The 52,503-nt window shown below is 63.9% G+C and carries 35 protein-coding genes; 20 read left to right on the forward strand and 15 right to left on the reverse strand.

What is annotated here, in order from left to right; translation table 11 throughout:
• From FW796_RS31145 to FW796_RS31160, 4 genes are all read left to right on the forward strand, one after another.
• On the forward strand, nucleotides 1-523 hold a 523-nt coding region (locus FW796_RS31145; RefSeq protein WP_446440648.1), incomplete at its 5' end, for a DUF2345 domain-containing protein.
• On the forward strand, nucleotides 520-2,229 hold the full coding sequence (locus FW796_RS31150) for an esterase/lipase family protein (protein WP_404937354.1): 1,710 nt from the start codon (nucleotides 520-522) through the stop codon (nucleotides 2,227-2,229). The genes FW796_RS31145 and FW796_RS31150, both read left to right, overlap by 4 nt.
• Complete coding sequence (locus FW796_RS31155) at nucleotides 2,226-3,377, forward strand: T6SS immunity protein Tli4 family protein (RefSeq protein WP_404937355.1); 1,152 nt, start codon at nucleotides 2,226-2,228, stop codon at nucleotides 3,375-3,377. Before FW796_RS31150 ends, FW796_RS31155 begins: the two co-directional genes overlap by 4 nt.
• Before the next feature lie 169 nt (nucleotides 3,378-3,546).
• On the forward strand, nucleotides 3,547-4,557 hold the full coding sequence (locus tag FW796_RS31160) for a T6SS immunity protein Tli4 family protein (RefSeq protein WP_446440649.1): 1,011 nt from the start codon (nucleotides 3,547-3,549) through the stop codon (nucleotides 4,555-4,557).
• Between the two features lie 196 nt (nucleotides 4,558-4,753).
• Here the strand turns inward: FW796_RS31160 and FW796_RS31165 are convergent, their stop codons facing one another.
• Nucleotides 4,754-5,140 carry a DUF6124 family protein gene (locus FW796_RS31165; RefSeq protein ID WP_210672348.1) on the reverse strand — a complete coding sequence of 129 codons (387 nt, stop codon included), beginning with the start codon at nucleotides 5,138-5,140 and terminating at the stop codon, nucleotides 4,754-4,756.
• A 1,197-nt stretch (nucleotides 5,141-6,337) separates the two neighbouring features.
• On the opposite strand from FW796_RS31165, the gene FW796_RS31170 reads away from it, so the two are divergent.
• The 4 genes from FW796_RS31170 to FW796_RS31185 all read left to right on the forward strand — a co-directional run bounded on the left by FW796_RS31170 (nucleotide 6,338) and on the right by FW796_RS31185 (nucleotide 18,653).
• On the forward strand, nucleotides 6,338-15,028 hold the full coding sequence (locus FW796_RS31170) for a GH36-type glycosyl hydrolase domain-containing protein (RefSeq protein ID WP_446440650.1): 8,691 nt from the start codon (nucleotides 6,338-6,340) through the stop codon (nucleotides 15,026-15,028).
• Between the two features lie 68 nt (nucleotides 15,029-15,096).
• Nucleotides 15,097-15,840 (forward strand): Crp/Fnr family transcriptional regulator, encoded by a 744-nt coding sequence (locus FW796_RS31175; protein WP_346636131.1) that lies wholly within the window; start codon nucleotides 15,097-15,099, stop codon nucleotides 15,838-15,840.
• A gap of 114 nt (nucleotides 15,841-15,954) precedes the next feature.
• Nucleotides 15,955-17,169, forward strand: coding sequence for an amidase family protein (locus FW796_RS31180; RefSeq protein ID WP_446440651.1), 1,215 nt, complete (start codon nucleotides 15,955-15,957; stop codon nucleotides 17,167-17,169).
• An 83-nt stretch (nucleotides 17,170-17,252) separates the two neighbouring features.
• On the forward strand, nucleotides 17,253-18,653 hold the full coding sequence (locus FW796_RS31185; protein ID WP_446440652.1) for a flavin monoamine oxidase family protein: 1,401 nt from the start codon (nucleotides 17,253-17,255) through the stop codon (nucleotides 18,651-18,653).
• 37 nt (nucleotides 18,654-18,690) lie between these two features.
• Here FW796_RS31185 and FW796_RS31190 read toward each other — a convergent pair whose 3' ends face one another.
• From FW796_RS31190 to FW796_RS31200, 3 genes are all read right to left on the reverse strand, one after another.
• Nucleotides 18,691-19,602 carry a universal stress protein gene (locus FW796_RS31190; protein ID WP_346636134.1) on the reverse strand — a complete coding sequence of 304 codons (912 nt, stop codon included), beginning with the start codon at nucleotides 19,600-19,602 and terminating at the stop codon, nucleotides 18,691-18,693.
• Nucleotides 19,603-19,692: 90 nt separating this feature from the next.
• Nucleotides 19,693-20,766, reverse strand: a complete 1,074-nt coding sequence (locus FW796_RS31195) for an NAD(P)-dependent alcohol dehydrogenase (protein WP_346636135.1) — start codon at nucleotides 20,764-20,766, stop codon at nucleotides 19,693-19,695.
• A gap of 148 nt (nucleotides 20,767-20,914) precedes the next feature.
• Entirely contained in the window at nucleotides 20,915-22,042 is a 1,128-nt protein-coding gene (locus FW796_RS31200) for an MFS transporter (protein WP_446440653.1), read from the reverse strand.
• A 100-nt stretch (nucleotides 22,043-22,142) separates the two neighbouring features.
• On the opposite strand from FW796_RS31200, the gene FW796_RS31205 reads away from it, so the two are divergent.
• Nucleotides 22,143-22,907, forward strand: a complete 765-nt coding sequence (locus tag FW796_RS31205; protein ID WP_346636137.1) for an AraC family transcriptional regulator — start codon at nucleotides 22,143-22,145, stop codon at nucleotides 22,905-22,907.
• 19 nt (nucleotides 22,908-22,926) lie between these two features.
• Here the strand turns inward: FW796_RS31205 and FW796_RS31210 are convergent, their stop codons facing one another.
• The 3 genes from FW796_RS31210 to FW796_RS31220 all read right to left on the reverse strand — a co-directional run bounded on the left by FW796_RS31210 (nucleotide 22,927) and on the right by FW796_RS31220 (nucleotide 26,150).
• Nucleotides 22,927-24,369: a mechanosensitive ion channel family protein gene (locus tag FW796_RS31210; RefSeq protein ID WP_346636138.1), complete on the reverse strand. Its 1,443-nt coding sequence runs from the start codon at nucleotides 24,367-24,369 to the stop codon at nucleotides 22,927-22,929.
• Between the two features lie 134 nt (nucleotides 24,370-24,503).
• Nucleotides 24,504-25,130: an isochorismate family cysteine hydrolase YcaC gene (ycaC, locus tag FW796_RS31215; RefSeq protein ID WP_102861744.1), complete on the reverse strand. Its 627-nt coding sequence runs from the start codon at nucleotides 25,128-25,130 to the stop codon at nucleotides 24,504-24,506.
• A 144-nt stretch (nucleotides 25,131-25,274) separates the two neighbouring features.
• Nucleotides 25,275-26,150 (reverse strand): pirin family protein, encoded by an 876-nt coding sequence (locus tag FW796_RS31220; RefSeq protein ID WP_446440654.1) that lies wholly within the window; start codon nucleotides 26,148-26,150, stop codon nucleotides 25,275-25,277.
• A gap of 97 nt (nucleotides 26,151-26,247) precedes the next feature.
• On the opposite strand from FW796_RS31220, the gene FW796_RS31225 reads away from it, so the two are divergent.
• Nucleotides 26,248-27,156, forward strand: coding sequence for a LysR family transcriptional regulator (locus FW796_RS31225; protein WP_346636201.1), 909 nt, complete (start codon nucleotides 26,248-26,250; stop codon nucleotides 27,154-27,156).
• Nucleotides 27,157-27,273: 117 nt separating this feature from the next.
• On the opposite strand, the gene FW796_RS31230 is transcribed toward FW796_RS31225, so the two are convergent.
• The 5 genes from FW796_RS31230 to FW796_RS31250 form a co-directional block, all read right to left on the reverse strand.
• A complete protein-coding gene (locus tag FW796_RS31230) occupies nucleotides 27,274-27,726 on the reverse strand; it encodes a response regulator (protein ID WP_346636140.1) in 453 nt (150 codons plus the stop codon).
• Between the two features lie 328 nt (nucleotides 27,727-28,054).
• On the reverse strand, nucleotides 28,055-28,771 hold the full coding sequence (locus tag FW796_RS31235; RefSeq protein ID WP_346636141.1) for an MgtC/SapB family protein: 717 nt from the start codon (nucleotides 28,769-28,771) through the stop codon (nucleotides 28,055-28,057).
• Nucleotides 28,772-29,013: 242 nt separating this feature from the next.
• On the reverse strand, nucleotides 29,014-31,779 hold the full coding sequence (gene mgtA, locus FW796_RS31240; RefSeq protein WP_404937363.1) for a magnesium-translocating P-type ATPase: 2,766 nt from the start codon (nucleotides 31,777-31,779) through the stop codon (nucleotides 29,014-29,016).
• Nucleotides 31,780-32,325: 546 nt separating this feature from the next.
• Nucleotides 32,326-33,663, reverse strand: a complete 1,338-nt coding sequence (locus FW796_RS31245) for a lysine N(6)-hydroxylase/L-ornithine N(5)-oxygenase family protein (protein WP_404937364.1) — start codon at nucleotides 33,661-33,663, stop codon at nucleotides 32,326-32,328.
• A 149-nt stretch (nucleotides 33,664-33,812) separates the two neighbouring features.
• Nucleotides 33,813-34,346 (reverse strand): sigma-70 family RNA polymerase sigma factor, encoded by a 534-nt coding sequence (locus tag FW796_RS31250; RefSeq protein WP_402887581.1) that lies wholly within the window; start codon nucleotides 34,344-34,346, stop codon nucleotides 33,813-33,815.
• Nucleotides 34,347-34,621: 275 nt separating this feature from the next.
• On the opposite strand from FW796_RS31250, the gene FW796_RS31255 reads away from it, so the two are divergent.
• The 5 genes from FW796_RS31255 (at nucleotide 34,622) to FW796_RS31275 (ending at nucleotide 40,023) form a co-directional block, all read left to right on the forward strand.
• Nucleotides 34,622-35,794, forward strand: coding sequence for an efflux RND transporter periplasmic adaptor subunit (locus FW796_RS31255; protein ID WP_346636145.1), 1,173 nt, complete (start codon nucleotides 34,622-34,624; stop codon nucleotides 35,792-35,794).
• The gene (locus tag FW796_RS31260) at nucleotides 35,795-37,768 is read left to right on the forward strand and encodes a MacB family efflux pump subunit (RefSeq protein WP_446440655.1); all 1,974 of its coding nucleotides are present in this window, start codon (nucleotides 35,795-35,797) and stop codon (nucleotides 37,766-37,768) included.
• 7 nt (nucleotides 37,769-37,775) lie between these two features.
• On the forward strand, nucleotides 37,776-39,167 hold the full coding sequence (locus FW796_RS31265) for an efflux transporter outer membrane subunit (protein ID WP_446440656.1): 1,392 nt from the start codon (nucleotides 37,776-37,778) through the stop codon (nucleotides 39,165-39,167).
• 100 nt (nucleotides 39,168-39,267) lie between these two features.
• Entirely contained in the window at nucleotides 39,268-39,567 is a 300-nt protein-coding gene (locus FW796_RS31270) for a hypothetical protein (RefSeq protein ID WP_404937367.1), read from the forward strand.
• 18 nt (nucleotides 39,568-39,585) lie between these two features.
• On the forward strand, nucleotides 39,586-40,023 hold the full coding sequence (locus tag FW796_RS31275; protein WP_404937368.1) for an SMI1/KNR4 family protein: 438 nt from the start codon (nucleotides 39,586-39,588) through the stop codon (nucleotides 40,021-40,023).
• A gap of 10 nt (nucleotides 40,024-40,033) precedes the next feature.
• On the opposite strand, the gene pvdP is transcribed toward FW796_RS31275, so the two are convergent.
• Nucleotides 40,034-41,662 carry a pyoverdine maturation tyrosinase PvdP gene (gene pvdP / locus FW796_RS31280; RefSeq protein WP_404937369.1) on the reverse strand — a complete coding sequence of 543 codons (1,629 nt, stop codon included), beginning with the start codon at nucleotides 41,660-41,662 and terminating at the stop codon, nucleotides 40,034-40,036.
• A 207-nt stretch (nucleotides 41,663-41,869) separates the two neighbouring features.
• Between pvdP and pvdM the strand changes: the two genes are divergently transcribed.
• The 3 genes from pvdM to pvdO are packed head-to-tail and all read left to right on the forward strand — an operon-like array spanning nucleotide 41,870 to nucleotide 45,512.
• A complete protein-coding gene (gene pvdM / locus FW796_RS31285; protein ID WP_404937370.1) occupies nucleotides 41,870-43,243 on the forward strand; it encodes a pyoverdine-tailoring dipeptidase-like protein PvdM in 1,374 nt (457 codons plus the stop codon).
• Nucleotides 43,244-43,264: 21 nt separating this feature from the next.
• Nucleotides 43,265-44,575: a pyoverdine-tailoring periplasmic protein PvdN gene (gene pvdN / locus FW796_RS31290; RefSeq protein WP_446440657.1), complete on the forward strand. Its 1,311-nt coding sequence runs from the start codon at nucleotides 43,265-43,267 to the stop codon at nucleotides 44,573-44,575.
• Nucleotides 44,576-44,618: 43 nt separating this feature from the next.
• Entirely contained in the window at nucleotides 44,619-45,512 is an 894-nt protein-coding gene (gene pvdO / locus FW796_RS31295; protein ID WP_446440658.1) for a dihydropyoverdine dehydrogenase, read from the forward strand.
• 54 nt (nucleotides 45,513-45,566) lie between these two features.
• On the opposite strand, the gene FW796_RS31300 is transcribed toward pvdO, so the two are convergent.
• A complete protein-coding gene (locus tag FW796_RS31300) occupies nucleotides 45,567-46,430 on the reverse strand; it encodes a formyltransferase family protein (RefSeq protein ID WP_446440659.1) in 864 nt (287 codons plus the stop codon).
• 200 nt (nucleotides 46,431-46,630) lie between these two features.
• Here FW796_RS31300 and FW796_RS31305 point away from each other — a divergent pair, with 200 nt between their 5' ends.
• Together FW796_RS31305 and FW796_RS31310 are read left to right on the forward strand one after the other, a co-directional pair.
• On the forward strand, nucleotides 46,631-48,283 hold the full coding sequence (locus tag FW796_RS31305) for a cyclic peptide export ABC transporter (protein WP_402886800.1): 1,653 nt from the start codon (nucleotides 46,631-46,633) through the stop codon (nucleotides 48,281-48,283).
• Between the two features lie 95 nt (nucleotides 48,284-48,378).
• Nucleotides 48,379-50,850 (forward strand): TonB-dependent siderophore receptor, encoded by a 2,472-nt coding sequence (locus FW796_RS31310; RefSeq protein WP_404937374.1) that lies wholly within the window; start codon nucleotides 48,379-48,381, stop codon nucleotides 50,848-50,850.
• Nucleotides 50,851-51,125: 275 nt separating this feature from the next.
• On the opposite strand, the gene FW796_RS31315 is transcribed toward FW796_RS31310, so the two are convergent.
• A partial coding sequence (locus FW796_RS31315) for a thioesterase domain-containing protein (protein WP_446440660.1) occupies nucleotides 51,126-52,503 on the reverse strand: 1,378 nt, incomplete at its 5' end.

Here is a 52,503-nt window from a genome sequence, read left to right on the forward strand (position 1 = left end):
GGGCCTGTTCGCCCAGAGCGGCGAGATGCGCCACATCAGCCACCAGGGGCCGATGTTGTTGCAGGCGCAACAGAACAGCATTCGCCTGGAAGCGGATCAGAGCGTGGAAGTCAGTGCAAGCAAGCAGCACGTGCTGGTGTCTGCCAAGGAGCACATCACCCTGATGTGCGGCGGGGCTTACCTGACGCTCAAGGGCGGCAATATCGAGCTGGGCATACCGGGCAATTTCACGGTCAAGGCGGCCAAGCACTCCTCTATCGGTCCCGCACATGCCTCGACCACGTTCAACTCATGGGAGTCGACCCCGTTCAATGACGCCTATGTGCTGCGTGATGAAATCACCCTTGACCCCCTGGCAAACACCACCGTAGAACTGCGGCGCGGCGACGGTGGGGTCACCACCCTCACGACCGACGGACAAGGCCGTCTGCCCAGGCAGCAGGACCTGGCCATGGATCAAGTACAGATGCGCATTCTGGCCAAGGGAAAGAGTTCCAACGACGACAGGGAGTCCACTGCATGAGTAGCCAAGCAGCCGATAACACTGAGGACGTCATCATTCCTCGCTCGCGCGACAATCTGGGGCGACCGGTCTACAAGACCCAACTGACCCGCACCGAGGACCAGCGTGAAAAGGTCCTGCTGGCAAGACAGGCCGCGCCGATTCCGGTGATCTTCATTCCAGGCATCATGGGCAGCAACCTGCGTAACAAGGAGGACCAGAGCAAGGTCTGGAGTCCACCGAATGCCAGTTTTTGGCCCACTGATATCTTCCCCGCTCTCGCAGCCTTGGCTGTCTGGTGGGGCCGAGGCCCCAAGGATCGACAGATACTGCTAAAGCCGGAAAACGTCGAGGTGGATGATCGAGGCTCGATTGATACGGGCTCATCCGGCCTGAGCAAAGAGGCGGCGCGCATTCGTGGCTGGGGGACGGTGATGCGCAGCGCCTACAACCCGTTCATGGCCCTGATGGAGGGCCGCTTGGATAGCATCGTCAGCCGACAACAGATCCAGCAATGGTGGAACACTGAAAGCCTGCATGAACCCGCAGCCTATGGCGAAGAACTGGGGCAGGCGACGCCCCTCAGCGAAGACGAACTGCAACAGGCGGGCAAGTATCAATTCGACGTCTGGTGCGCCGGTTACAACTGGCTGCAATCCAACCGGCAGTCCGCCCTGGATGTGCGTGACTACATCGAGAACACCGTCCTCGCCCACTACCGCGAACACGCAAGCGTCAGCCCTGAGCAGGCGGATCAGATGAAGGTCATCCTGGTCACCCACTCAATGGGTGGGCTGGTTGCACGCTCCCTGACCCAATTGCACGGTTACAAACGAGTGCTTGGCGTGGTGCATGGCGTGCAACCGGCAATCGGTTCATCGGCCATCTACCACCACATGCGCTGCGGCTATGAAGGTATTGCCAGCATCATCCTTGGCTATAACGCAGGCGAAGTGACCGCAGTGGTGGCCAATGCCCCAGGGGCGCTGGAACTGACGCCTAGCAACGAGTATCGGGAAGGTCGCCCCTGGTTGTTCCTGTGCGATGCCCAGGGGCAGGTCATCAAGGATATGGAGGGAAAACCCCGCGCCTATCCGCAGAACCAGGATCCTTACGAGGAAATCTATAAGAGCACTGCCTGGTATGGGTTGGTGCCGGAGCAAAACACTAAGTATTTGGATATGTCGAAAAGCAAAAATGTAAAGGGAAGCTCTCGAATAAAGTTCGAAAAGAAAATTGAAGCTGTTGCCAAGTTTCATTCGGATTTGGCTGTGCAAGGCTACCACCCTGAAACCTATGCCCACTACGCAGCGGATGATGACCGTCACAGTTGGCGCGACATGATATGGCAAGGCGACCCTGCTCCTCTGGAAACACCCGGTTCCGCGCTCAAGGATAACGAAACCGGCAGCTACAGCAGTTGGTTTCGCCGTGGATTGCCGGTCATTGTACCGACGCTTGAAACTTGGACGGTCAAGGAGGAAGACCAGTCTGGCAGTGGTGGCGACGGCACAGTGCCAACCGACTCCGGGCAGGCCCACAAGAAGGCGGGTATCAAGGCCAGCTTCCGCCAGGGCAGCAAAGGCAAGGGACAGTACAACACCGAAAAGGGCTACGAACACCAAGAAAGCTACAACGACAGGCGAGCCCAGTGGGCCGCGCTTTATGGCGTGATCAAGATCGCTCAGTTGGCTGACTGGCACCCCGACGACAAGGGGGGCTTATGACACTCACTCGTCGCTTGTTTACTGTTTTTGGCCTGGTCGCTTTAACCAGTGTGACCAGTTGTACTTCGTTTTCATCTTCTCGGAGTCCCACCATGGACAAAACCGGATGGATTACTCATTGCTACGGACGCTTTCTAATTGATTTACCGCCCCAGGCAGAGATCAATGCTGGCTACTACCTGTGGGGCGACAATATCAAAGCGCTCGACGATACCCCTGCCGCCCTAGCAATCAGAATCGATAAGCGTGAACAGAAACTAAAAAGTGAACGCCATAGCAAAACACAAGAGAGCATGTTTCTAAGGCGGACTGAACATCAAAATGGTTCAGTTAGCCTGTGGTCATGGGATTCAACAGCTAGCACCTTGTCATACAGAGTTGATTCATATTTGGTGACACCACTAAAAAGCTCTGTCTATTACTATTCGGGAGAAGTTACTTATGACAGAGAGAAAAGAGGATTAGAAATAGTTAATGATTTAGCCCGTAACCTACGCTCTCGCTCTCCCAACGAAATCCCCGCCGAACCAGGATTCTGTATCGACCGGGCTTATATCGCGGGTGACAGCTTTCAAAGTGAAAACTTCGGGATTGGCGTGACCTTCCCGGAACACCCTAGAACCTTTTTGTCATTCAGATCCAGCACCGGAGCCGAGGAAGATCGGTTACTGGATCGAGTGAGTGGCTTTCTGATGGGTGCGGCAAAGATGGTTGCAGGCATCGAGACCCTGCGCAAAAGAGAGCGTGGCGGTGCAATTCCCGCGGATGAGTACCTGCTGGCGGGCAGCGCAAAGGGGCAACGCACCTACACCTTCCTCTGGGAAGCCCAGGGCAAGGACGAGTCGGTCAACGAGCCCCATCTCAAGGCGGAGCTGAGCGTAGAGGAAGCTGACGTCGATGACGTTGCCCCCCCACCAGTTCCCGCTTTCAAGTCAGATAAAGCAGCACTGGAACTGTGGGATGCCATCATCGATTCGATTCGCCTGCGTCCGGTATCGGCTACTGGACGCGACGAACATGCTGGCACGCCCTCCCCGCCTAAAGGTCCGCAACGGATGGCCAACAATCCATCGGTAGATGATGACTACGCCCTGGGAGAGTTCCTCGCTGAGCTGAAGCCTAAAGATAACTGGATGGATGATTTGTGAGTTTCTCAAGGAAGAGAGAAATGTTGCAGGTGCTAGAGCGACGGAGCCTTGAACGCAAGGGTTGCACACCAAAAGCGCTACCACAGCACACTCGCCAATGGGCCGCATTATCCGACGTGATCAAGATCGCTCAATTGGCAGACTGCCAGCTGGATGCCAAGGAGGGTTTATGAAGCGCACTCACTGCCTACTAACGACCCTTGGTCTTATTGCCATGACTAGCGTTATCAGCTGCACATCGATTTTTTCTTCTCGGAGCCCGGCCATGGACAAGAGTGGATGGATTACTCATTGCTACGGACGCTTTCTGATCGATCTGCCGCCACAGGCTGAGATCAAAGCTGGGTATGACTTGTGGGGCATAAAAATTAAGGGGCTTGAAGATACTCCTACCTCCTTAGCGGCCAAGATCGATCAGCGCGAGATGGAGCTGAAGAGTCAAAAACATAAAAAGATACAGAGCAGCATGTTTCTTCGTCGAGTAGATCTTGGCGAAGGAGCTACAGGGCTACTCTCTTGGAGCTCAGATGCCAGCACGGAAATGTATCGGTTAGACACTTACCTGGTGTCTAAACCAGAAGGGCGGACATACTACCGAAAAGGAGAAATATCAGTTGATAGAGAGCACCGCGGCATTGAAATCGCTACCTCTCTGGCCCGCAACCTACGCTCTCGCGTCCCCAACGAGATCCCCACCGAACCAGGATTCTGTATCGACCGGGCCTACATCGCGGGTGACAGCTTTCAAAGTGAAGGCTTCGGGATTGGCGTGACCTTCCCGGAACACCCTAGAACTTTTTTGGCATTCAGATCCAGCACTGGAGCCGAACGTGATCGGTTACTGGATCGAGTGAGTGGCTTTCTGATGGGCGCGCTGAAGATGGTTGCGGGCATCGAGACCCTGCGCAAAAGAGAGCGTGGCGGTGCCATTCCCGCCGATGAGTACCTGCTGGCAGGCAGCGCAAAGGGGCAGCGTACCTACACCTTCCTCTGGGAAGCCCAGGGCAAGGACGAGTCGGTCTACGAGCCCCACCTCAAGGCGGAACTGAGCGTGGAGGAAGCTGACGTCGATGACGATGCCACGCCTCCGGCTCCCGCTTTCAAGTCCGATAAAGCAGCACTGGAACTGTGGGATGCCATCATCGATTCAATTCGCCTGCGTCCGGTATCGACGCCTTAAAGCGATGGCAATGACCGGATGCTCAAGGCTGCAATACTGCAGAAGCAGCCTTGAGCAAAGACCCTGAAAGGGCTGGCCTTAGCGGCAAAATCCTAAGCCGGCGTTACCGCAGCAACGGGTATGTCTCCCCATCCGTGTCGCCACCTCGCCGACGGCCAGCACACTCTGATTTGAAGAAGACCGGGGGACTCGGGCTTTACGAGCGCGGCTCGTCCGAGCATGAGCAGAGACTTCGCGGGCTAGCGTCCAGCAACGCCTCCACCACCGCCCGGGCCATCTCCACGGAATGCACCATGGACCAGATCAGCCCGCGCTCGATGCCGCTGCCCTGCTGGGTGATTTCATCGCAGACCTCTTCGGCGCATTTGAGCAACAACGACACATGCACCAACGCCTCTTCAGCACTGACGCCTGGGCGCACGCTGAACAGCGAGTCGGCAGAAACAGGTTTGGCTTGGGTGTTGCGCTGGAACAGCGCGGGGTCCTGCGGTTGCCGGGCCAGAGCCACGCGCAAGGTGGCATTGGCGGCCTTGAGTTCGGGATCGCGATAGGACGTGGGTGGATCGGGGACAATCTTTTTCATGGTCAAACTCCTTGCAGATAAAAGGAGCCGACACCGTTCGCTTGCACACGAATAAGGTGGCAGCCGTACGCAGGTGTGCAAGACCGAGTCTGCAAGGACACCCGGCAGATCCGAAGATCTCCCACGCACGGCCGCCATAACGCAGCGGACATGAAAACGATCAATCAGTGCTGATCGTTTGTGCGCCTTTGCAGAGTTCGGACTTGCACATCCGAGCCATCGATTTGGCGATGGCTCCGGCACCCTAGCCCGCCCATCAGGCGCATTCAAGCGGCCGGCAGTTTCTCGGATTTGCCTTACAAAAGAAAGCGAATCGGCGTAGTTCCAAGCACCTTTCAGCACTCTCTGAAACAGCCAAAGATGTGTGGCGATAGCGTTTGCCCCCGCTGGTTAGCTTGTCAGCAACCAGCCCGCTCACAGTCCCGCCGCCCTGTTTTCGTATCAGCGATGTGCCTGATGTACCGCGCCGACTGGCCGGGCGATGCTCGCCCGTTCGCAGCCTTCGGCAGCTCCTACAAGGGAAGGTGCCCCCCATTCCCGCTCCAGGCCGGCCGCAAGGCCGCCGTCACGCTCTTGATTTTGATCTGAGCGCCCCGTTAACCACGATGGCCGAACGCAGGCATTGAGCCGTGGGTAACCCGGCAGGGATGCCGGGTTAGCCGCCACCCGGCCAGGGATGGCCGGTGGCGGCGGCCCACGGCTCAATGCCGGAGTTCGGGCATGCCGAGCCTAGGCGAGGCACCGAGTGGAGGGGCAAGAGCGTTTTGCTTACTTTTGTCTGGGCCGGCATTCCGGATTTTCAAAAGTGAGTCGCTGTAAGAGCGAAACCATAAGTGGTCGTTACCGCATCAACGGATATGTACACAGCCCACCGCTGTAAGAGCGAAACCGCCAGCAACCACACCCGCAGCAACGGATATGCCCACCAACAAGACCGCACCCTCAGGTTCCACAACCGCTACGCCCCCAAACAGGATCAAGCCCCCTCGCCACACCAAGCCACCCAGCAGCAATACATGATCATCCGCCTATGTGCCCCAACGCACAGACACCCTCCCCCACTCCCGCCACCGTCAAGGTTGCAGCTTTTTGCCTGAAACGTTCGTCGCGACGGTGCATCGATTTGACCGCACGCCCCGCTCCCGGCCCTCCCTCGCACCCCGTGCCGAGGGACGGCTCTGTTATGCCAAGGAAAACATGGACAGTCATTGGACCCACGCATTCCTGAGGTTCTGGCGTCTGCCCGCCGCCAGATACGGCCAATGGAAGGCCTCGCGCAACAGCATCGAATACGAAGCACCGCTGCGCTCGGAATTGTTCAGCAGTGAACAGATGGCCAGCCACGGTACCCTGCTGGCGCAACAGCACCGCCTGAGCCAAAGCCGCAACCCCGACTGGCTGCTGGCACGCCTGGCGGACAACGCCAGCGCCCTGGCCAGTTGTTGCAAAAGCCTGACCGCCGCCACCGGCAGCTCGCCCCGGGCCACCCCCGCCGCCGAATGGCTGCTGGACAACTACTACCTGCTGGAAGAACAGATCCGCATCACCCGCACCCACCTGCCCCGAGGCTACAGCCGGCAATTGCCGCGCCTGGCCAACGGCCAGTCGGCGGGCCTGCCACGGGTCTACGACATCGCCCTGGAAACCATTTCCCACGGCGACGGCCGGGTCGACAGCGAAAGCCTGGGACGCTTCGTCGACAGCTACCAGAGCGTCACCCCGCTCAAGCTCGGCGAGCTGTGGGCGATTCCCATCATGCTGCGCCTGGCCTTGATCGAGAACCTGCGGCGCGTGGCCTTCCGGGTCATGGCCAACTGGAGTGAGCGCAATCTGGCCAACGACTGGGCCGACCGCCTGATGGAAACCGCCGAGCAGGACGCCAAGAGCGTGGTGCTGGCCGTGGCCGACATGGCGCGCTCGGCACCGCCCATGAGTGCCGCCTTCGTCGCCGAACTGGCGCGGCGCCTGCAGGGCCAGAACGCCGCCCTGGTGCTGCCCCTGGCCTGGATCGAGCAACTGCTGGGGGAAACCGGGTTGAACATCGAGCGTCTGGTGCAGCTCGACGCCCAACAGCAAGCCGCCGATCAGGTGTCCATCAGCAACAGCATTTCCAGCCTGCGCCTGCTCTCGGCCAGCAACTGGCGCGAGTTCGTCGAGCTGATGAGCCGGGTCGAACAGGTGCTTCAGGACGACCCGGCCCAGGTCTACCGGCGCATGGACTTCGCCACCCGCGACCATTACCGGCATGTGCTCGAACGCCTGGCACGCCACTGCCCCCTCAGTGAAGAACAGGTGGCCCGCCAGTGCATCGAACTGGCCCGGGCCCACTACCGCGTCGACGACCCGGAAGCCGTGGCCGGACACGTCGGGCATTACTTGATCGGTGCCGGACGCCGCACCCTGGAACAACAGATCGGCGCTCGGGTGCCCCTGGCCGAACGTGGCCGGCGTCTGCTGACCCAGGCGCCCCTGGGCTTTTTCCTGGGGCCGGTGATGCTGCTCTCGGCGCTGTTCGCCTGGCCGTTTCTCGACACCCTGTACCAGGAAGCCAGCCCCGGCCATTACTGGCTGGCACTGTGGGCGGTACCGGCGCTGTTGCTCGCCAGCCGCTTGGCCATCGGCCTGATCAACGGCCTGGTGACCCTGACCGTGGCCCCGGGCATTCTGCCGCGCCTGGACTACAGCGAAGGCATCGCCCCCCGCGCCCGGACCCTGGTAGCGGTGCCCTGCCTGATCGGCAGCGCAGCGGATATCGAGGAACTGGTGGAAGGCCTGGAAGTGCGCTTCCTGGCCAACCGCGACGCCCAGCTGTATTTCGCCCTGCTCAGCGACTTTCTCGACGCTCCCAGCGAAACCCTGGACAGCGACGCGGCCCTGTTGCTGCTGGCCCGGCAACGGATCGAAGCGCTGAACCTTAAATACCCCGAAGAAGCCGTGGACCGCTTCTACCTGCTGCACCGGCCACGGCTGTGGAACGCCGCCGAACACTGCTGGATGGGCCATGAACGCAAGCGCGGCAAGCTCGAAGACCTCAATGCCCTGCTGCGCGGCCGGGGCCAGGAGCGCTTCTCGCTGATCGTCGGCGATATCCAGGCCCTGCCCAGCATCACCTACGTGATCACCCTGGACAGCGACACCCAACTGCCCCGGGACGTGGCCCAGCAATGCGTGGGCGCCATGGACCACCCACTGAACCGGCCCCAGACCGACCCGCTCAGCGGGCGCATCGTCAGCGGCTACGGGATTCTCCAGCCACGGGTCGGCATCAGCCTGTCGAGCACCGCGCGCAGCGCCTACTCCCGGCTGTTCGCCAGCGATGCCGGGATCGACCCCTATACCCGCGCGGTGTCGGACGTCTACCAGGACCTGTTCCAGGAAGGCTCCTTCGTCGGCAAGGGCATCTATGTCCTGGACACGTTCGAGCAGACCCTGGGCGGGCGCTTCGCCGACAACCGGATTCTCAGCCATGACCTGATCGAGGGCTGCTACGCCCGTTCCGGGCTGCTCAGCGATGTGCAGCTGTTCGAGGAATACCCGGCCCGCTACAGCGCCGACGTCAAGCGCCACCAGCGCTGGATTCGCGGCGACTGGCAACTGCTGCCCTGGCTCCTGCCCTGGTCGCCCAAGGCAGCCGGCGGCCTGGAAAGCAATCGCCTGAGCCCGCTGGCACGCTGGAAAATCCTCGACAACCTGCGCCGCAGCCTCGAGCCCCTGGCCTTGCTGAGCATGCTGTTGTGGGGCTGGCTGGGCTCCACCCAGCCCCTGGCCTGGACCCTGGCGGTGCTGATTGTGCTGCTGGTGCTGCCCCTGTCCGCCGCCTTGCGCGAGCTGGTGCACAACACCCCGGAAGTACCGTTGCTGCAACAACTGAACGCGGCCCTGGGCAGCGCCGGCCAGCACCTGTCTCGGGCCCTGTTGCCCCTGGCCTGGCTGCCCTATGAGGTCGCCTACAGCCTGGACGCCATGAGCCGCGCGCTGTGGCGCATGGGCATCAGCAAAGCTCATCGCCTGCAATGGCAACCCTCCCGGGAAGCCGAGCGCGGCCCGGATGACAACCTGCTGCAGCTGTACCGGCGGATGTGGATCGGTCCGCTCCTGGCCCCGCTGCTGACGGGGCTGCTGTGGCCGCGCCCGCAACTGCTGATGGCCGCGCCCTTGCTCCTGGCCTGGCTGGCCGGCCCGGCACTGGCCTGGTGGCTCAGCCGCCCTGCAAGCCAGGTGGCGTTCGAGCCCTCCAGCGGCCAACGGCGTTTCCTGCAGAGCCTGGCCCGCCGCACCTGGGGCTTTTTCGACCAGTACGTCGGCCCCGAGGACAACTGGCTGGCTCCGGACAACCTGCAGGAGCAGCCGCAGCGCCGCATCGCCCATCGCACCTCGCCAACCAACCTCGGGCTGGCCCTGCTGGCCCATCTGGCGGCCCACGACTTCGGCTACCTGAGCAGCCGCCGGCTGATGCAGCGCCTGGAGCAGATGCTGGCCAGCATGGGCCGGCTGGAACGCTACCGCGGGCACTTCTACAACTGGTACGACACCCAGAGCCTGCAACCCCTGCCGCCGCGCTACGTGTCCACCGTGGACAGCGGCAACCTGGTGGGCATGCTGCTGACCCTGCGCCCCGGCCTGCAGGCCCTGGTGGATAGCCCACCGGCGCTGCTGCAGATCGCCAACGGCCTGCTGGACAGCCTCGATGTGTTCCAGGACGCCCTCACGGCGGCCGGCCAGGACACCGCCCCGGTGCTGCGCTGGCGCCTGGAAACCCGCGCCGTGCATGAGCACCTGAGCCTGCACGCCGACGTGGCTCCGGATGCCTTGCTGGGGCTGCTGCAACGCATTGCCGAAAGCACCGACCAGGCGCAGACCACAACGACGGACGATGTGGAGTTCTGGCGCCAGGCGCTGGCCGCGCAATGCCGTGACCTGCATGACGAACTGCAATGGCGCTGCCTGCCGCCCATGGCCGACGGCCGCCGCTTCGGCACCCTGAGCTGGCGCCAGCTGGCCCAGCTGGACGCCGGATTCTGGCTGCCGATGCACCACGAGCGGATCGCCGCCGTGCAGGAGCTGGCCCTGGAGCGCATCAGTTGCCTGAGTCGATTGCTGGAAGCGGTAGCCAGCATGGCGCAGATGGACTTCGGCTTTCTCTACGAAACCCGTCGTCACTTGCTGGTGATCGGCTACAACGCCGACGAGCACCGCCTGGATGCCGGCTACTACGACCTCTTGGCCTCGGAAGTGCGCCTGACCCACTTTGTCGCCATCGCCCAGGGGCAACTGCCCCAGGAAAGCTGGTTTGCCCTGGGCCGCCTACTCACCAGCAGCGCCGGCACCCCGGTGCTGCTGTCCTGGACCGGCTCGATGTTCGAATACCTGATGCCGATGCTGGTGATGCCCAGCTACCAGGGCACCCTGCTGGACCAGACCTGCCGCGCCGCGGTGGCCCTGCAGATCGAGTACGGCCAGCAACTGGGCCTGCCCTGGGGCGTGTCCGAGTCGGGCTACAACACCCTCGACAGCCAGTTCAACTACCAGTACCGGGCGTTCGGCGTGCCGGGCCTGGGGCTCAAGCGTGGCCTCGGCGCGGAACGGGTGGTGGCGCCCTATGCCAGCGTCCTGGCGCTGATGGTGGCGCCCCAGGCCGCCTGCCAGAACCTGCAGCGCCTGGCACAGCTGGGGCTGGGTGGACGCTTTGGCCTCTATGAAGCCGTGGACTACACCGAATCGCGCCTGCCCCGGGGCCAGGACCATGCCGTGGTGCAGTCGTTCATGGCTCACCACCAGGGCATGAGCTTGCTGGCCCTGGCCTGGTTGCTGCTGGATCAGCCCATGCAGCGGCGTTTCGAATCCGATCCGCAGTTCCAGGCCATCGCCCTGCTGCTTCAGGAACGGGTACCGAAAACCGCCGCCCAATACCTGCACGCCGCCGGAGCGCCTGCGGCCGACGAAGCGGCCCGGGCCCACGAGAACAAACTGCGGGTGTTCGCCGACCCGGACCGCAAGCGTCCGGCCGTGCAACTGCTGTCCAACGGTCACTACCACCTGATGCTCAGCAGTGCCGGTGGCGGCTACAGCCGCTGCAACGAACTGGCGGTGACCCGCTGGCACGAGGACCCGACCCGGGATCACTGGGGGCAGTTCTGCTACCTGCGGGACGTGGCCAGCGGCGACTTCTGGTCCGCGGCCTACCAGCCGACCCGACGCCGCCCAGAGAGTTTCGAGGCGATCTTCACCGATGCCCGGGCCGAATTCCGGGTGCGGGAACGGGACTTCGACAGCCACATGGAAATCGTCGTGTCACCCGAGGACCCCATCGAACTGCGCCGCTTGCACCTGTGCAACCGTGCCCGGGGGCGCCGCAGCATCGAGCTCACCAGCTACGCCGAAGTGGTCCTGGCCCCGGCCCAGAGCGATGCGGCCCATCCGGCCTTCAGCAACCTGTTCATCGAGACCGAACTGCTGCCCAGCCTGCAGGCCATTGTCTGCAGCCGCCGGCCACGGGCCCAGGAGCAAGCCGTGCCCTGGATGTGCCACCTGCTGGCGGCCCACGGTGTGGACATCGACGCCATCTCCTATGAAACCGACCGCGCACGCTTTATCGGCCGCGGCCGGGATCTGGCCTCGCCCCTGGCCATGGACCCGCAGATCGAACGGCTCTCGGGGACCGACGGCTCGGTGCTGGACCCGATCGTGGCGATCCGCTGCCGGATCACCCTCGATCCCGGCCAGAGCGCCACCATCGACCTGGTGACCGGAGTCGCCGACAGCCACGAACAGTGCCTGCAACTGATCCACAAATACCGTGACCGGCACCTGGCGGACCGGGTCTTCGACCTGGCCTGGACCCACAGCCAGGTGCTGTTGCGCCAGCTCAACGCCTCGCTGGCCGAAGCCCGGCTGTTCCAACAGATGGCCGCGTCGCTGCTCTACGCCAACGCCACCCTGCGGGCCGACACCAGCCTGCTGCTGGCCAACCGCCGCAGCCAGTCCGGGCTCTGGGGCCAGGGCATTTCCGGGGACCTGCCGATCGTCCTGCTGCAAGTGGGCGACCTGGCCAACATTACCCTGGTGCAGCAGTTGATCAAGGCCCACGCCTACTGGCGGCAGAAAGGCCTGGCGGTGGATCTGGTGATCTGGAACGAGGATCAGGTGGGCTACCGTCAGCAGCTCCAGGACCTGATCATGGGCCTGGTGACTTCCGGCAGCGAAGCCAGCCTGATCGACCGTCCCGGAGGCATCTTCGTGCGTCCGGCCCAGCAACTGTCCGGCGAAGACCGCATCCTGATGCTGGCAGTGGCGCGCCTGGTGATCAGTGACAGCCGCGGCAGCCTGGCCGAGCAGGTCCATCGGCGCCGTGCCGACCCGTCGCTGCCGCGTCTGGAGGCGCCCCTGGTGCGCCTGCCACAGCCGGCCAGCAATGCCCCGGCAGCCCCGCTGCCGGAGCTGATCCTGGAAACGCCCTTTGGTGGTTTCAGCAACGACGGCCGCGAATACCTGATCACCCTCAACCCCGGGCAACCCACCCCGGCGCCCTGGGCCAACGTGCTCGCCAACCCGCTGTTCGGCACGGTGATCTCGGAAAGCGGCGGCGCCTACAGCTGGCGCGAAAACGCCCACGAGTACCGCCTCAGCCCATGGCACGACGACCCGGTCAGCGACCCCAGTGGCGAGGCCCTGTACCTGCGTGACGAAGACAGCGGCCAGGTCTGGTCGCCCACTCCCCAGCCCTGCCCCGGCAACGGCAGCTATCGCACCCGCCATGGCTTCGGCTACAGCGTGTTCGAACATGAGGAGAACGGCATTCACAGCGAGTTGACGATCTATGTGGCGCTGCAGGCGCCGATCAAGTTCTCGCGGTTGAAGATCCGCAACCGCAGCGGCCGGCCACGGCGCCTGACGGTGACCAGCTACGTGGAATGGGTGCTGGGGGAATTGCGCGGCCGCTCGGCCATGCATGTGGTCACCGAAAGCGATCCGGTGAGTGGCGCCCTGTTCGCCCGCAACCCTTACAACATGGAGTTTTCCGGGCATGTGGCGTTTCTCGACACCGACTCCGCGGTGCGCAGCTTTACCGGCGACCGCAGTGAATTCATTGGCCGCAACGGCAGCCTCGCGGCGCCCGCCGCGCTGACCCGAGAGCGTTTGTCCGGACGTTCCGGCGCCGGTTTCGACCCCTGTGCGGCGATGCAGGTCGCGGTGGAACTGGCGGACGGCCAGAGCCAGGAAGTGCTGTTCCGCCTGGGGGCCGAGGTGGATGCCAAGGCCGCAACCCGACGGGTCCTGCAATACCGCGGTACGCAGATGGCGCAGAGCGAACTTGCCGCCGTGCATCAGCACTGGCAGCACAGCCTGGGCACGCTACAAGTGCGTACCCCGGACCCGGCTATCGATGTCATGGCCAACGGCTGGCTGATGTACCAGACCATCGCCTGCCGCTTCTGGGCCCGCAGCGGTTTCTACCAGTCCGGTGGCGCCATCGGCTTTCGCGACCAGTTGCAGGACAGCATGGCAATGATCCACGCCGAGCCGGCCCTGGCCCGCGAGCACCTGCTGCTCTGCGCCGCCCACCAGTACCCCGAGGGCGACGTCCAGCACTGGTGGCATCCGCCGCAGAATCGCGGGGTGCGCACCGGCTGTTCCGATGACTTCCTCTGGCTGCCCCTGGCCACCAGCCGCTACGTGCAGATCACCGGCGACCGCAGTGTGCTGGAGGTCGAGGTGGGTTACCTGGAAGGTCGTCTGCTCAATCCCGGCGAAGAGTCCTACTACGACCTGCCACAAGCCTGCGGGCTGCGGGAAAGCCTCTACCGCCACTGTCAACGGGCCATTGAGCACGGCAGCCGGCGCGGCGTCCACGGCTTGCCGCTGATGGGCACCGGGGACTGGAACGACGGCATGAACCGCGTCGGCGAGCGGGGCCTGGGGGAAAGCGTGTGGCTGGGGTTCTTCAGTCACGAGGTGCTGCAACGGTTCGCCGTCACCGCCGAACAGCACAACGATCCGGCCTTCGCCCTGACCTGTCGCAATCAGGCCCTGGCCTTGCGCGCCGCCCTCGACAGCCAGGCCTGGGACGGACAGTGGTATCGCCGCGCCTGGTTCGACGACGGCCAGGCCCTGGGCACCGCCAACAACCTGGAGTGCCGCATCGACTCCATCGCCCAGAGCTGGTCGGTGTTGTCCGCGGCCGCCAGTGACGCCCGCCAGCACCAGGCCATGGAGTCCCTGGACCAGCATCTGGTCCGCCGGGACAGCGGCGTAGTGCTGCTGCTGGACCCACCGTTCGCCCACAGCCCACTGGACCCGGGCTATATCAAGGGCTATGTGCCCGGGGTGCGGGAGAACGGCGGCCAGTACACCCACGCGGCAATCTGGGCCAGCATGGCCTTCGCCCGCCTGGGGGACAGCGCCCGGGCCTGGGAACTGCTGCACATGATCAACCCGGTGAGCCGACGCAGCGCCGAGCAAGTGGCCACCTACCGGGTCGAACCCTATGTGATGGCCGCCGACGTCTATGGCGTGGCGCCCCACACCGGGCGCGGCGGCTGGAGCTGGTACACCGGCTCGGCGGGCTGGATGTACCGGCTGATCGTCGAGTCGTTGCTGGGGCTGCGGCGTGAAGGCGACCGCCTGTACATCGAGCCGGTGATCCCGGCTCATTGGCCCGGCTACAGCATGGACTACCGGTTTGGCGCGACGGTCTATCACATCGAGGTGCGGCAGAACCCCGGCGCCAGCCTCAGCCTGAGCCTGGACGGCCGCCCCCTGACGGGGCTGGCCATTCCGCTGCTGGACGACGGCACCACACGCCGGGTGTTGCTCACCTGGCCCGTCAACGTCCCACCGCCGCAGACCGGGCTTTCCCCGACAGCGGCCATCACCGAGTCGGCGCCATGACAGACACCGGGCAACGCCCTGGACTACCCTGAGTGAGCGCTGACGCCTTGCCATCCGGTGGTTCTGAGATGTTCGACAACCTTGGGCTCGGGCCCAATCACTTGCTCAACGCACTGCCGGCCGAGGTGCAGGAGCGCCTGCTGCCCCACCTCAAGCCAGTGCCCCTGGCCCTGGGCCAGGTGCTCTACGAGTCAGGGGATATCCCGCGCCACGTGTATTTCCCCACGGACGCGGTGGTGTCGCTGCTGTACCTGATGGAGAACGGCGCCTCGGCGGAAATCGCCGTGGTGGGCAACGAAGGGCTGGTGGGCGTGTCCCTGGTCATGGGCGGCGAGAGCACCACCAGCCGGGCCATCGTGCAAAGTGCCGGGCATGCCTTGCGCCTGCCCGGGCAGCGTCTCAAGGACGAATTCAACCGCCACGGCGAGATGCTCCTGCTGATGCTGCGCTACACCCAGTCGCTGATAACCCAGATGGCCCAGACCGCGGTGTGCAATCGGCACCACTCCATCGATCAGCAACTGTGCCGCTGGCTGCTGCTGTCCCTGGACCGCCTGCCGGGCAACCAACTGGTGATGACCCAGGAGTTGATCGCCAACATGCTCGGGGTGCGTCGTGAGGGCGTCACCGAGGCCGCCGGCAAACTGCAGCGCCAAGGCATCATCGAATACAGCCGGGGGCGCATCAACGTCCTCGACCGGCCACGCCTGGAACAGCACAGTTGCGAGTGCTACGCGGTGGTGCGCAAGGAGACCGCGCGGCTGCTGCCGTACCTGCCCCAGGCCGATCCGGGAGAAAAACCGCCGGACTGAAATTTCCTGATAGAAACCGGGCGTCAGAGGCGCAGAATCCTCGGCTGATCCTGCCTCGCCCGGCCCTGCGCCAGGCGGCTGCAGGCCGCTTTTTCTCCAGCCACGGCCAAGCCCATGACGCCCTCTACCTGCGCTGACAGTGGCGCCTTCGTCACTCGCCAGACCTTTGCCCCCTATGCTGGCGGCCCGCTCTCGGGGCTCAGCTTCGCGGTCAAGGACAACATCGACCTCAAGGGCCTGACCTGTACCTACGGCAGCCCGGCCTGGGGCGCGGCGCACCCACCGGCCAGCCACCACGCCTTGTGTGTCGAGCAGTTGCTCGGTGCCGGCGCCACCTGCCTGGGCAGCACGGTCAGCGATGAGTTCACCTACAGCCTGCAAGGGGAAAACCCGTTCTTTGGTACGCCCCTCAATCCCAAGGCCCCGGGACACATACCCGGAGGCTCGTCCAGCGGCTCGGCCTCGGCGGTGGCCTGCGGCCTGGTGGATTTTGCCCTGGGCACCGACTGCGCCGGCTCGGTGCGGGTGCCGGCCAGCTTCTGCGGGATCTGGGGCCTGCGCCCAACCCCGCAGCGCATCTCGGCCGCCGGCGTGCTGCCGTCGGTGCCCAGCGTCAGCACGGTGGGGGTCCTGGCCAATGGGCTCGACACCCTGAGCCGGGTCATGCCGGTGCTGCTCAGCAGTTGCACGCCAGCGCCCCAGCCCATCGGCACCCTGTATGTGCTGGAAGACGCCTTTGCCCTCGCCGACCCGAAGATCCAGGCCCGGCTGCGGGCGGTCATTCGGGCGTTGCAGGCGCGGGTGCCGGTCGTGGTCAAACCCCTGACCTTCGCTCAACTGGTCAAGGGCGACTGGGACCTGAAAGCCTGCAATGAACAGGCGCTGCGTCTGCTGCAAAGCGCCGAGACCGGCAACTCCATCGGCCACTGGGTCAACACCTTCGAGCCACCATGCAGCCCCGGTTTCGAGGCCGCCTTCGCCAATGTCCGGCAGCTGGATCGCCGCCACATCAGCAGCGCATTGCGACACTGCGAACAGCTGTTTGCCGCGGTCAGCGCCTTTACCGCCAGCAACGACCTGTTCTGTTTCCCCACGGTGCCGCTACCGGTTCCGGGCAAGGGCCAGTTGCAGGCGCCCGAGGCGATCATGGACTTCTACGACCGTTGCATGGCCGTCAGCAGTTTTGCCGGAGTCGCGCGGCTACCGGAGCTGGCCATCCCGGTGGGCCGGGTCGAGGGACTGCCGGTGGGTCTGTCCCTGGCGGCGGGGCATTACCAGGACCTGTTCCTGCTGGACGCGGCCCGCGAGTTGTTTGCCGCCATCGATTGATTCCCGGCCCTGTGTGGCCTTCGAGGCGGGCGCTGTCTGGGGGCCTGCCGCTGACTCTCTTTCGACTCACAAGAGCACCGCCAATGTCACCACAACCTTTTGCAACACCCCGCCGTTTGCTGCCCGTGGCCCGGCCGACGTCCCTGCAAGCAGTGCCCGGCGCGGTCACCCGGGTGCTGGTGGTAGGCGCCGGATTCGCCGGCCTCGCCGCTGCCAATGCACTGATGACCGCCGGCATCGAGGTGCAGGTGCTGGAGGCCCGGCCACGGATCGGCGGCCGCACCCATACCCTGGCCCTGGGCAATTCCCGAGTGGATGCCGGCGGTTCGTGGATTCACGATCCCGAGGGCAATCCCCTGAGCCAGCTGGCCCGGTTCATGGCACTCGATACCCGGGCGTTCTGCATCGCCGAACTGTTTGCCGGCATGGCCCTGGTGGACCCGCAGGGACAACGCCTGGACCCGGCGCGGCGCGTGCAGATCCTCGAACTGGCGGACAGCCTCGAAGCCGAACTGATGCAGGACGCCGGGCAGTACCCGGCGGATCTGTCCCTGGAGCAGTGGCTGGAGCTGCGCGCACAGGACATCGCCGATCCCGACCTGCGGGACTGGGTGCAGTTTGTGATCAGGACCGGATTGCAGGCCGACCTGGCCGCGCCGGCCCGCGACATTGCCCTGCTCAACTACAGCCTGGAGTGCGATTACGAGGGCGCGGACCGCTGCATCAGCGGCGGTTACCTGAACCTGCTGCAAGGCCTGGCCGAGGGCCTGCCCATCAGCACCGACTGGCCGGTGGCGAAGGTCCGCAGCAATGCCTGGGGCGTGACCCTGGAGTGCAGCGACGGGCGTGTGGAAAGCGGCTCCCATGTACTGCTGAGCGTGCCGCTGGGGGTGCTCAAGGCCGAGGCCATCGAGTTTTCACCGGCCTTGCCGGCGCAAAAGAAGGCGGCCATACAGCGCCTGGGCTTTGGCCATTTCGAAAAGCTCCTGCTGAGTTTCGACCAGCCTTTCTGGCCCACAGGGCAAGCGGCGTGCAGCGGGTTGTTGATCAAGGACCATCCGCTGTTCCCCTACTGGATCGACGTGACGCCCCTCACCGGCACCCCGACCCTGGCGGCCCACGTCTCGGGGCCTCCGGCCCTGGAGCTGGCCAAGCTGGACGATCCGACCGCCCTGGCACTGGCCCTGGAGGCCCTGGCCACGGCCTGCGGCGGTTCGCTGCCGACACCGAGCGCGGTGCACCGAACCCACTGGTCGAGTGATCCCTACAGCCGCGGCGCCTACCTGCACCTGACGCCCCAGGCCTCGCTGGCCGACATCGCCCAGCTCGCAGCCCCCTATGGCCGGGTACTGCTGGCGGGCGAAGCCACCTCCTGCGAGCGTTACGGGTATGTCGATGGCGCCTATTGCTCAGGGCTGCGAGAAGCCGCCCGATTGCTACCGAGGGTCGAACTGGCGGTGTCGATCGCCGAACCCGGGCACTGACCCGGGTCGTCTCAGGCTGCCCAGCACGCTGCGGTGCTCAGCTCGCGCCGCCTGACTTGACCGCCAGGATGCTGCCCGGCATCGAGTACAGGGCCCGTTCGGTGGTACTGCCGATCAAGCGGCCAAAGCCGGTGCGGTGCACGGTGCCCATGACCACCACGTCCACCAGGTATTCGTCGACGAACTGGGCGATGCCCGGCACCGGCGGTCCCATGATGAAGTGGCGAAATTCCTGGGGCACGTTGTGTTCATCGCCCAGGCGTTCGAATTCCTTGTGCAGGGATTCGCGCAACTCGTCCAGGCAATTGACGCTCCAGGCGGTGGACGCCACCGGCGCGACACCATCGAGCATCGGCATCAGGTCGTAGGCATACAGCAGGTGCAACTGTGCATCGCATTGCAGGGCCAGGGCGTTGGCGGTCTGGATGATCAGGCCATTGAGGCCGCTGATCTGGGTGTCGGACTGGGCCGGGTCGACGGCGGCGACAATGCGCCGGGGCAGTTTGTGCGGGGCATCGTTGACCAGATGCACCGGCACCGGGGCTTCACGCAGCAGGTGGCAATCCAGGGGGGTGACGAAAACGCGCTTGAGGGCCGATTCCAGGGTCACATCCTTGATCAGCAGATCGGGGCGGAATTCGCTGATGTAGTCCAGCATGTCCTTGAGCACCTGAGTGCTCCAGATCACCTGGGTGGTGACCTCCACGCCCTGCTCGCGCATCCATTGGGCTTCCACCTGCAGCCAGCGCTCATGGCGTTGCAGGTAGGCTTGGCGTTCACTGTCTTCCAGGTGCTCTTCCCACAGGTAGGTGCGCGCCGGTGGTTCGACGAACACCAGGGCATGCAAGGCCGCTCCGCTGGCCTTGGCCAGGGCGGTAGCGCGGCGCGCCGCAGGAGACTGGTGCTGCTGGGGATCGGCAATCAGCAACAGACGCTGGTACTGGCTCATGGTTGACCTCCTTGGACGTTGATGGGCCTGAGTGTCGAGGCAGACGGGCGCGGGCGCCTTGATGTGCATCAAGGACACCCGGCGCACGGATCAAGGTGTCACGGCAATCTTCATCACCCCGTCGCGCTGGCTGGCGAACAGCTCGTAGGCGGCTTCGATGTCATCCAGCTTGAAGCGGTGGGTAACCAGAGGCTTGAGGTCCACCTGGCCACTGGCGACCACTTCCATCAAGCGGCGCATGCGCTCCTTGCCGCCGGGGCACAGGGTACTGAGGATGCTCAGGTCGCCGAGTCCGGCGGCGTAGGCATCCAGCGGGATGCGCAGGTCGCTGGAATAGACCCCGAGGCTCGACAGCTTGCCGCCCGGGCGCAGCACCCGCAGCGCCGACTCGAAGGTGCCCTGGGTGCCCAGGGCCTCGATCGACACATCGACCCCGCGACCGTCGGTCAGATCCATGATCTGCTTGACCACGTCGCCCTGCTTGAAGTCCACCACGTGGGTCGCCCCCAGGCCCCGCGCCACGCTCATGCGCGCCGCCACGGTATCGACGCCGATGATGGTGGTGGCGCCCTTGAGCCGGGCCCCGGCCACCGCGCACAGGCCGATGGGCCCCAGGGCGAACACCGCCACGCTGTCGCCGATGTTGACCTCGGCGCGCTCGGCGCCGGAGAAACCGGTGGACATGATGTCCGGGCACATCAGTACTTCTTCGTCACTCAGACCGTCGGGAATCGGGCACAGGTTGGCCAGGGCGTCCGGCACCCGCACGTACTCGGCCTGGCAGCCGTCGATGGTGTTGCCGAACTTCCAGCCGCCGCTGGCGCGAAACCCGTGGCGGGTGTCCGGACCGTCCTGTGAGCCACAGCCACAGAGGCAGGCATAACTCTGGCCGCTAGGGGTGATGGCCCCGGCGATCACCCGCTGGCCCTCATGGAAACCGCGGACCTGGGAGCCCAGGCGCTCGATCACGCCCACCGGTTCGTGGCCGACGGTCAAGCCCTTGGCCACCGGGTATTCGCCCCGCAGGATGTGCACATCGGTGCCGCAGATCGTAGTGGTGGTGATACGCACCAGAGCGTCCAGCGGACCGATTTCGGGGATGTCCTTGTCTTCCAGCACGATGCGGTTCTTTTCCACGAATACCGCTGCTTTCATCTTGGCCATGTTGCCGATCTCCATTTCCGGGAAGGGGCTGCGCCGTTGCACAGATCTGCCAACAGGCTGCGCGGATGCGCCGGGCAACGGCTTGATCATGATCAAACAATGGACCCTTCAGGGGCGCTGCGGCGACCGCGTGTCGCAAACCCGACATTCACCTGCGACGCGCGCCCAGGCACAGCAACAGGGCCACCACGCCGCACAGGCAAAGGCTCAGCCCCAGGACCTGCCCCCAGCCCACCAGCAGCAGGCCGGCGCCGATCAGCAGGTAATAGAACAAGCCGAACCAGGCCCCGGCGCTGCCCAGCCGGTCGCTGTAGGCCGCCAGGGCCGAGCCGAGAATATTCGGGATCGCCAGGCCAAACCCCAGTACCACCCCGAACATCGGCAGTACCAGCCACAGGCTGTGCTGCAACGCCAGGACCCCGCCGCCCCCGGCCAACACCGCCAGGGCCGCCAATACCAGTAGCCGCTCGCTGCACCAGCCTCGGCCCAGCAGCCGGCGGTTTAGCCAGGCACCCAGGCCGGAGCCCAGGGCCAGCAACGCGCCGCTGTAGCCGAACCATTGCGCGCCCTGCCCCAGGCCACGGAACACAAAGGGCCCGAGGCTGTAATAGCTGAGCAAGGCCAGGTTGAACACCGCCACCAGCAGCGCCGAGCGCCAGATCGCAGGGTCCCGCAGCATCTGCCACAAGGTACCGGCCAGGGGCGCCAGAGGCTGCGCAAGCGGACGGGTTTCCGGCAAGGCCCGGGCGCACCAGCCGAGCAACGCCAGGGCCAGCACCAGCAACCCCGTCAGCGCGCCCTGATAGCCAAAAGCGCGGCTCAGGGCCGCCCCCACAAACAGACCAATGGCGGGGCTGGCCGCCAGCACCATGCCCATCAGCGAGAACACCCGGATCAGCTCGCGGCCCTGGAACAGGTCCCGCAACAGGGTCTGGGTCACCACGGAACAGGCGGCCACCCCCAGCGCCGCCAGGCCCTGGCACAGCAACAACTGGGCAAAGCTGCGAGCCTGCAACTCCAGGACCAGCGCCAGGGCATACAGCGCCAGCCCGCCGAGCAAGGCCGGGCGCCGCCCCCAGCGATCGCTCAGGCGTCCCCAGAGCACCACCCCCGGCGCGAAACCGAGGATAAACACCGACAGGCTCTGGGCCGCCTGCTGCGCAGGAACGCCAAAGACCCGGCCGATGTCGGTCAGGGCCGGGCTGAAGAGGGTCTGGGCGATCTGCGCAAACATCAGCAGGGCCATGGCCAGGGGCAACAGGGAACGGGGATTCATCAGGTGGGTGCTCGGCAAAAAAAACATGCCGGCGATTCTAGGCAGGCGACACTGGCGTATTATCGCAACCTGGCCAATAAACAGTGGAAATCGGACAAAGATGGCATGGCTCGATCCCCAGGCACGCTTCGACCCGGACCCCTTCAGCGCGCCGGTGATCGGCATTGCCGCTACCCTCGGCGATCATGATTCCGGCCTGCACCGGCACCGTCGCGGGCAACTGCTGTACACCCGCCAGGGCTGCACCCGGATCACCCTCGCCGACCGCCTGTGCCTGCTGCCTCCCTCGCGGGCGGCATGGATTCCCGGCGGGGTGCAGCACCGCGCGCAGATGCAACAGAGCGTGGATTACCGCTCGCTGTACTTCAGTGTTGAACTGAGTCCGCGCTTGCCTGCGGAGGTGGCGGTGATCGATGTCAGTCCCTTGCTGCGCGCCGTGCTGGAACCCATGGCCCTGGCGGCGTTCGATTGCGACTGGAGCCAGGGCCGCTACCCGCACCTGCTGGGCCTGTGCCTGGAGGAAATCGGCGCCGCGCTGCACCAGCCACTGTCCTTGCCCCTGCCTCGGGACAAGCGCCTGCAACCCTTGCTGGAAGACCTGCAGCGCCTGCCACCGGAGCTGCAGGTGCTGGCCACCCGGGTCGGCGCCAGCAGCCGCACCATCGGCCGCATCTTCCAGCGCGAGACGGGCCTGGGTTACCAGCAATGGCGTCAGCAATGGCGCTTGATGCGTGCCATCGAGCTGCTGGCCACCGGCCGCAGCATCGGTTACGCCGCCTTCGAACTGGGCTTTGCCAGTGACAGCATCTTTATCGCCTTTTTCAGGGCCATGACCGGCACCACGCCCCGGGCCTACTTCAAATGAGGAACCGCGACGGGGCACCTCAGGTGCGGCTGCGCAACCACTGCAGAAAGCCCTTCTTGGCCACAGGCTTGGGCGGCGACTGGGCCAGGCTCTGGGCAATGTGCTGGCGGAAGTCCAGCAGGGTCTTCATGGCGTCGCCGATGTCGTGACGGGCATCCAGGCAGGGTTTGAGGAACTCGTTGTCGATGCGGTACAGGCTGCAGAAGGTCTTGGCCGAAAACTCCGCGATCGTGGCCTGCTCGGCCACCACGCCCGCTTCGCCAATCACTTCACCCGGGCCCATGCGCCCGGCTTCAAAGGGTTTGCCGTCACGCTGCATGGTCACCGACACCACACCGGACTCGATGATGAACAGGTGATCGCTGACCGCCCCCGCCGGCAGGATGATTTCGCCGGCACGGAAGGTCTGCAGCTGCATGTTCTGGCTGAAGGTGTCCTTCTCTTCCTGGCGCAGGGTGGAAAAGATACTGGAGGCGTCCAGCAGCGCCCGAGGTCGCGACAGCGCCTGGTTCTGCACCGGCTCGTCGCTGGACAGCAAGCTGATGCCGCTGGCCTGCAGATGACGGAATGCCAGGTCGAACAGCTGGTTACGCACTTCGCGCTTCTGCCCCATGGTGGCGACGAAGCCGCTGATCTCGTACTCCGCGCCGCTGCTGCCGGAGCTTTTCAGGGCCACGCTGGGGGCCGGGCTGCCGAGCAGGAAACGGCAGCCGAGCATGGCCCGCTCCAGGGCCTCGATGACCTTCTGCGGGCGAGCGTGGGGGCTGACCTGCACGCTGATGGATAAACCGTAGATATCGCTGGGGCGGCTGAAGTTGGTGATCTTGGCCTTGGACGCCAGGGAGTTGGGGATCACCACCATGCTGCCCTGGGAGGTCTGCAGCCGGGTTGCCCGCCAATCGATGTCCACCACCCGGCCTTCAGTGCCGTCGATGGCGATCCAATCATCGATCTGATAGGGCTTGGTGGTATTGAGGACCAACCCGGAAAACAGGTCGCTGAGGGTGCTTTGCAAGGCCAGGCCGACGATGATCGCCAGCGCCCCGGAGGTGGCCAGTACGCCCTTGACCGGCAGGTCCAGCACGTAGGCCAGGGCGGCGATGATGGCGATCAGGAAGATCACCGCGCCCATCAAGTCCTGCAGCAGCCGCCCGGTGTGACCAACCCGCTGCATCATCAGGGTGCCCAGCAACACCGTCAGGGTCCGTGCACCGAACAGCCACCAGCCGATCTGCAAACCGGTGGCCGCCAGGTGCAACGGCACATCGTCCGGCCAGGGCGCCGTCTGCATGGGGCTCAGGCCCTGGTTGAACAGCATCAGGCTGTACAGGCAAAAGATCAGCACCCGTACCGCCAGCTTCCAGCGATCGCCCTGGCGACCGATCAGGTGCCACAGGGCAAGGTCCAGCAGCAACAGCGTCAACGCGGCCAACAGCAGGTGATCGGCGAATGGGGCAAGCATCGAGCAACTCCAGCAGGACAATGGCGGCAAGATCGCACGAAAAACGCTGGGGCAGGTATAGCTGGAAAAGACAAAAACCGGTGATGAGGCCATGCCATACAGCGGCGGACGCGATGCCCGCCGCTGCCGGGGCTTTATTGGCCTTGGGTCAGGGTGTTGTAGCTGGTCATCAGGTTGCGGTAGTCGGGAATGTGGTTGGAGAACAGGGTGCCCAGGCCTTCGACGTCGTTGCGCCAGTCGCGGTGCAACTCGCACGCCAGGCCGAACCAGGTCATCAACTGCGCGCCGGCGTTGGACATGCGATTCCAGGCCGAGTCCCGGGTCAGCGCGTTGAAGGTGCCGGAGGCATCGGTGACCACGAAGACTTCAAAACCTTCTTCCAGGGCCGAGAGCGCCGGGAAGGCCACGCAGACTTCGGTGACCACCCCGGCAATGATCAGTTGCTTCTTGCCGGTGGCCTTGATCGCCTTGACGAAGTCTTCGTTGTCCCAGGCGTTGATCTGGCCGGGACGGGCAATGTACGGCGCGTCGGGGAACAGCGCCTTGAGCTCCGGCACCAGCGGGCCGTTGGGACCGGTTTCGAAACTGGTGGTGAGGATGGTCGGCAGCTTGAAGTACTTGGCCAGGTCAGCCAGGGCCAGCACGTTGTTCTTGAAGCGATCGGGCTCGATATCGCGGACCAGCGACAGCAAGCCGGCCTGGTGGTCGACCAGCAGAACGGCGGCGTTTTCCTTGTCGAGACGTTTGTAGGCGTTAGTCATGGTGAGTCCTCGCTAATGATCGATGCCGGATAACCCGGCTGGGGTTAAACCCATGGCCGCACCTGCAGCGTGAGGGCGGACATTGGGGATAGCGCGCGACTCGCAGAGCCTAGTCGGCCATGCGCGCCGCGCCAGCGCTGCCGGTCAGTGCCCGGTGGCGTCCATCTGGCCGAAGCGGCCCGATTGAAAGTCGACGAAGGCCTGATGAATCTCCTCTTCGCTGTTCATTACGAACGGGCCGTGACCGACGATGGGTTCGTCGATGGGCTCGCCGCTGAGCAACAGCACAATCGCGTCGTTGTCGGCCTGCAGGCTGATCAGGTCGCCCTCGCGCTCCAACAGCGCCAACTGCCCTTGCGCTACCCGCTCCTGGCCATTGATCTGGACCGTGCCACGCAGCACCACCAGGGCGGTGTTGCGCCCCGGGTGCAGGGGCAGCTCCAGGTGCTTGCCGGCCAGCAGGCGCATGTCCCAGACGTCGATCGGGGTGAAGGTCTGTGCCGGACCGCGCTGACCGCCGAACTCACCGGCGATCAGGCGCAGGCTGCCGGCATGGCCGGGCAGCGGGATCTGCGGGATGTCCGCCGCGACGATGGTCTGGTAACCGGGGGCTGCGAGCTTGTTCTTCGCCGGCAGGTTGACCCACAGCTGGACCATTTCCAGAGGACCGCCACGCCGGGCGAAATCGGCGGAATGGAACTCCTCGTGGAGAATCCCCGAGGCGGCGGTCATCCACTGCACGTCGCCCGGACCGATCGTGCCGCCGCTGCCGGTGGAGTCACGGTGTTCCACTTCGCCGTCGTAGACGATGGTCACTGTCTCGAAGCCGCGATGGGGATGCTGGCCGACGCCGCGGCGAGCGCTGGTAGGGCTGAACTGGGCGGGACCGGCGTGATCCAGCAGCAGGAACGGGCTGATGTGCTGACCCAGGTTGTCGTAGGAAAACAGGGTGCGGACCGGGAAGCCGTCACCGACCCAGTGAGGCCGGGGGCTGGTGTAGATGCCGATGATGTTTTTCATGTCGTCCTCCAGAACTATCTGATGGACACACCTTAAAACTCACACCTTTGCCGCGCTAGACTGCAAAAATCGCCCTTAGCGTTCTATTTGGAGAACGATCTTGGAAGACCTGAATACCCTCTACTACTTCACCCAAGTGGTGGAGCACCGAGGATTCGCCGCCGCCGGGCGCGCCCTGGACATGCCCAAGTCCAAGCTCAGCCGACGGATTGCCCAGCTGGAGGAGCGCCTCGGCGTGCGCCTGATCCAGCGCACCAGCCGCCACTGTTCGCTGACCGAGATCGGCCAGGAGTATTACCAGCGCTGCCTGGCCATGCGGGTGGAAGCCGAGGGTGCGGCGGAAGTCATCGAACGCAATCGCTCCGAACCTCAAGGCTTGGTGCGCGTGGCCTGCCCCACTGCCCTGCTCAACTCCTGGGTCGGGCCGATGCTCACCCGTTTCATGCTCAAGTACCCCTTGGTGGAGCTGTTCATTGAAAGCACCAACCGCCGGGTCGATCTGATCCACGAGGGCTTCGACATTGCCCTGCGAGTGCGTTTCCCGCCCCTGGAAAATACCGATCTGGTAATGAAGGTGCTGGGCAACAGCACCCAGAGCCTGGTGGGCCATCCGGACTTTCTCCAGCGCCTGTCGAGTCCGGCCGCACCGGCGGACCTCAGTGGCCTGCCGAGCCTGCACTGGGGCGCGGCGCAGCGCGATTACCAATGGCAACTGCTGGGGCCCGACGGCGCCGAAGCCTTGATCCGCCATCGGCCGCGAATGGTCACCGACGACTTGCTGGCCCTGCGCCATGCGGTGCTGGCGGGCGTCGGCATCGCCCATTTGCCCAAGGTGGTGGTCCGCGAGGACCTGGACGCCGGACGTCTGCTGGAACTGGTGCCCGGCTGGGCGCCGCGCTGCGGGATCGTCCACGCCATCTTCCCGTCGCGCCGCGGCCTGCTGCCTTCGGTACGCAGCCTGATCGACTTTCTCGGCGAGGAATTCAGCCAGAGCGACATGGCCTGAACAGCACCACCTGCGCCTTGATCGAACAAATCGCCGTGGGACTGACTGCCGATTGTTTATCGCGCAACGCAAAACGGCATCCCCTGGGGATGCCGTTTTGCATAGAGCGCGGTTACATCAACTGGCGCTGGCACTCCAGCTGCCGTGCTGCGGTTCCGGCAGCCATTGGATACCCGGCCTGGGTGCCTTGAGCCGCGGCGGATCGATGTGCAACATCAGGCGCTTGATCGCCTCGTTGTCCGGCAGCTCGGCGCGGCTGGCCTGAATCCTGTGTCGCAGGCTGCTAGGAATCGGCGGGAAGCGCTGACTGTCGTAAATCAGTGCATGGTCGACCTGAGGGTTGTCCAGGCAGAAATCCAGCAAATCGAAACCACTGTGAGTAGCCAGGGTGCCGTTGATGATCAGCAGATCGAACGGATCGCAGGCGTACTCCACCAGCGTCAGGAGCTCTTCAAGCCTGTGCACCGGAGCCACACGGTAGTAATTGAGTTGGTTAAGTGTTCGCTCGATCTGCATTCGATGAAAATGCTGATCATCGGCAATCAATATACGCAGCGCTCTATTGGACATTTTTCTGATCCTGCTCATGAGACTACGACCGACGATTGCCGGCCTTTCCTCCTAGATCGGTAGAAGGCTAGGGAAGTGTTTATGGGTTTTCTTTAGGATTATTCTGAAAACCATCCCCAGTTCAGTCTTACCGTTGGTTTTTCGGACAAGTCCGCTGTCACACCGGCCCAATCTCCAACCCTTTACGAGGCTGCGAACTACCTTAATCGCCCCTCAGCTTTTTTAGAGGGTGAAAGGTCTCATGGTTTTGTAAGGCTTTTCCCAGACTAGGCAACACACCTCTGAGGGGACGCAATGGGCCGGCACGCTGCCAGCAGCCAGGCCCCATTCACTCGGTGGTACTCGGGCTCCAGAAAGCCTGATGCACCAAGGACGAGGTAGACAGGCGAGCCACCAATGCATCCAGTTCATCGCCGTCCACCGAGGTGGTGGCCAGGGTGGCCTCGATCTCCACTTCATCGTTGCCAAAGGCATGCACGTCGACATCGCTGGCCGGGTAGTTGCTGCGCGCCAGCTCCGCCTCCAGCAGCGCGAACACCGCCTTCTGTTTCGAACGGTGGGCAATCACATAAACGATGTTGGTGACCTCGGCGGAAATCACATCCAGGGGCTGGCGGTTGATGTTGTTGACGATGGGCCGCAGCAAAGTGTTGGCCGCCAGCACGAACAAGGTTCCCAACAGCGCTTCGAGAACCAGATCGGCACCGGCACAGGCCCCCACCGCAGCCGACGCCCAGAGCGTCGCGGCGGTATTCAGGCCACGGACGTTACCCTCCTCACGCATGATCACCCCGGCCCCGAGAAAGCCGATACCCGAGACCACATAGGCCACCACCCGCACCGCGCCGTCGGCGCCTCCCAGGCGGTTGGCCATGTCGACAAAGATCGCCGCCCCCACGGCCACCAGCACATTGGTGCGCAAACCGGCGGTGCGTTGTCGGTACTGGCGCTCGAAACCGATCAGGCCACCGAGGATAAAGGCGGCGCTGAGGCTGACCAGGGTATCGATCAGCGAGTCCAAATTGATGTTGTTCAGGGCTTGCATGGCAACTGTCCTTAAGCGGGGCGGCATGAATGGCACCAGAGGACTCTAGCAGCGGTCCATGAACGTCTCATGGCCTGCGGTGGGCGCACGGCCTGCCGTAGGAGTTGGCTTGCCAACGAAGAGGCCCGTGAGGGCGCCTTCGTCAGCAGGGTAACTTTCGCGGGCAGAGACGCATTCGTCTGCGGGGTAACTTTCGCTGGCAAGAAAGCCTTCGCCAGCAAGCTGGCTCCTACAGGGCAGCATTACTGCCAGCCAAAACGGCGGACGTAGTAGCCCTTCACTGCCTGGGTCAGGGCCATGTAGGCCAGCAGGATCAGCGGCAGGAACACAAAGTACAGCGACGGCAACGCCTGCAATTTGAAGTAGTGCGCCAGCGGGCCCATCGGCAGGAAGATCCCCACCGCCATGATGATCCCGGTCATCACCAGCAACGGCGTGGCCGCGCGGCTTTGCAGGAACGGAATCTTCGGCGTGCGGATCATGTGCACGATCAGGGTCTGGGTCAGCAGCCCCACCACGAACCAGCCGGACTGGAACAGGGTCTGGTGATCCGGGGTGTTGGCGTCGAACACGTACCACATCAAGGCAAAGGTGCTGATGTCGAAGATCGAGCTGATGGGCCCGAAGAACACCATGAAGCGCCCCACATCCGCCGGCTGCCAGCGCTGGGGTTTCTTCAGCATCTCCTCGTCAACGTTATCGAAAGGAATGGCGATCTGGGAAATGTCGTACAGCAGGTTCTGCACCAGCAGGTGCATCGGCAGCATCGGCAGGAACGGGATGAAGGCACTGGCCACCAATACCGAGAACACGTTGCCGAAGTTCGAGCTGGCGGTCATCTTGATGTACTTGAGCATGTTGGCGAAGGTCCGGCGCCCTTCCAGCACGCCCTCCTCCAGCACCATCAGGCTCTTTTCCAGGAGGATGATGTCCGCCGCTTCCTTGGCGATGTCCACCGCGCTGTCCACGGAAATACCGATATCAGCGGTACGCAGCGCCGGGGCATCGTTGATGCCGTCGCCCATGAAGCCCACCACATGGCCGTTGGCCTTGAGCAAGCGAACGATGCGTTCCTTGTGGGTCGGGGTCAGCTTGGCGAAGACGTTGGTGGTTTCCACCGCCTTGGCCAGTTGCTCGTCGCTCATGCGTTCGATGTCGTTGCCCATCAGCAGGCCCTGCTGCTCCAGGCCCACTTCGCGGCAGATCTTCGCCGTTACCAGTTCGTTGTCGCCGGTCAGCACCTTGACCGCCACCCCATGCTCGGCCAGGGCCTTGAGGGCCGGAGCGGTGCTTTCCTTGGGCGGATCGAGAAAGGCCACGTAGCCGATCAGGGTCAGTTCGCACTCGTCCGCCAGGCTGTAGGTGTCGCGACCTTCAAGCATCGGCCGCGCGGCCACCGCCACCACCCGCAGGCCCTCTTCGTTGAGATCGGCGGTGACCTGGCGAATCCGTGCCAGCAGGCTGTCGGTCAAGGCTTCCTCGGCCTCGCCGTGGCGCACGTTGCGGCACACCGCCAGCACCTCTTCCACCGCGCCCTTGCAGATCAGCAGATGTGGCCGGTCCTGTTCCGCCACCACCACCGACATGCGCCGACGGGTGAAATCGAACGGGATCTCGTCGACCTTCTGGAAGGCGGTGCCGACCTTCAGTTCCCGGTGGACCTCGACGTGCTCCAGCACCGCGACGTCCAGCAGGTTTTTCAGCCCGGTCTGGTAGTAGCTGTTGAGGTAGGCCATTTCCAGCACGTCATCGGAATCCTCGCCCCAGACATCCACGTGCCGCGCCAGGAAGATCTTGTCCTGGGTCAGGGTGCCGGTCTTGTCGGTGCACAGCACGTCCATGGCGCCGAAGTTCTGGATGGCGTCCAGACGCTTGACGATGACCTTCTTGCGCGACAGGAACACCGCCCCCTTGGCCAGGGTCGAGGTGACGATCATCGGCAGCATTTCCGGGGTCAGGCCCACGGCGATGGACAGGGCGAACAGCAACGCTTCCATCCAGTCGCCCTTGGTGAAGCCGTTGATGAACAACACCAGGGGCGCCATGACGAACATGAAGCGGATCAGCAGCCAGCTGACCTTGTTGACCCCGCTCTGGAACGAGGTGGGCGCGCGGTCGGTGGCGCTGACCCGCTGGGCCAGGGCGCCGAAATAGGTGCTGTTGCCGGTGGTCAGGATCACTGCCGTGGCCGAACCGGAGACCACGTTGGTGCCCATGAACAGAATGTTGTCCAGGTCCAGAGGGTTGCGGGTGTCGGCGTCCTGCTGGCGGGGAAACTTCTCCACCGGCATGGATTCACCGGTCATCGCCGCCTGGCTGACGAACAGATCCTTGGCGCTGAGTACCCGGCAGTCGGCGGGGATCATGTCACCGGCCGAGAGCACGATCAGGTCGCCGGGCACCAACTGCTTGATCGGTAGCTCGATGCGCTGGGCGCCCCTGGCCTCGGCGGCAGCTCCCAACAGGCGGTCGAGCATCGGCGCAGCCTGGGGCGCCGACCCTGGGCGCATCACCGTGGCGGTGTTGCTGACCATGGCCTTGAGAGCATCGGCGGCCTTGTTGGACTTGGCCTCCTGCCAGAAACGCAGCAGGGTCGACAGCACCACCATGGAGAAGATCACCGTGGCTGCCTTCATGTCCTCGGTCAGCCAGGAAATCACTGCCAACAGGGTCAGCAGCAGGTTGAAAGGGTTCTTGTAGCAGTGCCACAGGTGAATCCACCAGGGCAGCGCCTGCTCGTGCTCGACCTCGTTGAGGCCGTGACGCTCACGCAAGGCATCGGCTTCTTCGGTGCTCAGGCCATCGGTGTGGCTGCCAAGCTGGTCCAGCAGTTGCGCAGCATCGCTGTTGGCCGCGGTCACCAGGGTTTGCGCCAGGGTCGGCGGCACCTCGCGGCTGACACTGGCGTCATTGAAGCTATCCAACAGGGCCAGGCGGCGGAAGTGCCGGGCGAAATGCCGGGTCCGCAGGAAGCCGGCAAAGAACTCTTTCAACAGGGTGAGCTTCATGGTGATGACTCCTGCAGCAACGGCGTAGGGAAAACCGCAGGCAGGTACGACCGGGCGTGCCGGAGGGAGAAATCCTCCACGCAAGCCTGATCCGCAGGTCCGGGACCTGCGCGTCGGTGCCACCACGACACGGCAACCGGCCGGGTCGAAGGGAAAATAGAAGTCGCCAGGAAGTGACGTCGGGAAGCGAACCGCAGAGGTTCGCGATCGGGATGCCGCATCTCGCTGGACGGCGAGACAACGGCAGGAACAGGCTGCGCGTTATCTTGCCGGGACTGCGCCGGTTACTGAAACCGGCCGACTCCTGTCACTCGAACAAGTACCCACACTGGGCCTCCACTGATTGAAAACGCGCGCAGCTTACGCCGCACTATTTGCAGAGTAAACCTGGGAAAAACCCTGACAGAGGGAATCGAAAAGTTCTTCAGCCAAGGTTCAGGAACGCCTTCGCCGGCAAGCCGATGCCTACGGCTCCCCACACTGTCACTGACAACCGTAGGAGCCGGCTTGCCGGCGAAGAGGTGCGCAAAAATGCCTTGCCGCTGATCAGCTGGCGGTGGCCAGCAGCAGGTCGCGTACCGAGCGGCTGTGACCGCGGGTCTTGCCATGTTCGTACAGCGACTCGGCAATCTCCTGGGCACGAATCGGCAGTACCGACAGCAAGGTGTCGCTCAAGCCATGACTGGCCTGACTGAAGCCCTGCATGTAGATACCGGCCTTGCAGCGCTCGTCGGTGATCACGCGATAGTTGCGGTCCACTTCGAAGTCGCCCAGGTATTCCTGCAGAGGCGCCAGCAGCTGGCGGTGCATCTGCCGCTCGTAGCCGGTGGCCAGGACCACAGCATCGTAGTGACGCACTTCGCGCTCGCCGCTGGCACTGTTGCGCAGGGTAAGCTCGATGCCCAGATCGGTGGCGGTGGCCTTCTCCACCGTGGTCATGGTGCGGAAGGTGTGGCGCGCGATGCCGGAAACCTTCTGCCGATAGAAGATCCCGTAGATCCGCTCGATCAGGTCGATGTCCACCACCGAGTAGTTGGTGTTTTGGTACTCGCTGACCAGGCGCTCGCGCTCGCTGCCAGTCTGCTGGAACACCAGGTCGGTGAAGGCCGGGGAGAACACTTCGTTGACGAAAGGGCTGTCATCCGCCGGCTTGAGTGCCGAACCGCGCATGATGATGTCGGCCTGCACCGAAGGGAAACTGTCGTTGAGGTCGATGAAGGCTTCTGCCGCGCTCTGCCCGCCGCCGATGATGGCGATATTCATCGGCTTGCCACTGACACAGGGCTGGCTGGCCATGCGTTCCAGGTACTGGGAATGGTGGAACACCCGCGCATCGCCCTTGAGCCCCTTGAAGGTTTCCGGAATCCGCGCCGTGCCGCCGGCACTGACCACCACCGAACGGGTGGTGCGCACCAGTTCGCTGCCCTGGGCATCCCGGGAAATCACCCGCAACGCCTCGACCTGCTGGTTGTGCAGCACCGGCTCGATGGCCAGCACTTCTTCGCCGTAACGGCTGTGTTCCTGGAAGTGCCCGGCCACCCAGCGCAGGTAGTCGTTGAACTCCATGCGGCACGGATAGAAGGTGCCCAGGTTGATGAAGTCCACCAGGCGCCCGTGGTGCTTGAGGTAGTTGACGAAGGAATAGGGACTGGTGGGGTTGCGCAGGGTCACCAGGTCCTTGAGGAAGGAAATCTGCAGTTCGCTCTGGGTTACCAGGGTATTGCCGTGCCAGCGATAGTCAGCCTGCTTGTCGAGGAACAGCGCGTCCAGCGGACCGTGCTCCTGCCCGCGCTCTTCCAGCGCAATGGCCAGCGCCAGGTTCGAGGGGCCGAAACCGATACCGATCAAATCGTGAACGTGGGCCGATGCAATTGCCTGTGTCATTTCCAGTGTCCTCTGGATAAACCGCCTCAACGCGGGGGATAAAGTGTCACGGTGACCCGACTGGCCCATGCAGGACAGCAGATCGTCTGTTGAGTAGGGACGAGGACAATGAAAAAAAATTTAACTAAATACGTCTCAACGGCAACGCGTTATTGAGCATCCCACTGGCGCAGGCGCGACCGGCAATGCTTCATGGCATTGACGATGTGTTTCTCCACCAGGCTGCGGGAAATCCCCAGCTGTTCGGCGATCTGCAGGTGAGACAGGCCTTCGAGCTTGCGCAGCAGGAAGCTCTCGCGACACAGCCGGGGCAGCTCGGCCAGGGCCCGTTGCAGCATTTCCAGGCGCTGGCCATGATCCAGGCTGGTCTGCGGCGAAGGGTTGAAGTAACGCTCTTCGTTGTCCAGCACCTCCAGGGGCTCGGACTGGCGCAAGGCATTGCGCCGATGGCCGTCGATCACCAGGTTCAGGGCCGTACGATAGAGAAACGCCCGCGGCTGCTCGATGGGGGTATCGCTGGAGCGCTCCAGGACCCGCACATAAGCGTCGTGCACCACATCCTCGGCCACCTGGCGATTGCCCAGCTTGGCGTTAAGGAAGCACATCAGCTCGCGATAGTAGTTTTCCAACAGGGCTCCCGAGCGCCCACTGGGGCGATTCTGTCCTTGAGCAAGACCGGCAATGGCCGATTGCACCCGGTAATTCGTGATGGCTGTTTAGTAGCGGCGTAATTTATAGTAATTCTCATATAGATTTAAAGTACCGCAGTGCCGCGGTGGGTTTATTTTCAGTATTCCGACAGCTGTAACGCCATGTGTCGGCAGTTAAATTCCCCCCCCGGCATCTCGTTTACCTGACAGTTCCCCGTCTCTGCCGTTCCTGCGGCAGCCGCAAGCCTGGCTGCCCCTTGTGCGGCCGGCAGTTGTGACGGGCCGATTTCCCCTGGCCGGAACCCTGCATGAAACGTCCCCGACATACCCGACGCGCCCTGCTTGCCGCACTCTGCTTGATTCCCGTTGTAGCCATCACTGCCTGGACCGTCATTCCCCCTGGACGGGATCAGTTCGCGACGGTGCAAGTCAGCCGCGGCGATATAGAAAGCAGCGTCACCGCCCTGGGCACCCTGCAGCCTCGGCGCTATGTCGACGTCGGCGCCCAGGCCTCCGGGCAGATCCGCAAGATCCACGTCGAGTCCGGCGACCAGGTCAAGGAAGGCCAGTTGCTGGTGGAAATCGACCCCTCCACCCAACAGGCCAAGCTCGACGCCAGCCGTTTCTCCATCGAGAACCTGCAAGCCCAGTTGCAAGAGCAGTACGCCCAGAATCAACTGGCCCGACAGAAATACCAGCGCCAACAGAACCTGGCGGCCGGCGGCGCCACTCGCGAAGAAGACGTACAGACCGCCCAGGCCGAACTCAAGGCCACCCAGGCGCGGATTGACATGTACAAGGCGCAGATCCGCCAGGCCCAGGCCAGCTTGCGCAGCGACCAGGCGGAGCTGGGCTATACGCGCATCTACGCCCCCATGTCCGGCACCGTGGTCGCGGTGGACGCCCGCGAAGGCCAGACCCTCAACGCCCAGCAGCAGACGCCGTTGATCCTGCGCATCGCCAAACTCTCGCCCATGACCGTCTGGGCCGAAGTCTCGGAAGCCGATATCGGCCACGTCAAACCCGGCATGCACGCCTACTTCACCACCCTGAGCGGCGGCAACCGGCGCTGGACCAGCACCGTGCGGCAGATCCTGCCGATCCCGCCCAAGCCCCTGAACGAAACCAGCCAGGGCAGCGGCAGCCCCACCAGCACCAGCAAGAGCGGCAGCGGCCGGGTGGTGCTCTATACCGTGCTGCTGGACGTGGACAACGCCGACAACGCGCTGATGGCGGAAATGACCACCCAAGTGTTCTTCGTCGCCAACCAGGCAAAAAATGTCCTCACCGCCCCCATCGCCGCTCTGCAGGGCAGTACTGAACCGGACCTGCAGATTGCCCGCGTGGTGGCCAAGAACGGTTCGATCGACGAGCGCAAGGTCCGAGTCGGCATCAGCGACCGCCTGCGCATCCAGGTACTGGACGGTTTGAACGAAGGCGATCACCTGCTGATCGGCCCGGCCAACAGCAGCGGGGGTTGAATGCAGACTCCGCTGATCGACCTCAGAGACATCCGCAAATCCTACGGCGGCGGCGACAGCCCGCAAGTCGATGTCCTGCGGGGCATCGACCTGTCGATCCACGCCGGGGAATTCGTCGCCATCGTTGGCGCCTCCGGTTCCGGCAAGTCGACCCTGATGAACATCCTCGGCTGCCTGGACCGCCCCACCTCCGGCGAGTACCTGTTCGCCGGGGAGAACGTCGCCCAGCTCGACAGCGACGAACTGGCCTGGCTGCGCCGCGAAGCCTTTGGCTTCGTGTTCCAGGGCTACCACCTGATCCCCTCGGCCTCGGCCCAGGAAAACGTCGAGATGCCGGCCATCTACGCCGGCACCCCGACCGCCGAACGCCACGCCCGCGCCGCCGCCCTGCTGGAGCGCCTGGGCCTGGCCAGTCGCAGCGGCAACCGCCCGCATCAACTGTCCGGAGGCCAGCAGCAACGGGTGTCCATCGCCCGCGCCCTGATGAACGGCGGCCACATCATCCTCGCCGACGAACCCACCGGCGCCCTGGACAGCCACAGCGGCGCCGAAGTCATGACCCTGCTGGACGAACTGGCCAGCCAGGGCCACGTGGTGATCCTCATCACCCACGACCGTGAAGTGGCAGCCCGGGCCAAGCGCATCATCGAGATCCGCGACGGCGAGATCATCAGCGACACCGCCCACCAGGACCCGTCGGTGCAACTGAGCGCCAATGCCGGCGCCTTGCAGGCGGTGGACCTGCGCCAGCGCCTGGCCGACGGCAGCGAGCCTACCGGTGCCTGGAAAGGCGAACTGCTGGAAGCGATCCAGGCCGCCTGGCGGGTGATGTGGATCAACCGCTTCCGCACCGCCCTGACCCTGCTGGGGATCATCATCGGCGTGGCCTCGGTGGTGGTGATGCTGGCAGTGGGCGAAGGCAGCAAGCGCCAGGTGATGGCGCAGATGGGCGCCTTTGGCTCGAACATCATCTACCTGAGCGGCTATTCACCCAACCCGCGCACCCCGGAAGGCATCGTCACCCTCGATGACGTCGCAGCCCTGGCCAACCTGCCCCAGGTGAAACGCATCATGGCCGTCAACGGCGCCAAGGCCGGGGTGCGTTTCGGCAACGCCGACTACATGAGCTACGTGGGCGGCAACGACACCAACTTCCCGGATATCTTCAACTGGCCCGTGGCCCAGGGCAGCTACTTCAGCGAGGCCGACGAACGCTCGGCGGCGGCAGTGGCGGTGATTGGCCACAAGGTCCGGGAAAAGCTCCTCAAGGACGTGACCAACCCCATCGGCCAGTACATCCTCATCGAAAACGTGCCGTTCCAGGTGGTCGGCGTACTCTCGGAAAAAGGCGCCAGTTCCGGCGACAGCGACAGTGACGACCGCATCGCCGTGCCCTACTCCGCCGCCAGCATCCGCCTGTTCGGCGACCACAACCCGCAGTACGTAGCGATTGCCGCCGCCGATGCCAGCCGGGTCAAGCAGACCGAACAGGAGATCGATGAACTGATGCTGCGCATGCACGGCGGCAAGCGCGATTTCGAACTGACCAACAACGCCGCGATGATCCAGGCCGAGGCCCGAACCCAGAACACACTGTCGCTGATGCTCGGTGCCATCGCCGCGATCTCGCTGCTGGTGGGCGGCATCGGGGTGATGAACATCATGCTTATGACCGTGCGCGAACGCACCCGGGAAATCGGTATCCGCATGGCCACCGGTGCCCGCCAGCGCGACATCCTGCGCCAGTTCCTCACCGAAGCGGTGATGCTCTCGGTGGTCGGCGGCCTGGCCGGCATCGGCGTGGCCCTGATCATCGGCGGCATCCTGATCCTCAGCGAAGTGGCAGTGGCCTTCTCCCTGGCCGCAGTGCTCGGCGCCTTCGCCTGCGCCCTGGTCACCGGCGTCATCTTCGGCTTCATGCCGGCCCGCAAAGCTGCCCGGCTCGACCCGGTCACGGCCCTTACCAGTGAATGATCGACCTATGAAAGCGCACCTGACCCTCCTGGCCGCCAGCATCTTGCTGGCGGCCTGCAGCAGCCCCACGTCGCGCCCGGAAAGTGGCCTGCAAGCACCAGCGTCCTGGCACTCTCCCGCCAACCAGGGCGCCCGGCAGCAAGACCTGCGCTGGTGGACCCGTTTCGGCAGCCCGGAGCTGGATCAACTGATCGTCGAAGCCCGGGCCAGCAGCCACGACCTGGCCGCAGCCATGGCCCGGGTCCGCCAGGCCCAGGCCAGTGCCATCGTGGCCGGGGCGCCGCTGCTGCCCAGCGTCAATGGCACCTTCAACGCCAGCCGCAGAAAACAGCTGCGGGGCAACAACTCCAGCCAGCTCGATTCCAGCAACAACAGCAAAGTCACGAACTCGTTAGACGCGGGCCTGAGCGCCACCTATGAAGTCGACTTCTGGGGCGGCCGCCGCGCCGCCTACGACAGCGCCTTGCTCGGAGTCCAGGCCAGCGAGTTCGATCAGACCACCGTGGAGCTGACCCTGCTCAGCGGCGTGGCCAACAGCTATGCCCAGGCGCTGTCGCTGCGGGAACAGATGCGCATCGCCGAACTCAACCTGGCCAATGCACAGAACGTGCTGCAACTGGTGCAGACCCGCTACGACTCCGGCTCGGCCACCGCCCTGGAACTGGCCCAGCAAAAGAGCCTGGTGGCCGCCCAGCAACGCCAGGTGCCGCTGGTTCGGCAACAGGCTGAAGAAAACCTGATCACCCTTGCTGCCCTGCTAGGCCGGCCGGTGCAGAGCCTGAAACTGAGCGACCAGCCCTTTGCCCAATTGAACTGGCCGACCATCGATGCCGGAGTGCCCAGCGAACTGCTGACCCGCCGTCCCGATATCGCCGGTGCCGAGGCCCGGCTGGCAGCGGCCCAGGCTGACGTCAAGGTGGCGCGAGCGGCAATGCTGCCAACCCTGACCCTGACCGCCAACCTGGGCACGGGCTCCGACAAGCTGGGCGATGTCTTGCGCAACCCCTTCTACAACCTCGCCTCCGGCCTAGTGGCGCCGATCTTCAACAACGGGCGCCTGGGCGCCGAACGGGACAGGGCCACCGCGCGCCAGCAAGAGCTGCTGGAGACTTATCGCGGGGCGATCATCAATGGTTTTGCCGATGTGGAAAAAGCCCTCAATAGCATTCGCGGCCTGGACCAGCAGCGCCAGTGGCAGAGCGAAGAGCTGAACCAGGCGCAGCGCGCCTTCGAGATCGCCCAGAGCCGCTATCAGGCCGGCGCCGAAGACTTACTGACGGTCCTGGAAACCCAGCGCACCCTGTACACCGCCCAGGATCAGAACGTGCAACTGCGGCTGTCGCGCCTGCAATCGAGCATCGCCCTGTACAAAGCCCTGGGTGGCGGCTGGAGCCACTGACACGGCGGGAGTGGCCGGCCCGGCCACTCCTGCGTCCAGCGCAGCGGTCGAGCGTTAAATCGCTTAGAATCCCCTCCCGCCCCACCGCCAACAGAACCCCATGCCCCTCGAAAACGCGCCACGCGATCCACTGGCAGACCTGCTGCCCCTGCTGCGCAAGGTCTACCCCGACGGGCTCGACAGCCGCGACTACAACCGCCTTCTGGTGCTGCTGTACCCGCACTTGTGCGACCGCAATCTGGCGCAGCTGATGGCGCAGCTCACCCACAGGGACGCGGACATCATTCTCAATGAGATCTACGCGGCAGTGACCGGCCAGCCGCCGCCCGCCGCAGAGCTGGAGGCGTTGCAGGACTTACTGGAGCGGCACGGCGCCCGGGCCATCCTGGCGGACGACTGACCGCGCAAGGAGCAAAAAATGAACGTTGAGAACTTCAAGCAACTGCTGAGCGAGCGCAAGCGCAGCCATCCGATCTGGTTCGAACTACCGTCGGACCGCCTTGCCAGCCAAGCCCAGATCCTGGAGGCGCAGCAGGCCTTGGGGCTGCAACTGCCAGCCGATTACGCCTGGTTCCTCAAGGAGTGCGGCGGCGGCTACTTTGCCCTGGGCACGCTCTACTCACTGGACAGCAGCAGCGATTTCCACCTGGTGGAGATCAACCGAGCGCACCCGGCCATCGCCCGCAGTCACCTGCTGTTTTCAGAGAACGGCTGCGGTGACTTCTACGGGTTCAGGATCGATAACCGGCACTGCCTGGCGCCGGTCGAGTTTTTCGACCACAGCTGCGGGCAATGGCAAACCAGCCGATACAGTGGGCTCTTGAGCTTCGTCGCCGAAGTGGCCCTGAGCAACTGAATCCCCCGCCTCACAGCTTCAAGTGCTGGGCATACCAGGGCCGCCGCGGTGCCCGCTTGAGCAGGTCCGGCACCTCTTCGTCGCGGCTCAGGGCGATGCGCAAGGCCAGCTTCATGACTTCCTGATCCATCTCCAGGGACATTTCTCCCGGGGCATTGCCCAGGGGGCCGCAGCCATGGGTCGAGGCCCCCAGCCACGGGTCGTCGATCTCGACCCAGCGCCCGGGAGCGAACCAGGGCACGCCATTGACCTCGCGGCGCAACACTTCGCCGGGGTGGTAGCGCTCGTGGGCCCGGAACCAGTCGTCGATCCGGTCATCGATCCAGCCATGGAATTTCCAGAACATGGGGTGCACGTGGGACGAGAAGGGATCGCCGAGAAAGTCGTTCTGGGGCTGGTACCAGCGCCCGGCGAAGTCCGAGGACAGGCGAGCTTCCATCACTGGCATGCCGTTGGAAGGATCGCGGGCGACATCAGCCCAGCGCATATGCAGCCAGTCGTGCAGGCCCAGCTCGACCTCGGACCCGAACTGGCCCAGGGTCAGGCGACTGAGGTACTCGGGGTCCTGGTACTGCGACTCCCAGACCTGGAAATTGCCATAGAACGCCGCATCGCTTTTCAGCCCGTGCAGCCATTGGGTGAACTCTTCATCGTCGTCGGCCACCCAGGCCGGCGGCACCGAACAGCCGTCATGGTTTTCGTAATAGCGGATAAAGGCCTGCCGGTCCTGCTCAAGACGGGCACAGGGCTGCGGCAACTGGTGCCAGGACACCAGGTCCGGCTGCAACGAGCGGGCGTGCAGCAACATGTGCCGGTGCATGAACAGAAAGTCGATGCCCGAGGCATTGCGATGCTTGCGCCGCCCACGGGCATCACGCTCATGCTTGACCGGGCCCGGCTGCCAGCCGAGCCCTCGCAAACTGTTGCGCTTGTCCTTGGGCAGGGTGTGCCAACGGTCCCGCGAGGCGTGCCAGAGTTGGTGGAACAGGCGGTGCTGCGGCGATACCAGCCACGCCAGCAAAGCGGGACTCAACCCGCTCTGGTCCCGGGCGGCAGGAAAGACCCGCTTGCGCGCTACAAAACGCGCCGCGGATACCGGCGCCAGCGGCGACGCCTGCAACGACTGCAGGCTGCCACTGAGGGTGCCACTACCGGCATTGCCCCAACTGGCCCAGACCTCGTCGAGCACCACCTGACACTCATGACTGGGGGCGCCGGATATCCGGCCACCGGCAAACAGACGCCAGCGCAGCTTGGCGGCATCCACCGACGCCAGGTCGCCCTGCACCAGGAACTCCACCGGGCCATCGCCTCGCAGGCTCTGCGCGCGTCCCAGGACACCGCGCAAGCCGCGCCCGGCGGGGCCGGCATCCAGCAACAACTCACACCCTTTACGAGGCAGGGATTGCGGTCCGTTGGCGTCAAGGAACTCGATATCCCAGATGCCCCGCAGGTGATCGGCAAGGCGCACGCCAGGGTCCAGGGCCACCTCCAGCTTGGCTTCCCCGGGGGTGATCTCCTGCTCTTCCTTGCGACGAACATCCTGACGCAGCAACTCCTTCTGGGTGTAGAACGCCACAGGGATAGCTGCTCCTGTCACCGCCAGACCGGTCAAAAATCCTCTTCTCGAAAACCTCATCGCTCTACCTTTATCCAGTGGCGCGTCACGCATCTAGCTAGAACGTTGGATTTGCAGGGAAATTTACCGGCCAGCGATTCCCGGAACGCTAAATTTGCTCTCGGCCAGCTCGTTTATCGCGGATAGATGTGCACAAAAGGTCGGACCCGGCAGCACTGAACCCCAGGGCCCGACCCCGTCATCAGCCCGCCTGCGACTGGGATAGCAATGATCAAAATATCTGGTAAGAAAACCCTCTATCTGAGCCTGCTGATACTTATCGTCGCCGCCCTCGGTGTCGGTGCCGGCGCGGCCTGGCACTACTACTGGAAGGACCGGGTGTCCTACCCCAACGAGATCGTCAAGCACGCCAACGACCTGCAGGAGCGCATCATTTCCTTCGACAGCCACATCACTGTACCCCTGGATTTCGGCACCGAAGGCAGCGAAGCGGACAAGGACACCTCTCGCCAGTTCGACCTGGTCAAGGCCGGTCGCGGCCGCATGTCCGGGGCCGCCCTGAGCATTCTGGCCTGGCCGGAAATGTGGAACGGCCCCAACGCGCCGCACCGCCCCACCGCTGGCTTCGTCGAGGAAGCCCGCCACCAGCGCGAGACCCGTTACCGGATCATCCAGGGCATGGTGCGTGACTTCCCCAACCAGACCGCGATTGCCTACACCCCCGCCGACCTGCGCCGCATTGCCTCCGAAGGCAAGGTGGCGGTGGTGATCAGCCTGCTCAACGCCTACGCCATGGGCGACGACCTGGACCAGCTGGACCAGTGGACTGCCCGGGGGATGCGCCTGTTCGGCTTCAGCTATGTCGGCAACAACGAATGGGCCGACTCGTCGCGCCCGCTGCCCTTCTTCAATGACACCCGTGACGCCCTTGGCGGTCTCTCGCCCATCGGCAAACAGGCCGTGCAGCGCCTCAATGACCTGGGGGTGGTGATCGACGTCTCGCAGATGTCGAGCAAGGCCCTGGACGACGTTGCGAGCCTGACCCGGGCACCGGTGGTGGCTTCTCACTCCGCCCCCAGGGCGCTGGTGGATATCCCGCGCAACCTCAGCGACCAGGAAATGCAACAGATCAAGGCCACCGGCGGGGTGATCCAGGTCGTGGGCTTCTCCACCTACCTGCGCCCCCTCAGCCAGCCGACCCTGGACAAGCTCAATGCCTTGCGCAAGCGCTTCGACCTCGGGCCGCTGCAAGGCCTGGAGAACGCACTGATGCCCGGCGACGCCGTGATCACCATCTGGCCGGAACAGCGCTTTGGCGAATACGCCAGCTCCCTGTACGGCATCCTCGATGAAGAGCCCAAGGCCAGCCTCAAGGACTATGTCGACGCCATCGATTACACAGTGAAGAAAGTCGGCATCGACCACGTCGGCATCAGCTCCGACTTCAACGAGGGCGGCGGCGTCAATGGCTGGATGAGCGTGGCGGACAACCGCAACGTCACCGCCGAGCTGATCCAGCGTGGCTACAGCGATATCGAGATCGCCAAGCTCTGGGGCGAGAACTATCTGCGCGTCTGGGAACAGGTGCAGAAACTGGCCAAGCCTGCAAAACCCGCCCCTCAACCCGCCATCGCCGGCTAACCCATGACCACGAGCCTTCCTGTGACCAATCGTCGGACATTCCTCAAACAAGCAGGCCTGTTGGCCGCCGCCCTGCCCCTGGGCAACCTCGCCATCAGCCAGGCCCGGGGCGACAGTGCCACGCCGTCGACCGTGGCCGTGAGCACCGCACAATGGACCCAACTGCGCCAATTGTTCGACCTTGACCCGGATTACGTACACCTTTCCAACTTCCTGATCACCTCGCACCCGAGGCCGGTGCGCGAGGCCATCGAAAAGTACCGGGCAGTGCTCGATCGCAACCCGGCCCTGGCCATGGACTACGACACCCAGTACACCTGGCAGCGCGAGGCCCAGGTGCGCGAAAGTGTCGGCCGCTACCTGCAGATCAAGCCCGGCCAGGTGGCCTTGATCGGCAGCACCACAGAAGGCCTGGCCCTGATGTATGGCGGCATCCACGTGCGCCCCGGACAGGAGATCCTGACCACGATTCACGAGCACTACTCGACCCGCAACGCGCTGAAGTACCGCACCCAGCGCGACGGCACCCAGGTGCGCACCATCGAACTGTTCAAGTCGCCCCACCGGATGTCCACCGACGAAGTGCTGGGCAACATCGATCGCAACATCCGCGCCAACACCCGCGTACTGGGCATGACCTGGGTGCAGTCGGGCAGCGGCGTGAAACTGCCGATCGGCGAGATCGGCAAGCTGGTGGACCAGCACAACCGCAATCGCGATGAGCACGAGCGGATTCTCTACTGCGTCGATGGCGTGCACGGGCTGGGGGTGGAGAACATCACCTTCGCCGACCTGAACTGCGACTTCTTCGTCGCCGGCACCCACAAATGGATGTTCGGCCCGCGCGGCACCGGGATCTTCTGCTCGCGCTCGGAACAACTCGAGCACCTGACGCCGATGGTGGCGACCTTCTCCGAAAACCAGAACTTCGCCACCACCATGACCCCCGGTGGCTACCACAGCTTCGAGCACCGCTGGGCCGTGGACCAGGCCTTCGACCTGCACATGCAGCTGGGCAAGGCCAACATCCAGTCGCGAATCCATGAACTCAACAGCTACCTCAAGCAGCGCCTGCAGGAGCACCCAGGCATCGAACTGGTCACGCCCCTGAGCCCGGAGCATTCCGCCGGCTTCACCTTCTTCCGTGGCCAGAACCTGGACACCGATGCCACCGCCGCCTGGCTGATCGAGAACCGTATCCTGGTGGACGCAGTAGACCGTGATGCCGGGCCGGTAGTGCGCATGGCCCCCGGCCTGCTCAACAGCGAGGCGGATATCGACCGGACCATGGACCTGCTGGGCAAACGCCTGCGCAGCAGCAAGACCGCCTGAGCCGTTGGCCCCCTGAACTCACATTGCACAAGGCTATTGACTGATGAAACCCGTCGCCTACTCCTCCCTGGCCGCCCTGGCCGGTTGCCTGATCAGCCTCAACGCCCACGCGGTAGAACCTCCCAAGCCCGGCAGCGTGTTCAAGGACTGCAAGAACTGCCCGGAAATGGTAGTCCTGCCTGCCGGCAGCTTTGTCATGGGCACCCCGGAAGACGAAGTGGGCCGCGAGCCCGATGAAGGCCCGCAGCACACCGTGACCTTCAAGAAAGCCTTCGCCATGAGCCGTTTCCACGTGACCGCCGCCGAGCTTGACGCCTACATCCGCGAAACCGGCACTGTGATCAAGGACGGCGACGACCGCCCCGGCCGCCTGTGCCAGGCCAGCAAGCCACGCTATGAACAGGGGCCGCGCCAGCCGGCGGTCTGCGTCGACTACGCCGACGTGCAGGCCTATACCCAGTGGCTGTCGAAGAAAACCGGCAAGCACTACCGCATGGTCAGCGAGGCGGAACGCGAATATGCCGCACGCGCCGGCAGCACCGGCTCCTTCCCCTTCCCTTTCGATGAGGAAGGCCAGTACCAGATCACCCAGCACGCCAACACCTACGGCCCCAAGGACGGCTTCAGCTTCACCGCCCCGGTGGGCAGCTATCCGCCCAATGCCTTCGGCATGTACGACATGCACGGCAATACCTATGAGTGGGTCGCCGATTGCTGGCACCCGGACTATGCAGGCGCGCCTGCCGATGGCCGGGCATGGATGGAAGAGTCGGAAGGGGTGTGCCTGGACGCCCAGATCCGCGGCAACGACTGGGGCGAGGCACCGGTATTCTCGCGTTCGGGCAACCGCAACAGCCGCAAGCGCGAAGTGCGCGGCGACTGGCTGAGCTTCCGAGTCGTGCGTGAGCTGGAACAGCCCGGCGCCAGCCACAAGTAGACACCCCGATGAACAGCGGCCCGGCGCAACAACCGCACCGGGCCACTGACAGTATCAGGCGACGTCCCGGGACTTGCCGGCCTGAGCCTGACGAAGATTCTCCAGCATCAGCCACAGGCCCTGGCGCAAGGCCGGGAACAGGCTGTTGTTGAAGTTGTTCCAGCGCAGTTCGAGGATGGTGTCCTCGGGGCCGATTTCGGTGTTGAGCACGTCATGCAGCACCTCGCCGGAGTCGATACCGTTGTCCACGTAGTGGAACGACGCCCCGGTCAGGTATAACGGCTCGGTCGGCTCGGTTTCCTTCGTCGCCCAATCCACTACTTTCTGCCCACGGGCGCCGTACAGGGCATTCCAGGTGGCATAGGCTCCGCGACGCTCATAGGGCGACTCGATGCGGGTGATGCCCGGGTGGATGTTCATGATCCGCCGGGCGAAAGGCGCTCCCGGGCGTACCAGCTCATCGAGGATCACCAGCAGGCCGTCGAGCACCACGATATCGGCTTTGAGTTCCACCAGAGTGTCGTGCAGGCGGCGTTCGAAATCCTGCTTGCCGGCGATGTGTTCGGCACTGCCGCGGGGATGGCGACGATAGGTGGACGGCACGCTCAGCAGCAAGTCGTTGACCCGCTTGCCCTGCACTTCCAGGTCCGCCGGGTACAGCCACTGGCGGCCCGGCTGGTAGGCAAAGCCGTAGTCGCTGACCAGCTGCTGGTCCCGTGGCGACTGCTCGTCATCGTCGTAGACCACGCCCACCAGTTCGTAGGCCTCGCCCAGGGGCGTCTGGTTCAGCGTCTGAACCAGAAATTCCAGCACCGATTTCATATAGCGCTCGTGGTCCTTGTAGGCCACCGGCTGCCCGGCCTTGTCGGCGGCGGCATTTCGCAGGGACCAGACATACACCAGATTCTTCTTTGTCATTTGCTCGCTCTCGCTCAATGGTTCAGGCACTGCGTCGATACACGTGCGCCCACAGAACAAGAACGAACCACAGGCAGGGCAATTTATCCGCAGTGCCCGCGAGGCTGGCATGCCGAGCTAAATACTGGCGTCGGCGCTTCGTTTGTCAGGGGTAAGGGTCTGCGTGCTACGACCCTCTATCCACTCTCTGGGAAGTACTTATGACCGACCCCAAGCGCGGCGCCTTCAACGGTCTGCTCGCATTGCTCAGGCCCTTTCGCACCATCGTGGTGATCTCCGTTGCCCTGGGCATGGCCGGCGGCCTGGCCATCACCCTGTTGCTGGCCACCATCAACAACGCCCTGCACTCGGCGACCGGCATGACCCAGGGCGTGGTCCTGACCTTCGCCGCCCTGTGCGTGCTGGCCCTGATCAGTTCCATCGTCTCGGACATCGGCACCAACTATGTGGGACAACGGATCATTGCTGCGCTGCGCAAGGACCTGGGTGAAAAAGTACTTTCGGCGCCCATCACCCAGATCGAGCGCTATCGCTCCCACCGCCTGATCCCGGTGCTGACCCACGACGTCGACACCATCAGCGACTTCTCTTTCGCCTTCACTCCCCTGGCCATCGCCACTACCGTCACCCTGGGTTGCCTGGGCTACCTGGCGTACCTCTCGGTGCCGATGTTCCTGATGATGGTGGTGGCCATCATCATCGGCACCAGTGTGCAGTTGGTGGCCGGCGGCAAGGGCATCAAGGGCTTCGATGAAGCTCGCGACCATGAGGACGAGCTGCAGCGCTACTACAACGCGATCGCCTCCGGTGCCAAGGAACTGCGTATCCACCGGCCCCGGCGCTTTCGCATGAACACCCAGCGCATCCAGAGAACCGCGGATCGCATCAGCGATATCCAGGTGCGTTCGGTGAACATCTACATCCTGGCCAAGAGCTTCGGCTCGATGCTGTTCTTCGTGGTCATCGGCCTGGCCCTGGCCATGCAGGCCTACTACCCGAACCCGGACCCCGCGGTGATCACCGGCTTCGTGCTGGTGCTGCTGTACATGAAGGGCCCCCTGGAGCACGTGGTCGGCTACCTGCCCATCGTCGGCAAGGCAAAGATCGCCTTCGCCCGGATCAGCGAACTGTCCGAACGCTTCTCCTCTCCCGAGCCGCATCTGCTGATGGACGACAGCGAAGCGCCGCAAGCGGTGGTGCACAGCCTGGAACTGCGCGAAGTGCGCTACAGCCCACCACCGGTAGAAGGCAGCGAACCGTTCCATCTGGGCCCGATCAACCTGAACATCAAGCAGGGCGACATCGTCTTCATCGTCGGCGAGAACGGCTGCGGCAAGACCACCCTGATCAAACTGTTGCTGGGCCTGTACCAGCCTCAGTCCGGGGAAATCCGTCTCAACGGCGAAGCAGTGACCGACCGGGCCCGGGATGACTACCGGCAGTTGTTCACCACGGTATTTGCCGACTACTACCTGTTCGACGACCTGGTCCAGGGCAACGCCGGCAAGTCGCTGGATGTCGCCACCCAGTACCTGAACCGCCTGGAAATTGCCCACAAGGTCAGCGTCAAGGATGGCGCCTTCACCACCACCGACCTGTCCACCGGCCAGCGCAAGCGCCTGGCCCTGGTCAATGCCTGGCTGGAAGAACGCCCGGTGCTGGTATTCGACGAATGGGCCGCCGACCAGGACCCGGCCTTCCGGCGGATTTTCTACACCGAGCTGCTGCCCGATCTCAAACGCCTGGGCAAGACCATCATCGTGATCAGCCACGACGATCGCTACTTCGACATTGCCGATCAGTTGGTGCGCATGAAGGCCGGACGAGTCCTGACTGAACTGCAACCGGCGTGATTGTTTCCGGTTTATGGCAGCTGATGCGTCATACAGACAGAACTGAGAATTAATACCATTAACAGTCATTACATCTGCCGGATTTATAAGAGCATATGAGCATGCCCGCACAACACCGACTGACCCCTTTGACGAAAGCGCTGCTTCGCCAGGCGTTCTCGCCAAAACTGGCTTCCCGCGCCCTGGGCCTGGCCCTGACCCTGCCACTGATGGCTCAGGTCCAGGCCCAGGAAATCCATTTCAACATCGTCTCGCAGTCCATGTCTGCGGCCCTGCAGGAGTTCGGGCGCCAGGCCAATATGCAGGTGCTCTACAACCCTGACGATGTGCAAGGCAAGCGCAGCAACGCCCTCAGCGGCAGCTATTCGCCGGAGCGGGCCATCGCGGCCATGCTCAATGGCACCGGGGTGGCCTACACCCTCAAGGACAACTCGGTCACCATCCGCAACCATGGTGGCAACGGCTCGCTGGAACTGGGGACCAGCACCATCAGCGGCCAGGGCCTGGGCACCACCACCGAGGACACCGGCTCCTACACCACCGGGGCCATGCAGACCGCCAGCAAGCTGTCGCTGACGGCCCGGGAAACCCCGCAGTCGGTCACGGTCATCACCCGCCAGCGCATGGACGACCAGAACATGAAATCCCTGGAGGATGTGCTCAAGGCTACCCCCGGCATTTCCATCACCAAGGACGGTCCGCAGCGGCCGACCTTCTATTCCCGTGGCTTTGCCGTCGAAAACCTGATGACCGATGGCTTGCCCAACGATTTGTCCCACTACCTGAGCCGGGACATGAACTCCTCGGCTGACATGGCGATCTTCGACCATGTGGAAGTGGTGCGTGGCGCCACCGGGATGATGCAGGGCGCGGGTAACCCGTCGGCAGCGATCAACATGGTGCGCAAGCGCCCGACCGCCACCCCGCGGGTCACCGTCACCGGCAGTGCCGGCAGCTGGGACAACTACCGTACCGAGATCGACGCCTCCAACGCCCTCAACGAAAGTGGCACCCTACGAGGCCGGGTGGTCACCGCCTACCAGAGCAAGGACAGCTTCCAGGACTTCGTCAGTTCCGAACGTTCGGTGTTCTATGGCATTACCGAAGCCGACCTGAACGAAGACACCACCTTCACTTTTGGCGCCTCCAACCAGAGCGGCAGAAACAACACTTCCTGGGGTGGCCTGCCGGTTGCCGCCGACGGCAGCGACCTGCACCTGAAGCGTTCTAGCTACCTGGGCAGCAAGTGGGAGTACTGGGATCAGAACAACACCACAGCGTTCAGCCGCCTGGAATACCGTTTCGCCAATAGCTGGAAAATGCTCCTGTCCGCCAGCAAGAGCTGGTCGGACCTGAACATGCTCGGCTCCATTCCGGAACGCATGGGCGCCAACTACGATGAGTTCGGCCAGAATATCGGTCGCTACGACTACGAAGACCAGCAAAACAGCTACGACGGCTACGTCACCGGTCCCTTCTCCCTGTTCGGGCGTACCCATGAACTGGTGGTGGGCGCCAGCCGGCGCGACCTGACGTTCAAAGGCAAGGGCCTGCCCATCGACCTTGAGACCCACACCAACATCTACAAACCCAGCGGCATTCCCAAACCGGACATGAGTGCCAACCCCTGGACCCAACGCCGTACTAGCCAGCTGGAAGGTACCTACATCACCACTCGGCTGAGCATCACCGATGACCTGAAGCTGATCCTTGGCGGCCGCCTGGACTGGTACGACTACGACGTGACCACCACCTGGAACGGCAAGCCTTCGGCCTCCAGCCTGCCGAACAAAGTGACACGCCACCTGACCCGCTATGCCGGAGCCATCTATGACCTGGACCAGCACCACTCGGTCTATGTCAGCTACACCGATATCTTCAAGCCGCAGACCGAGCTCGACGCGTCCAACAGCGCCCTCAAGCCCATCGAAGGCAAGAACTACGAACTGGGCATCAAGGGCGAGTACTTCGACGGCAGCCTGAATGCCAGCGCGGCGATCTTCCGCATCGACCAGGAAAACCGCGCCAAGGCACTCCACCCCGACCTGTGCAGCCCCGGCACCGCCTGCTACGAAGCCGCAGGCCAGGTGCGCAGCGAAGGTATCGAGCTGGAAATCAACGGCACCCTGGCCCCGGGCTGGGAACTGGGGGCGGGCTACACCTATGCCTCGGTCAAGTACACCAAGGACTCCAATGAAGCCAACGTCGGCCGCCTGTTCGACACCGACATCCCGCGCAGCGTGTTCAAGGCCTTCACCACCTACCAACTGCCCGGCGACCTGAACCGCTGGACCATTGGTGGCGGGATCTATGGCCAGAACACCATCTACAACAAGGGCACCAACAACTACCTGAGCACCTTCGACTACCGCATCGAACAGAAGTCCTATGCCCTGGTGGACCTGATGACCAGCTACAAGGCCTCGGAGAATGTGAACATTCGCCTCAACGTCAACAACCTGTTCGACAAGCGCTACTACCAGAGCATCGGCACCAACACCGACTACGGCACCAGCCTCTACGGCGACCCGCGCAACGCCATGGTCACAGTCAGCTGGTCTCTGTGAAACACCCCCTCCCCCTGTAGGAGCCGGCTTTCCGGCGAGGGCGCCCTTAAGACTGGCGCACCTTCGCTGGCAAGCCAGCTCCTACAACGCGATGAATTCCCCACCCGTCCCACCTACGCCCCCGTAGGAGCCGGCTTGCCGGCGAAAGCGCCCTCCAGGCCTGCGCACATTCGCTGGCAAGCCAGCGCCTACAGAGCGATGGCGGGCCGTTGATTTGCTTATGGCGCAAACGACAAAGGCCTGGACCGTTGCCGGCCCAGGCCTTTGCTGACCACTCAGTTCAAGCAGATCGACAACTGCTCTCTGAAGCTTTCCAGCAAGGCAGTGCTGTCCACCATGGCTTCATGGCGGACCTCGATATGGCGTGAAGCGGCGATCTCACCACCCTGCACCTCGCAACCCATGGCCTGCTCCAGGACCTGGATCTGCTCCGGAGTGTAGTCACTGGACCACCATAGCCGTGGCGCAACCCGCAGGGGGCGATAGGCATAGGCCGCAGACAAGGCGCTCAAGTCATTGAACACAGCGCTGACCAGCGAGGCGTCGAACTCGGCCTTGAACAGCCCCACCACCCGATCCAGCTCGCCGGGAGCCAGGGGGATATTGCCGGCCACCCAGCCATGGATGCTCTGCCAGTCGAGCTCGGCTTCGCGCGTCAAGCGGCTCTCGATCATCCCTGCACTGCCCGGGAACTGCTGGCAGAGCTTGTCGATGATCGCCCGCCACTCGGACTCGGCTGTCACGGTGACCGGCGCCTCCTGCCTTTGAACCAGGTCATCCCCGGTGCCCTGGGGCGGCGTCGGGTCGAGCAGGCCGAGGAAGCGTACCGTCTCTCCTGCCGCCTCCAGTTCGCTGGCCACGTCCATGGCAATGGACCCGCCCAGGGACCAGCCCGCCAGATAGTAGGGACCGCTCGGCTGTACCTGACGGATGCTGGCGACATAGCGCTCGATCATCGCCAGCCATGAAACCTCGCTCCAGTCGGCTTGCAGATAGGCCTGGTGCAGCACGCCATACACCGCACAACGGTCGCGCAACTGCGCCGCCAACGGCAGGTAGCCATACACGCTGCCCCCCGCCGGGTGGAAGCAGAACAGCGGCTGGCCGGAGCCGCCCAGGGCGATGACGTTCTGTGCACTGTCGGCCTGACCGGCTGCGATCACGCCAGCCAGTTGCCCCACGGTCGGCGCCGTGAACAGGGCATTGATGCTCAGTTGCACAGCCAGTGCCTGGTTGATGGCGCCGATCAGGCGCAATGCATCCAGGGAGTGCCCACCCAGCTCGAAGAAGTTGTCGTCCAGGCCCACCTGATCTACGCCCAGCACCTGGCTCCAGAGGGCGGCGACCTGCTGTTCCAGTTCGCTCTGTGGAGCGTTGTAGGCCTGCTGCAACTGGCTGGCGTCGGCCTTGGGCAGGGCTTTGCGGTCCAGCTTGCCATTGGGGCTCAGCGGCAACGCTTCGAGGAACAGCAGGTGCGCCGGCAGCATGTAGTCCGGCAGCACCTCCTTGAGGGCCGCTTTCAATTGCTCGCGCAATTGCGCCTGGGCCTCTGGCGTATCGGCCGCCACCTGCGCGGCTGGCACCACATAAGCCACCAGCTGCGGCCCGCTCGCGCCGTCCTGGGCCAGCACAATCGCCTCGCGTACTTGCGTC

The organism is Pseudomonas sp. 910_21, from assembly GCF_052850735.1.

Excerpts from the sequence above, each read along its gene's own strand:
- pvdO (WP_446440658.1), top strand. The coding sequence starts at position 44,619 with ATGAAACCCGTCGCCTACTCCTCCCTGGCCGCCCTGGCCGGTTGCCTG.
- FW796_RS31195 (WP_346636135.1), bottom strand. The coding sequence starts at position 20,766 with ATGGCCAAGATGAAAGCAGCGGTATTCGTGGAAAAGAACCGCATCGTG.
- FW796_RS31200 (WP_446440653.1), bottom strand. The coding sequence starts at position 22,042 with ATGAATCCCCGTTCCCTGTTGCCCCTGGCCATGGCCCTGCTGATGTTT.
- FW796_RS31205 (WP_346636137.1), top strand. The coding sequence starts at position 22,143 with ATGGCATGGCTCGATCCCCAGGCACGCTTCGACCCGGACCCCTTCAGC.
- FW796_RS31160 (WP_446440649.1), top strand. The coding sequence starts at position 3,547 with ATGAAGCGCACTCACTGCCTACTAACGACCCTTGGTCTTATTGCCATG.
- FW796_RS31155 (WP_404937355.1), top strand. The coding sequence starts at position 2,226 with ATGACACTCACTCGTCGCTTGTTTACTGTTTTTGGCCTGGTCGCTTTA.
- FW796_RS31265 (WP_446440656.1), top strand. The coding sequence starts at position 37,776 with ATGAAAGCGCACCTGACCCTCCTGGCCGCCAGCATCTTGCTGGCGGCC.
- FW796_RS31210 (WP_346636138.1), bottom strand. The coding sequence starts at position 24,369 with ATGCTTGCCCCATTCGCCGATCACCTGCTGTTGGCCGCGTTGACGCTG.
- mgtA (WP_404937363.1), bottom strand. The coding sequence starts at position 31,779 with ATGAAGCTCACCCTGTTGAAAGAGTTCTTTGCCGGCTTCCTGCGGACC.
- FW796_RS31275 (WP_404937368.1), top strand. The coding sequence starts at position 39,586 with ATGAACGTTGAGAACTTCAAGCAACTGCTGAGCGAGCGCAAGCGCAGC.
- FW796_RS31255 (WP_346636145.1), top strand. The coding sequence starts at position 34,622 with ATGAAACGTCCCCGACATACCCGACGCGCCCTGCTTGCCGCACTCTGC.
- pvdM (WP_404937370.1), top strand. The coding sequence starts at position 41,870 with ATGATCAAAATATCTGGTAAGAAAACCCTCTATCTGAGCCTGCTGATA.
- FW796_RS31310 (WP_404937374.1), top strand. The coding sequence starts at position 48,379 with ATGAGCATGCCCGCACAACACCGACTGACCCCTTTGACGAAAGCGCTG.
- FW796_RS31220 (WP_446440654.1), bottom strand. The coding sequence starts at position 26,150 with ATGAAAAACATCATCGGCATCTACACCAGCCCCCGGCCTCACTGGGTC.
- FW796_RS31165 (WP_210672348.1), bottom strand. The coding sequence starts at position 5,140 with ATGAAAAAGATTGTCCCCGATCCACCCACGTCCTATCGCGATCCCGAA.
- FW796_RS31185 (WP_446440652.1), top strand. The coding sequence starts at position 17,253 with ATGTCACCACAACCTTTTGCAACACCCCGCCGTTTGCTGCCCGTGGCC.
- FW796_RS31190 (WP_346636134.1), bottom strand. The coding sequence starts at position 19,602 with ATGAGCCAGTACCAGCGTCTGTTGCTGATTGCCGATCCCCAGCAGCAC.
- ycaC (WP_102861744.1), bottom strand. The coding sequence starts at position 25,130 with ATGACTAACGCCTACAAACGTCTCGACAAGGAAAACGCCGCCGTTCTG.
- FW796_RS31305 (WP_402886800.1), top strand. The coding sequence starts at position 46,631 with ATGACCGACCCCAAGCGCGGCGCCTTCAACGGTCTGCTCGCATTGCTC.
- FW796_RS31180 (WP_446440651.1), top strand. The coding sequence starts at position 15,955 with ATGACGCCCTCTACCTGCGCTGACAGTGGCGCCTTCGTCACTCGCCAG.
- FW796_RS31230 (WP_346636140.1), bottom strand. The coding sequence starts at position 27,726 with ATGTCCAATAGAGCGCTGCGTATATTGATTGCCGATGATCAGCATTTT.
- FW796_RS31270 (WP_404937367.1), top strand. The coding sequence starts at position 39,268 with ATGCCCCTCGAAAACGCGCCACGCGATCCACTGGCAGACCTGCTGCCC.
- FW796_RS31150 (WP_404937354.1), top strand. The coding sequence starts at position 520 with ATGAGTAGCCAAGCAGCCGATAACACTGAGGACGTCATCATTCCTCGC.
- FW796_RS31170 (WP_446440650.1), top strand. The coding sequence starts at position 6,338 with ATGGACAGTCATTGGACCCACGCATTCCTGAGGTTCTGGCGTCTGCCC.
- pvdP (WP_404937369.1), bottom strand. The coding sequence starts at position 41,662 with ATGAGGTTTTCGAGAAGAGGATTTTTGACCGGTCTGGCGGTGACAGGA.
- FW796_RS31175 (WP_346636131.1), top strand. The coding sequence starts at position 15,097 with ATGTTCGACAACCTTGGGCTCGGGCCCAATCACTTGCTCAACGCACTG.
- FW796_RS31300 (WP_446440659.1), bottom strand. The coding sequence starts at position 46,430 with ATGACAAAGAAGAATCTGGTGTATGTCTGGTCCCTGCGAAATGCCGCC.
- FW796_RS31260 (WP_446440655.1), top strand. The coding sequence starts at position 35,795 with ATGCAGACTCCGCTGATCGACCTCAGAGACATCCGCAAATCCTACGGC.
- FW796_RS31245 (WP_404937364.1), bottom strand. The coding sequence starts at position 33,663 with ATGACACAGGCAATTGCATCGGCCCACGTTCACGATTTGATCGGTATC.
- FW796_RS31235 (WP_346636141.1), bottom strand. The coding sequence starts at position 28,771 with ATGCAAGCCCTGAACAACATCAATTTGGACTCGCTGATCGATACCCTG.